The sequence below is a fragment of the Arthrobacter sp. E3 genome (genome assembly GCF_017353415.1).
Lineage (GTDB): Bacteria > Actinomycetota > Actinomycetes > Actinomycetales > Micrococcaceae > Specibacter.
Map to the genome: position 1 here is coordinate 1 of NZ_JAFMPX010000015.1, position 56,969 is coordinate 56,969.

Annotated in this window: 52 protein-coding genes, 1 tRNA gene, 1 pseudogene and 1 riboswitch (1 of these 55 running past the window's edge); of the genes and pseudogenes, 29 read left to right on the forward strand and 25 right to left on the reverse strand. The window is 61.8% G+C overall.

Annotated elements, in window-relative coordinates; genetic code table 11:
- On the reverse strand, positions 1-457 hold a 457-nt coding region (locus tag JMA46_RS08290), incomplete at its 3' end, for a hypothetical protein (protein WP_207344874.1).
- A 132-nt stretch (positions 458-589) separates the two neighbouring features.
- Here JMA46_RS08290 and JMA46_RS08295 point away from each other — a divergent pair.
- Positions 590-1,090, forward strand: a complete 501-nt coding sequence (locus JMA46_RS08295; protein WP_207344875.1) for a DUF456 domain-containing protein — start codon at positions 590-592, stop codon at positions 1,088-1,090.
- A gap of 34 nt (positions 1,091-1,124) precedes the next feature.
- On the opposite strand, the gene JMA46_RS08300 is transcribed toward JMA46_RS08295, so the two are convergent.
- Complete coding sequence (locus tag JMA46_RS08300) at positions 1,125-1,595, reverse strand: hypothetical protein (protein ID WP_207344876.1); 471 nt, start codon at positions 1,593-1,595, stop codon at positions 1,125-1,127.
- A gap of 105 nt (positions 1,596-1,700) precedes the next feature.
- Here JMA46_RS08300 and JMA46_RS08305 point away from each other — a divergent pair, with 105 nt between their 5' ends.
- Together JMA46_RS08305 and JMA46_RS08310 are read left to right on the forward strand one after the other, a co-directional pair.
- Positions 1,701-2,315: a GNAT family protein gene (locus tag JMA46_RS08305; RefSeq protein WP_207344877.1), complete on the forward strand. Its 615-nt coding sequence runs from the start codon at positions 1,701-1,703 to the stop codon at positions 2,313-2,315.
- A complete protein-coding gene (locus JMA46_RS08310) occupies positions 2,315-2,806 on the forward strand; it encodes a thioesterase family protein (RefSeq protein ID WP_207344878.1) in 492 nt (163 codons plus the stop codon). Before JMA46_RS08305 ends, JMA46_RS08310 begins: the two co-directional genes overlap by 1 nt.
- 37 nt (positions 2,807-2,843) lie before the next feature.
- Here the strand turns inward: JMA46_RS08310 and rraA are convergent, their stop codons facing one another.
- Positions 2,844-3,317 carry a ribonuclease E activity regulator RraA gene (gene rraA / locus JMA46_RS08315; protein WP_207344879.1) on the reverse strand — a complete coding sequence of 158 codons (474 nt, stop codon included), beginning with the start codon at positions 3,315-3,317 and terminating at the stop codon, positions 2,844-2,846.
- 354 nt (positions 3,318-3,671) lie between these two features.
- Here rraA and JMA46_RS08320 point away from each other — a divergent pair, with 354 nt between their 5' ends.
- Entirely contained in the window at positions 3,672-6,467 is a 2,796-nt protein-coding gene (locus JMA46_RS08320; RefSeq protein ID WP_247647174.1) for an FAD-binding and (Fe-S)-binding domain-containing protein, read from the forward strand.
- Between the two features lie 120 nt (positions 6,468-6,587).
- Positions 6,588-7,013, forward strand: coding sequence for a universal stress protein (locus JMA46_RS08325; protein WP_207344881.1), 426 nt, complete (start codon positions 6,588-6,590; stop codon positions 7,011-7,013).
- An 84-nt stretch (positions 7,014-7,097) separates the two neighbouring features.
- On the opposite strand, the gene JMA46_RS08330 is transcribed toward JMA46_RS08325, so the two are convergent.
- The 4 genes from JMA46_RS08330 to JMA46_RS08345 all read right to left on the reverse strand — a co-directional run bounded on the left by JMA46_RS08330 (position 7,098) and on the right by JMA46_RS08345 (position 13,794).
- Positions 7,098-9,080: an acyl-CoA dehydrogenase family protein gene (locus JMA46_RS08330; protein WP_207344882.1), complete on the reverse strand. Its 1,983-nt coding sequence runs from the start codon at positions 9,078-9,080 to the stop codon at positions 7,098-7,100.
- A gap of 144 nt (positions 9,081-9,224) precedes the next feature.
- On the reverse strand, positions 9,225-9,368 hold the full coding sequence (locus tag JMA46_RS08335; RefSeq protein ID WP_207344883.1) for a hypothetical protein: 144 nt from the start codon (positions 9,366-9,368) through the stop codon (positions 9,225-9,227).
- Positions 9,365-10,669 (reverse strand): glycosyl hydrolase, encoded by a 1,305-nt coding sequence (locus JMA46_RS08340; protein ID WP_207344884.1) that lies wholly within the window; start codon positions 10,667-10,669, stop codon positions 9,365-9,367. Before JMA46_RS08340 ends, JMA46_RS08335 begins: the two co-directional genes overlap by 4 nt.
- Complete coding sequence (locus tag JMA46_RS08345) at positions 10,666-13,794, reverse strand: glycoside hydrolase family 38 C-terminal domain-containing protein (RefSeq protein WP_207344885.1); 3,129 nt, start codon at positions 13,792-13,794, stop codon at positions 10,666-10,668. The genes JMA46_RS08340 and JMA46_RS08345 overlap by 4 nt, the downstream gene beginning before the upstream one ends.
- Before the next feature lie 117 nt (positions 13,795-13,911).
- On the opposite strand from JMA46_RS08345, the pseudogene JMA46_RS17170 reads away from it, so the two are divergent.
- The 3 genes and pseudogenes from JMA46_RS17170 (at position 13,912) to JMA46_RS08365 (ending at position 16,759) form a co-directional block, all read left to right on the forward strand.
- Positions 13,912-15,225, forward strand: a pseudogene (locus tag JMA46_RS17170) (glycoside hydrolase family 125 protein).
- Between the two features lie 67 nt (positions 15,226-15,292).
- Positions 15,293-15,556 (forward strand): YdeI/OmpD-associated family protein, encoded by a 264-nt coding sequence (locus JMA46_RS08360; protein ID WP_207344887.1) that lies wholly within the window; start codon positions 15,293-15,295, stop codon positions 15,554-15,556.
- A 66-nt stretch (positions 15,557-15,622) separates the two neighbouring features.
- A complete protein-coding gene (locus tag JMA46_RS08365) occupies positions 15,623-16,759 on the forward strand; it encodes a serine hydrolase domain-containing protein (protein ID WP_207344888.1) in 1,137 nt (378 codons plus the stop codon).
- An 87-nt stretch (positions 16,760-16,846) separates the two neighbouring features.
- On the opposite strand, the gene JMA46_RS08370 is transcribed toward JMA46_RS08365, so the two are convergent.
- From JMA46_RS08370 to JMA46_RS08390, 5 genes are read right to left on the reverse strand one after another with little or no spacing between them, the layout of a single operon-like run.
- Entirely contained in the window at positions 16,847-18,238 is a 1,392-nt protein-coding gene (locus JMA46_RS08370) for an NAD(P)/FAD-dependent oxidoreductase (RefSeq protein WP_207344889.1), read from the reverse strand.
- A gap of 10 nt (positions 18,239-18,248) precedes the next feature.
- Positions 18,249-19,202 (reverse strand): ABC transporter substrate-binding protein, encoded by a 954-nt coding sequence (locus tag JMA46_RS08375; protein WP_207344890.1) that lies wholly within the window; start codon positions 19,200-19,202, stop codon positions 18,249-18,251.
- On the reverse strand, positions 19,199-20,032 hold the full coding sequence (locus JMA46_RS08380; protein ID WP_207344891.1) for an ABC transporter permease: 834 nt from the start codon (positions 20,030-20,032) through the stop codon (positions 19,199-19,201). Before JMA46_RS08380 ends, JMA46_RS08375 begins: the two co-directional genes overlap by 4 nt.
- Positions 20,029-20,703 carry an ABC transporter permease subunit gene (locus JMA46_RS08385; RefSeq protein ID WP_207344892.1) on the reverse strand — a complete coding sequence of 225 codons (675 nt, stop codon included), beginning with the start codon at positions 20,701-20,703 and terminating at the stop codon, positions 20,029-20,031. The genes JMA46_RS08380 and JMA46_RS08385 overlap by 4 nt, the downstream gene beginning before the upstream one ends.
- Positions 20,704-20,719: 16 nt before the next feature.
- On the reverse strand, positions 20,720-21,841 hold the full coding sequence (locus JMA46_RS08390; protein WP_207344939.1) for an ATP-binding cassette domain-containing protein: 1,122 nt from the start codon (positions 21,839-21,841) through the stop codon (positions 20,720-20,722).
- A 228-nt stretch (positions 21,842-22,069) separates the two neighbouring features.
- Here JMA46_RS08390 and JMA46_RS08395 point away from each other — a divergent pair, with 228 nt between their 5' ends.
- Both JMA46_RS08395 and JMA46_RS08400 read left to right on the forward strand, forming a co-directional pair.
- Positions 22,070-23,089 carry a glutathione S-transferase family protein gene (locus tag JMA46_RS08395; RefSeq protein WP_207344893.1) on the forward strand — a complete coding sequence of 340 codons (1,020 nt, stop codon included), beginning with the start codon at positions 22,070-22,072 and terminating at the stop codon, positions 23,087-23,089.
- A 107-nt stretch (positions 23,090-23,196) separates the two neighbouring features.
- Positions 23,197-23,625 carry a VOC family protein gene (locus JMA46_RS08400; protein WP_207344894.1) on the forward strand — a complete coding sequence of 143 codons (429 nt, stop codon included), beginning with the start codon at positions 23,197-23,199 and terminating at the stop codon, positions 23,623-23,625.
- 45 nt (positions 23,626-23,670) lie between these two features.
- Here JMA46_RS08400 and JMA46_RS08405 read toward each other — a convergent pair whose 3' ends face one another.
- Positions 23,671-24,171: a MarR family transcriptional regulator gene (locus JMA46_RS08405; protein WP_247647171.1), complete on the reverse strand. Its 501-nt coding sequence runs from the start codon at positions 24,169-24,171 to the stop codon at positions 23,671-23,673.
- Positions 24,172-24,417: 246 nt separating this feature from the next.
- Between JMA46_RS08405 and JMA46_RS08410 the strand changes: the two genes are divergently transcribed.
- Entirely contained in the window at positions 24,418-26,148 is a 1,731-nt protein-coding gene (locus JMA46_RS08410) for an ABC transporter ATP-binding protein (RefSeq protein WP_207344896.1), read from the forward strand.
- A 126-nt stretch (positions 26,149-26,274) separates the two neighbouring features.
- Positions 26,275-27,054, forward strand: a complete 780-nt coding sequence (locus JMA46_RS08415) for an SGNH/GDSL hydrolase family protein (protein WP_207344897.1) — start codon at positions 26,275-26,277, stop codon at positions 27,052-27,054.
- 451 nt (positions 27,055-27,505) lie between these two features.
- On the opposite strand, the gene JMA46_RS17175 is transcribed toward JMA46_RS08415, so the two are convergent.
- Positions 27,506-28,222, reverse strand: coding sequence for a hypothetical protein (locus JMA46_RS17175; protein ID WP_247647172.1), 717 nt, complete (start codon positions 28,220-28,222; stop codon positions 27,506-27,508).
- A gap of 474 nt (positions 28,223-28,696) precedes the next feature.
- Between JMA46_RS17175 and rpmB the strand changes: the two genes are divergently transcribed.
- From rpmB to JMA46_RS08450, 6 genes are all read left to right on the forward strand, one after another.
- The gene (gene rpmB, locus JMA46_RS08425) at positions 28,697-28,933 is read left to right on the forward strand and encodes a 50S ribosomal protein L28 (RefSeq protein WP_038465685.1); all 237 of its coding nucleotides are present in this window, start codon (positions 28,697-28,699) and stop codon (positions 28,931-28,933) included.
- Positions 28,933-29,100: a 50S ribosomal protein L33 gene (gene rpmG / locus JMA46_RS08430; protein ID WP_044574616.1), complete on the forward strand. Its 168-nt coding sequence runs from the start codon at positions 28,933-28,935 to the stop codon at positions 29,098-29,100. The genes rpmB and rpmG overlap by 1 nt, the downstream gene beginning before the upstream one ends.
- Before the next feature lie 4 nt (positions 29,101-29,104).
- Positions 29,105-29,410: a 30S ribosomal protein S14 gene (rpsN, locus tag JMA46_RS08435; protein ID WP_062285947.1), complete on the forward strand. Its 306-nt coding sequence runs from the start codon at positions 29,105-29,107 to the stop codon at positions 29,408-29,410.
- A 288-nt stretch (positions 29,411-29,698) separates the two neighbouring features.
- Positions 29,699-29,980, forward strand: coding sequence for an HU family DNA-binding protein (locus tag JMA46_RS08440; RefSeq protein WP_207344899.1), 282 nt, complete (start codon positions 29,699-29,701; stop codon positions 29,978-29,980).
- Positions 29,981-30,139: 159 nt separating this feature from the next.
- Positions 30,140-32,407 carry a cytochrome c oxidase assembly protein gene (locus JMA46_RS08445; protein ID WP_207344900.1) on the forward strand — a complete coding sequence of 756 codons (2,268 nt, stop codon included), beginning with the start codon at positions 30,140-30,142 and terminating at the stop codon, positions 32,405-32,407.
- Positions 32,407-34,332, forward strand: coding sequence for an NHL domain-containing thioredoxin family protein (locus JMA46_RS08450; RefSeq protein WP_348770095.1), 1,926 nt, complete (start codon positions 32,407-32,409; stop codon positions 34,330-34,332). The genes JMA46_RS08445 and JMA46_RS08450 overlap by 1 nt, the downstream gene beginning before the upstream one ends.
- A 44-nt stretch (positions 34,333-34,376) precedes the next feature.
- On the opposite strand, the gene JMA46_RS08455 is transcribed toward JMA46_RS08450, so the two are convergent.
- The 3 genes from JMA46_RS08455 to JMA46_RS08465 are packed head-to-tail and all read right to left on the reverse strand — an operon-like array spanning position 34,377 to position 38,016.
- A complete protein-coding gene (locus JMA46_RS08455) occupies positions 34,377-35,441 on the reverse strand; it encodes a hypothetical protein (RefSeq protein ID WP_207344901.1) in 1,065 nt (354 codons plus the stop codon).
- A gap of 36 nt (positions 35,442-35,477) precedes the next feature.
- The gene (locus JMA46_RS08460) at positions 35,478-37,070 is read right to left on the reverse strand and encodes a helicase HerA-like domain-containing protein (protein WP_207344902.1); all 1,593 of its coding nucleotides are present in this window, start codon (positions 37,068-37,070) and stop codon (positions 35,478-35,480) included.
- A gap of 19 nt (positions 37,071-37,089) precedes the next feature.
- Positions 37,090-38,016, reverse strand: coding sequence for an AEC family transporter (locus JMA46_RS08465; protein ID WP_207344903.1), 927 nt, complete (start codon positions 38,014-38,016; stop codon positions 37,090-37,092).
- A gap of 145 nt (positions 38,017-38,161) precedes the next feature.
- On the opposite strand from JMA46_RS08465, the gene JMA46_RS08470 reads away from it, so the two are divergent.
- The gene (locus JMA46_RS08470; RefSeq protein WP_348770096.1) at positions 38,162-39,034 is read left to right on the forward strand and encodes an NAD(P)-dependent oxidoreductase; all 873 of its coding nucleotides are present in this window, start codon (positions 38,162-38,164) and stop codon (positions 39,032-39,034) included.
- 24 nt (positions 39,035-39,058) lie between these two features.
- On the opposite strand, the gene panD is transcribed toward JMA46_RS08470, so the two are convergent.
- Positions 39,059-39,469 (reverse strand): aspartate 1-decarboxylase, encoded by a 411-nt coding sequence (panD, locus tag JMA46_RS08475; RefSeq protein ID WP_207344904.1) that lies wholly within the window; start codon positions 39,467-39,469, stop codon positions 39,059-39,061.
- Positions 39,470-39,530: 61 nt separating this feature from the next.
- Complete coding sequence (locus JMA46_RS08480; RefSeq protein ID WP_207344905.1) at positions 39,531-40,406, reverse strand: LysR substrate-binding domain-containing protein; 876 nt, start codon at positions 40,404-40,406, stop codon at positions 39,531-39,533.
- A gap of 132 nt (positions 40,407-40,538) precedes the next feature.
- Between JMA46_RS08480 and JMA46_RS08485 the strand changes: the two genes are divergently transcribed.
- Positions 40,539-41,963 (forward strand): MFS transporter, encoded by a 1,425-nt coding sequence (locus JMA46_RS08485; protein WP_207344906.1) that lies wholly within the window; start codon positions 40,539-40,541, stop codon positions 41,961-41,963.
- 63 nt (positions 41,964-42,026) lie between these two features.
- Here the strand turns inward: JMA46_RS08485 and JMA46_RS08490 are convergent, their stop codons facing one another.
- The 4 genes from JMA46_RS08490 to JMA46_RS08505 form a co-directional block, all read right to left on the reverse strand.
- Positions 42,027-43,226 (reverse strand): N(5)-(carboxyethyl)ornithine synthase, encoded by a 1,200-nt coding sequence (locus JMA46_RS08490; RefSeq protein ID WP_207344907.1) that lies wholly within the window; start codon positions 43,224-43,226, stop codon positions 42,027-42,029.
- Between the two features lie 147 nt (positions 43,227-43,373).
- Positions 43,374-43,444: transfer RNA gene (locus JMA46_RS08495), tRNA-Gly, on the reverse strand.
- 291 nt (positions 43,445-43,735) lie between these two features.
- Positions 43,736-44,914 carry a cation:proton antiporter gene (locus tag JMA46_RS08500; protein ID WP_207344908.1) on the reverse strand — a complete coding sequence of 393 codons (1,179 nt, stop codon included), beginning with the start codon at positions 44,912-44,914 and terminating at the stop codon, positions 43,736-43,738.
- Positions 44,915-44,920: 6 nt separating this feature from the next.
- Positions 44,921-45,406, reverse strand: coding sequence for a TrkA C-terminal domain-containing protein (locus tag JMA46_RS08505; protein WP_207344909.1), 486 nt, complete (start codon positions 45,404-45,406; stop codon positions 44,921-44,923).
- Positions 45,407-45,558: 152 nt separating this feature from the next.
- Between JMA46_RS08505 and dcd the strand changes: the two genes are divergently transcribed.
- Entirely contained in the window at positions 45,559-46,134 is a 576-nt protein-coding gene (gene dcd, locus JMA46_RS08510) for a dCTP deaminase (RefSeq protein ID WP_207344910.1), read from the forward strand.
- A gap of 69 nt (positions 46,135-46,203) precedes the next feature.
- Here the strand turns inward: dcd and JMA46_RS08515 are convergent, their stop codons facing one another.
- Positions 46,204-47,532 (reverse strand): MFS transporter, encoded by a 1,329-nt coding sequence (locus JMA46_RS08515; RefSeq protein ID WP_247647173.1) that lies wholly within the window; start codon positions 47,530-47,532, stop codon positions 46,204-46,206.
- Positions 47,533-47,673: 141 nt separating this feature from the next.
- Between JMA46_RS08515 and JMA46_RS08520 the strand changes: the two genes are divergently transcribed.
- The 6 genes from JMA46_RS08520 to mnhG are packed head-to-tail and all read left to right on the forward strand — an operon-like array spanning position 47,674 to position 54,007.
- The gene (locus tag JMA46_RS08520; RefSeq protein WP_207344912.1) at positions 47,674-50,649 is read left to right on the forward strand and encodes a Na+/H+ antiporter subunit A; all 2,976 of its coding nucleotides are present in this window, start codon (positions 47,674-47,676) and stop codon (positions 50,647-50,649) included.
- Positions 50,646-51,149, forward strand: a complete 504-nt coding sequence (locus JMA46_RS08525; RefSeq protein ID WP_207344913.1) for a Na(+)/H(+) antiporter subunit C — start codon at positions 50,646-50,648, stop codon at positions 51,147-51,149. The genes JMA46_RS08520 and JMA46_RS08525 overlap by 4 nt, the downstream gene beginning before the upstream one ends.
- Entirely contained in the window at positions 51,146-52,774 is a 1,629-nt protein-coding gene (locus JMA46_RS08530; protein WP_207344914.1) for a Na+/H+ antiporter subunit D, read from the forward strand. The genes JMA46_RS08525 and JMA46_RS08530 overlap by 4 nt, the downstream gene beginning before the upstream one ends.
- Positions 52,771-53,382, forward strand: coding sequence for a Na+/H+ antiporter subunit E (locus tag JMA46_RS08535; RefSeq protein WP_207344915.1), 612 nt, complete (start codon positions 52,771-52,773; stop codon positions 53,380-53,382). Before JMA46_RS08530 ends, JMA46_RS08535 begins: the two co-directional genes overlap by 4 nt.
- Complete coding sequence (locus tag JMA46_RS08540; RefSeq protein WP_207344916.1) at positions 53,379-53,645, forward strand: monovalent cation/H+ antiporter complex subunit F; 267 nt, start codon at positions 53,379-53,381, stop codon at positions 53,643-53,645. The genes JMA46_RS08535 and JMA46_RS08540 overlap by 4 nt, the downstream gene beginning before the upstream one ends.
- A complete protein-coding gene (mnhG, locus tag JMA46_RS08545) occupies positions 53,642-54,007 on the forward strand; it encodes a monovalent cation/H(+) antiporter subunit G (protein WP_207344917.1) in 366 nt (121 codons plus the stop codon). Before JMA46_RS08540 ends, mnhG begins: the two co-directional genes overlap by 4 nt.
- 86 nt (positions 54,008-54,093) lie before the next feature.
- Here the strand turns inward: mnhG and JMA46_RS08550 are convergent, their stop codons facing one another.
- Complete coding sequence (locus tag JMA46_RS08550) at positions 54,094-54,354, reverse strand: DUF4235 domain-containing protein (protein WP_207344918.1); 261 nt, start codon at positions 54,352-54,354, stop codon at positions 54,094-54,096.
- 192 nt (positions 54,355-54,546) lie between these two features.
- A riboswitch (TPP riboswitch) is annotated at positions 54,547-54,664 on the forward strand.
- A gap of 46 nt (positions 54,665-54,710) precedes the next feature.
- On the opposite strand from JMA46_RS08550, the gene JMA46_RS08555 reads away from it, so the two are divergent.
- Both JMA46_RS08555 and JMA46_RS08560 read left to right on the forward strand, forming a co-directional pair.
- The gene (locus JMA46_RS08555; RefSeq protein ID WP_207344919.1) at positions 54,711-55,358 is read left to right on the forward strand and encodes an ECF transporter S component; all 648 of its coding nucleotides are present in this window, start codon (positions 54,711-54,713) and stop codon (positions 55,356-55,358) included.
- Between the two features lie 2 nt (positions 55,359-55,360).
- Positions 55,361-56,969 carry the 5' portion of an ATP-binding cassette domain-containing protein gene (locus JMA46_RS08560; RefSeq protein WP_207344920.1) on the forward strand. 44 nt of this gene lie beyond the right edge of the window, so the window shows 1,609 of its 1,653 coding nt (coding positions 1-1,609); its start codon is at positions 55,361-55,363; the stop codon falls past the right edge of the window.

Sequence of the window (56,969 nt, forward strand, 5' to 3'; positions counted from 1 at the left end):
TGTGGTGATGGGTGGTGAGCAAGGCAGTGCTGTGGTGGGCCAAAGCGGCCGCGGTGCGTTCAGGAATACACAGCGTCAGCGCGATGTCGGTGCAAGCGCTACTGTCGGCGATCCCTGCCTGCCACGGGTCAAGGTTGGTCGCGGCCGCTTCCACGTGGGCTGCTGCGATGACGCGGGCCACCAGGGCGGCTTTACACGCCGCTGTGGCGTCCTCGAGTCGTTTCAGTACCGCCAGCGCGGTCATGGAGGTGTCGTACACGGCACGAGCCACCCCCACCCTGGACGCAGGCTCAGGGCGAGGTGGCGGGAACGGAATGTAGGCGGGCAACCCAGCCAGGACCGGAGTGTCAGGGCCAAAGGGTTCAATGGAAGGAAGCGTCATCGCGGCAAGGAGTCCAGCCACATCTACTGTGGCTGCAAAGCCCCGGTCTCCGGGGAACTCCTCCCGATTACTCATACCCCCATTCTACCCCCACCGTTACACGACTGCAATAACTACACAAACATATATTCGATATATTCGACAGACTCAATAGCCAGACTCAACTACGCGCCTGGCCGGGCTGCCGTTCCGTGGCACCATTGCAGGATGGATGCGCAGATTTTTTGGACCATCGTTTGTGGAGTCGCCATCGTGGTCGGCGTCGTCGGCGTCATAGTCCCGGTGTTGCCGGGCAGCATTCTCATTGGCGTGAGCCTGCTTGTCTGGGCCCTGGTGCTGGGCTCTCCGCTGGGATGGATAATATTCGGCATCGCTGCAGTGTTTGTTGCAGCTGGAATGACCTCCAGCGCGGTGTTGACCGGCAGAGCCATGAAGGCCAGATCCATCCCGGGCAGATCCGTGGTGATCGGCTTGGTGGTGGGCGTTATCGGACTCTTTGTTATTCCAGTAGTGGGGCTTTTACTGGGCTTTGCCGCCGGCCTATTCCTCTCCGAACTTGCCCGGCAAAGAGAGCTGCGCCCGGCTGTTTCCTCATCGCTGGCGGCGCTGAAGGCCACCGGACTCGGAATCCTCGCGGAGTTTGGGTTTGCATCCTTGGCTGCGGGGACATGGGGCGTGGGTGTGCTCATACACTTCATGAACCGTTAGCTGGACACCGCCTGACAGCCACCCCACGCAAAAATTAGGGCATGTTCAGCACGACCTTGATGTTGGCCATGCGTCCACCGCAGCGTTCGGTACCGGACACTCGGGTCCAGTTCAGTGCCGTGGTTTGGGTTGCCAGTACCTTGCCGTTTTGGTCGTACACCCTGAAGCTGAGGGTCTTGGGCGGTAGGGCGCCAACCGCGAGCATCCATGGGCCGTCTTTTTGATGAGTGAGCATCCGAGTTCCGCCTGCTGACATCTTGGCGAACGTTGGCGACTGGGGAACGCAGTCGGTGCCGGAACATGCCGTGACTGCTGCGGCCGTGGCATTACTGCTCTGGTTCCCGGCCAATGACAGTGACAAGTGGTTGTTCCAGTTCGGCGCAGGGCAGGATCCGCCATCGCGGTCAAGCACAATGGCCCCGATGATGAAGGCCATGCAAAAGGCTGCAACAAGGGGTATCAACACGAGTTCAACTCGGCGTCGGGTTGTAGGTGGGGCAGGCATGGGCCCATGGTATCCAAGGACTCTGACTGTTTCCCAAGAGGATTCGAACACTGCTCCAAGGTGCATGAAGGGTGTCCGGTGGCAAGTTCGCATTAGGATCTGAATATGCCCTCCGCCACACCAGAATTTCCCGTCCCAGTGCAACCGGCATACCCTTTCGCGGCCGACGGCGTTCGGCTGCGCCCCATACTTCGCGCCGACGTGCAGGCCGTCAACGCCTACAGGTCACTGCCCGAGGTGGCCCGCTACCTGCCGCACCCGCCGCAGACCATGGCGGACACCGCGCTGACGGTCGCATCCATGATTGCGCAGCAGGATTTCACCACACCCGGCCAGTGGCTGGACTTGGCGGTGGAACACGGCCCCACCCACAAGGCGATCGGCGAGGTGCTGTTGAAGTGGGATGCGAAGAATTGGCAGCGTGGCGAAATCGGCTTCGTCTTCAGTCCCGAGGTTCAGGGCCGGGGCGTTGCCTTTGCTGCCTGCGCAGCCGCCCTGGACATTGCCTTCCATGGCTTCGGCTGGCACAGGGTTGAGGGGATTTGCGATGCCCGAAACGAAAAATCCGCAGCACTCATGACACGCCTGGGTATGCGTTTGGAGGCAACGTTTGTCGAAGCTGACTGGAGCAAAGGCGAATGGATCACGTTGCAGCACCACGCCATCCTGGAGCGCGAATGGTACGCCTCGACGCTAATCGTGGAAAGTGAAGGAAACTGATGGCTGTTCAGCAGGAAAAGTACGACGGCGTCCAGCGCCTTGCGCTGCAGGTCCCCATGCGTTGGGGAGACATGGATGCCTATGGGCACATCAACAACGTGGAGGTGCTACGGATCCTTGAGGAGGCTCGTGTCTACGCTTTTGGCCCGCCCGCCGGTACCGGGCTGCCCGGCATTGCTGCTGCGCACCCCATCTTTTCTGAACTGGACGCGGATGTGCAGGCGCTGGTGGTGGAACACCGGGACCGCTACCTGGCGGCCTTGAACTACCGCAATGTCGCCGCAGAAGTGAAAGTGTGGATCAGCGCCGTAAAAGGGGCCAGCTTTACCGTGGCATACGCCATTTTTGATCCTGTGACAGCAGAAAAATGCGTTATTGCTGAAACCGTGCTGGCGTTCTTCCACGAACCAAGCGGCACTTTGGTCCGCTTGAGCCCGCAGAAGAAGGCGCTGCTGGAACCACTGCGCGGGCCAGCCAACTTCCGCGCCTGAGCCACGCCGGCCGGTCCGCTACGCCAGCCGTGCCCAGCTATTCCCGAGGGCCCACGAGGATTCCATCCTCGTCTGCATGAATCATTTCGCCGGGATGGATGCTCACGTCACCGAGTTGCACGGGAACATCAACGTCTCCGGTGCCCTCCTTGAAGCTCTTTGCAGGGTTGGTGCCCAGTGCCTTCACTCCTAGTGGCATCTGCGCCATGGCCACACTGTCGCGGATGGCGCCGTTGATGATCACGCCGGCCCAGTTGTTGTCCACGGCCAGCTGGGCGATCATGTCGCCCATGAGGGCGTTCCCCATCCAGCCTCCGCCGTCAATCACCAAAATGGCGCCTTCGCCCGCGGTGGACAGGAGGGATTTCACCAACAGGTTGTCCGCATGGCACTTCACGGTTCGGGCGGGCCCGCTAAAGCAGGTGACGGCGCCAAAGTTGCGAAACTGTAGGGACACGGAGGCCAGTTTCAGCCCGTGCTCGTCGTAGAAGTCTGCTGTGGAGATGGTCATGGGGCTCCCAACGCTGTTGATAGTGGTGGCCCCAGCATAGGACAAGGAACGCGCCGAGTGAGGGCAGCGCGGGGACTGTGCAGGCAAGGTGCGGCGCTTTACCCCAAGCTGCATTGTGCCGGGTGCCTTGCTTTGCACCAAAACGCCCATAAGACTTGTCATGAACGCGGTTCCTACATGACGGTAGCTGTATGGCGACGGATGCCATGAGACAAAAGGACTGCTGCGCAAAACGGAATGCTGAGCAAAGGGGCCACCATGTCAGGGCAGGGACGCCAAACGACGGGCGGCAAGAACCCGCGGAGCAGCGAGAAAGTGCTGGACGGGCAATCACTGGCGGCTGTTACGGCTGCCATGGCCAGCCCCGCACAAACCCTCACCCGTGCCCTTGACCGTCACGCCAACGCCCACGACGCCTCCCACTTCCTCCTCATTCCCCAAGCAGTGGCGGTCCCCTCCAGCGCCGCCGAAGTTGCCAAGCTCATGCGTGTCAGTTCCGAGCGCGGACTACCGCTGACCCTGCGTTCCGGTGGTACCAGCCTCAGCGGCCAGGCCGTCAGCGGCGGCCTGCTGGCGGACGTGCGCAAGAACTTCCGTTCGATGGAAGTGCTCGATGGCGGTACCCGTGTCCGAGTTCAACCTGGCGTCACGGTGCGGGCAGTGAACGCGCGGCTGCTGCGGTACGGGCGAAAGTTTGGGCCCGACCCTGCCAGCGAAGTGGCCTGCACCATTGGCGGCGTGGTGGCCAACAACTCCTCCGGCATGGCCTGCGGCATCACCGACAACGCCTACCGGACGCTGGAGTCGCTGACACTTGTCCTGCCCAGCGGCACCGTCTTGGACACCGGCGCCCCCGACGCCTCCACCCGTCTCCGCTCGCTGGAACCCGAACTTTTCCTGGGGCTGGCCAAGCTCGCGGAAAGGGTGCGCCGCAATCCAGCTTCGCGTGCCGTGATCGAGCATCAGTTCTCCATGAAGAACACCATGGGCTACGGGCTGAACTCACTGCTGGACTTCGATGACCCGGTGGACATCCTCGCCCACCTGATCGTGGGAAGCGAAGGCACACTGGGGTTCGTGGCCGAGGCTGTCTTTGCGACCATCCCGCGACTGGCCCACGCCACGGCCGGGCTGCTGGTGTTCAAGGACCTGCACGCAGCCAACACGGCGCTGCCGGCCCTGGTGGAAAGCGGCGCCGCCACGGTGGAACTGCTGGACGCGCTGTCACTGAAGGTGGGGCAGGGGCTGAGCCAGGTGCCCGGCGTCGTGCGTGATCTGAAAGTGCGCAACCATGCGGCCCTGCTCGTGGAATACCAAACGGGCAACCAGGAGGAGCTGGCCGGGCTCAACGCCGACGCCGTGGTGCTCGCCGGCACGCTGGGCCTGGACGGGCCTGCGGAATTCAGCTCCGACGCCGCCATCCGTGCCGAGCTGTGGCACCTGCGCAAGGGACTGTACACGGCCGTGGCCGGTGCCCGCCCCGCTGGAACCACCGCACTGTTGGAGGACGTCGTGGTCCCGGTCCCGGCGCTGGCGCGCACCTGCCTGGAGCTGAGTGCCCTATTTGAGAAGTACGGCTACGAAAATTCCGTCACGTTTGGACACGCCAAGGACGGCAATATCCACTTCATGCTCACCGACCAGTTCGCCAGCCCTGAGGAGCTGAACCGCTACGCCGCCTTCACCGAGGACATGGTGGACGTGGTGCTCGGCGAGGGTGGATCGCTCAAGGCCGAACACGGCACCGGACGCGTCATGGCGCCGTTTGTCCGGCGCCAATACGGGGATGAACTCTACGAGGTGATGCGCACCATCAAGAACCTGTGCGACACGGCGGGCATGCTGAACCCAGGGGTATTGCTCGAGGACGATCCTCTAGCGCACCTAAACCATATAAAGACGGCGCCACCGCAAGTCGATGCGGAGGTGGACCGCTGTGTCTCCTGCGGCTACTGCGAACCGGTATGCCCGAGCAAAAACCTGACACTGACCCCGCGCCAGCGCATTGTCACCCTGCGCGACATGGCCACGGCCCGGCTCACCGGGGATACGGCGCTCGCGGACGAGATGGCCGCCGACTACGACTACGCCGGTATCGACACGTGCGCCGTGGACGGCATGTGCCAAACCGCCTGCCCCGTGGACATCAACACCGGCACGCTGGTGCGGCACCTGCGCACCGAGGCGGCCGGTGCTGTGGAAAGCGCCCTGTGGGACTCGGCCGCCAAGCATTGGGCCACGGTCACCAAGGGGGCTGGGCTGGCCCTGGACGTTGCCGCGAAAGTGCCGTTCGGCGTCGTGCTTCCGGCAAACAATGCGGCCCGGAAGGTGATGGGCCACGATTCGCTGCCACTGTATTCAGCCGAGCTTCCCGCCGGAGGGAGGGCACGACGCCGTCCGGCGCCTACCGGGGAACCGGCGGCCGTGTATTTCCCTGCCTGTGTGAACGTGATGTTTGGGCCGGCTGAGGCGTGCGCGGCCGGGGTACAGGCGAGCTTTGAGCAGCTGTGCGCGAAAGTGGGGGTGGAATTGCTGGTGCCGGAAGGCATTGAGAGTGCTTGTTGCGGGACGCCGTGGTCGTCCAAGGGGATGGCCGCCGGGTTGGCGCAGATGCATGCGCGGACGTTGACGATGCTGCGGGAGGCCACGCGGGACGGTGAGCTGGAGATTATTTGCGATGCCTCAAGCTGCACCGAGGGCCTGCTGCACACCATCGAAAGCGAAAATTTGACGCCCGGGCAAAGGCCGTTGCGGGTCGTTGACGCGGTGCAATTCACGGCGGACCGCCTACTGCCGATGCTGGACGGTGCGTGGGTGCGGTTGGACTCGCTGGCCTTGCACCCCACGTGCTCGTCGGTGCGGATGGGACTCAACCCGGCGCTGGAGCAAGTTGCCTCGGCCGTGGCGGAGACCGTGCTGGTGTCGGAGAACTGGGGCTGCTGCGGCTTTGCGGGGGACCGGGGCATGCTGCATCCGGAACTGACGGCGTCGGCTACGGAAGTTCAAGCGCGTGACGTGGTCGCGATGGATGTGTCGGCGCATGCGTCCTGCAACAGGACGTGTGAACTGGGCATGAGCCGGGCAACGGGAGCGAATTACAAGCATGTGCTGGAGATCCTGGCCGTGGCAGTTGCCGCGGGTAACGCGTAATAGGTGGGTAAGTTCGCCCACGTTCCCGCCTAAATGTGTGCTTTTGTGACTAAAGTAGGGACAACAATGACACCGGGTTGGAAAATGCCGGTGTCTTAGCCGAAGAAAAGGATGAAACAAATGGCTGGAATCATCATTGTTGGCGTTGACGGCAACTCAACCTCCATGAAGGCTGCCAAGGTTGCAGCGGACTTGGCCAAGGCTTTGGGGTACACCTTGCGTGTTGTGACCGCCTTTGGCGAGGACAAGACGGAGAAGGTCACCATTGGCAATGACGAATGGTTCCTGTCCACCGCCGACGAAGCTGAGCGGGTTGCACAGCGCGTTGCAGAGGAACTGAAGATCAGCGGCGTCAAGACCGAATACTCCTCAGCGCTGGGCAAGCCTGCCGAGGTGCTGATTGAAGAGGCCACCAAGCGCAAGGCAAAGATGATTGTTGTGGGCAACGTCCGCATGCAGGGCCTGAGTCGCGTCCTTGGCTCGGTTGCCAATGCCGTTTCACACAACGCCCCGTGCGACGTGTACATCGTGAAGACCGACGGCTAAGTCACCCGGTTTGTGACACCAACAGAACCCCCGCAGCACCTGGCGCTGCGGGGGTTCTGCACGTCCTGACGTCATTGGTAGCGGTTAGCGGTATTTGCGGTGCAGGTTCTCATGGGTGGACGGGCCGGGGGCAGCGTCGGAGATCCAGGGCCCCGTCCCCTCGGAGGGGTCCAGCACGCCCTCTTCAAGCCACACGAAGTCCCCGGCCAGCAGTTCCTCGCTGAGGGACTTGTCGGAATCGTCCGTGTTGTGCCAGAGCTCGTTGAACAACGTTTCCACCCGGAGCCGTGACTGGTACGCGAAGGCGTCGGCAAGTTTCTGTGCCGCCCGGCCCTGGTTGGGGTCCTTGAGCCGGAGCATTTCGGCCCGGGAACAGCAGGCGGAAATGGCAAAGAGCTCGGCACCGATGTCAACGATGCGGCCCAGGAAGGCTTGTTTGTACTCGAGCTTTCCCTGCCACCGTCCCATGGCATAAAACGTTTGCCGCGCCAGCTTGCGCGATTCGCGCTCCACAAAGCGCAGGTGCTTGGCCAGCGGCCCAAAGTCGTTGTAGGAACGCGGGTCCATGCCCTTGCCTACCGCCAGCTTCGGCAGCCACTTCGCGTAGAATCCGCTGGCACCCACGGCCGCCTTGCCCTTTTCAGCCAGCGTTGCCGTGGTGGACGCCAGATCGCCGGCCGCAGCCAAGTGTGCGTCCACTGCCTCACGGGCAATGAGCAGGTGCATGATTTCGGTTGAGCCTTCGAAGATCCTGTTGATGCGCAGATCCCGCAGGAGTTGTTCGGCGGGAACTGCGCGCTCGCCGCGGGCGGCCAGCGAAGCCGCGCTCTCGTAGCCGCGTCCGCCACGGATCTGGACTAGTTCATCTGCGCACTTGTAGGAGAACTCGGAAGACCACAGCTTCGCGAGGGCCGCTTCGATGCGCACATCCTTCATGCCGGCGTCTGCCAGGGCTGCAGAGAGCTCAAAAACAGCCTCCAATGCGAAGGTTGTGGCAGCCATGAAGGCCAGTTTCTTGCCCACTGCCTCATGCTGACCCACCGGCAGTCCCCACTGGGTACGTGCGTTGGACCACTCCCGGGCGATCTTCAAGGACCACTTGCCCGCCCCTGCTGCCATGGCCGGGATGGACAGCCGCCCCGTGTTCAACGTGGTCAGGGCGATCTTCAAACCCTGGCCCTCCCGTCCCAAACGGTTTTCTGCCGGGACGCGGACCTGATGGAAGCGTGTCACCCCATTTTCAATGCCGCGCAGGCCCATGAACTCGTTGCGGTTTTCAACCGTGATGCCGGGGGAGTCCGCTTCCACCACGAATGCGGTGATACCGCCGGTTTTCCGTCCCGCCGCGTCCAAACCACGGGATGGCACCAACGCCATGACCACCACCAGTTCGGCAATGACGCCGTTGGTGGTCCACAATTTCACGCCGTCCAAAACGTACTCCGAGCCATCTTCAGACGGAACAGCCTGGCAACCCATCCGCGCGGGGTCCGAGCCCACATCCGGTTCCGTCAGCAAAAAAGCCGTGACAGCTCCGGCCGCACACCGCGGCAGGTATTTCTGTTTTTGTTCAGCTGTGCCAAAAACCTTCACCGGTTCCGGCACGCCAATGGACTGGTGGGCAGAGGCCAAGGCGCCAAAGGCGGGATGCACGCTGCCAAGAATGGACAAGGCCCGCCCGTAATAAGTCAGGTTCAGTCCAAGCCCGCCGTATTCGACAGGAATTTTCATGCCGAATACGCCCAACTCAGCCAGACCTGCCAGATATTCGTCAGGAATCTTCGCTTCCCGTTCGACTCGGGCGCCGTCCAGGGTTTTGGCGTAGGCCTCAACCTTCTCAAGGAAGGCATCGCCAATTTCGGTGTCCTCGGGCGAGGACTGCGGATGTGGATGAATCAGATCCACGTCAAAATCACCCAGATACAGGCCCTTGGCGAAACTTGGCCGCTCCCACGCAGACTCCCGTGCCGCCTCCGCGGCGTTTCTGGCATCCGCAGCCGTGACTTTTTTGTCAGTGGGATCTTTTGCGGTGGCATTGGTGCTTTCGACAGCTGCGTCATGGCTCATGACTTCCTCAATTCCGCCGACGGGGTGGGTGTTGCCACGGCCGGCTTGGAGCGAAACCCGGTAATGATTCGATGTTACGCGCCAGTAGCAGCTGGGGCTAGGGCCAGCCCGGAGCCAAGGGTGCCAAGCGTGCTGTGCCGCGGCTTAGGCCGGGGCGTCGGCGTAAAAGGCTTCCACGGCCCGCTCAAAAATGGGCACCAGCGTCGCCGGATGGGTGCCGTTCTCCGGCAACAGCTCCCACCTTTGTGCTGAATTCTTGGGCTTTACCTCATCCCACCTAGTGCTCACCGTGCCTCTGTCTGGCTGCGGACGTCGGTGATGCCGCGGGCGGCGAGGTAACCGGCGTCGGACGTTTTGGAAGCACGCACCAGCGCAGGCTTCTGCCCCGCCGCAGCCAGCTCCAGCCAAGCAGGGAACAGCGAGCCGGAGGGATCGGCCACCGAGCGGCCAACACCCGTGGCTTCGTCCCCCGGGTCGAAGGACACGGCGGTGCTGCGCTGGACGGGAGCCGTGGGGTTGGCCTTCTCTGCGGCAATCAGCTCGGCCAGCCGCTTCCCGGCAGGCTTGGCGCGGCGCTCGGAGTCCAGCAGTCCCAAGCTGTATTCCAGCTCCGGGAAGTCGGCCAGCTTGCGGCTGACATCGTGCGAGCACCACCACGTCACGCCCCACAAATTCGGGGTGTCCAGCACGGGGCGCAGGCTCTGCTCCAAGAAGTCGGCAGCGCCATCGAACGGCACGGCCGGATGGGGAGCGCCGATTTCCTGCAGCCAGATGGGCCGGGCGGGGTCGTTGGAGTAGGCATCGGCCAGCTGCACGAGGTAGTCGGCAAAGAGTGTGCGAGCGGGGTGGCCCTGCGGGAACAAATGCGCCACGGCCACGAAAACCCAGGAATGCACGGTTGTCACATCGCCTAAGCTGGCCGCGTGCGCCGGCGTGACGGGGCAGCTGTCCACAAACCAGGCGTTGTCGTCAAAGCTGTGCTGGTGCATGCCCGTGGGCCAGGCCCTGCGGACTGCCGCCAGCAGGGTTTTGAACCATTCGCCCATTTCTGCCGGTGAGGTCATCTGCTGTTCGGGGTGGCGTTCCACGGCGAATTGGTTGGTTTCATTGCCCACCGTCATGCCCAGCACATTGGGACGCGAGGTGACCTCGGCCGCCAGTGCCGCAATCAGCTGCGCCTCGGCTTCCACCACCTGCGGGTCCGTGTACATGTTGCGGCGGTGCCAGCTTGTGATCCACGACGGCAGAAAATCGAAGCTTGAAAGATGGCCTTGCAAGCCGTCCACGGACACGTCCAGGCCAAATTCGGCGGCAGCGTCCACCACGCGGCCCACGTCCGCAATGCCGGCCGGACGGATCAGCGACCTGTTGGGCTGCAGCAGCGGCCACAGCGGAAAAATACGCACATGGTCAAGCCCCAATGCGGCGATCGACTCGAAGTCAGCCCGCACAGCGTCCACGTCAAAGTCCTGCCACGAGTGGAACCAGCCCTCGCTCGGGGTGTAATTCACACCCCAGCGCAGAGGCTGGGAGCGGACCGGGGTGGAGCGGCGGGAAGTGGCGGGGGATCCGTTGGTGGGGAGGCTCATTTGCTGCCTTTCTGCAAGCGCAAGGTCAGGATTTGGAAGGGGCGCAGGGCAAGGTGGATCTGGCGGTTTCCGGACGCGTCGGCGGCACCCAAGGTGAGGGGCCCGGCGTCGTACGGCTGCTCGAGCAGGTTGTTTTCCTCCACGGAAGCCACCGGGAACGACGCCGAGACGCTCACCTGTGCGCGGGCACCGAGGGGCTCGTACAGACGCACAATGACGTCGCCGCTGCGGTCATCGGCCAGCTTGACGGCCTCGATGAGGGCGGCGGGTGAGTCCGTGCTCACCAGCGGTTCGATAGGGCGGCCGGTCCAGTCGCCCGGCACGCCATGCCACGGCAGGTTGATGGCGTAGCCCGCAGCCACGGCATCGGCCACGTCGGCGCCGACCACCAGCCCATATGTGAAGGAATGCTGGCCCTGATCCGTCTCCGGATCGGGGAAACGCGGCCCACGCAACAGTGAGAGCCGCACCGTGGTGAAGCTGGAGCCGTTAGCTCCAGGATGCCGGGAAACATCGTGGCCATAGGTGGAATCGTTGACGACGGCCGCACCAAAGCCGGGCTCACCCACATGCACCCAACGGTGCGCACACACCTCAAAACGAGCGTTGTCCCATGACGTGTTCTCATGCGTGGCGCGCTGGATATGCCCGTACTGGGTCTCGAACCGTGCGTGGTCGGCGTGCACATCCAGCGGGAACGCGGCCTTGAGCAGCGTCTCCTGCTCATGCCAGTTAACGCTGTTGTGCACCGTGATGGTCTTGGAATCTGCGGCGATGCGCACGCGCTGGGTGATGTGCGAGGACCGGAAACTGCGCTTGATGGCGATCTGGGCCACGCCATCCAGTATTTCCACATCCATCGAATCCAGTTCGCGGATGTCAGTGACGGTGTTCTTGTAGAACTCGTCAATGTCCCACGCGTCCCACATGTTGGGGAAGTCCGTGTGCAGTTGCAGAAGGTTGGCGCCCTGCCCGGCCGGCACCAGCTCACGGTTTGCCGAAACGTCCACAATCGAGCTGATGACGCCGTCTTTGTCGAAGCGGACAGAGATGAGCCCGTTGCGGACGACGACGTCGCTTCCGTCGCGCTCCACCGTCGCCTGTGTGGTTTCGGGTTCCGGGACGCCTGCGCTCAACGGGGCAATGCCGCGACGCGTACAAGGGGAGGCGTTGAAATGCAGTGCTGTCGCGATGTCCTGGGGCTCGACGGGTGCATGGGGACCTATGGGAGCGAGGGCCTCCACAGCCGCAAAGATGATCTTTTGTAGGTCCTCGGCGATCCGGGCATACGCCTCAGCCGCCTCGCGGTGCACCCATGCGATGGCGGAGCCGGGGAGGATGTCGTGGAACTGGTTCAGCAGCACCAGCTTCCAAATCCGGTCCAGTTCGTCATAGGGGTACTCGATGAGACCGCGTACAGCCGCCGTAGTGCTCCACAGCTCGGCCTCGCGCAGCAGGTGTTCACTGCGGCGGTTGCCCTGCTTCGTCAGCGCCTGGGAGGTGTACGTGCCGCGGTGCAGTTCAAGGTACAGCTCACCCTTCCACACGGGGGCGTTGGGGTACTCGGCCTCTGCTGCGGTGAAGAACTCCGCCGGACTGGCGATGGTGACCTTCGGGGAGCCCTCCAGGTTTTTCGTGCGTTTCGCCCGGGCCAGCATTTCGCGCGTGGGCCCGCCCCCGCCGTCGCCCCATCCAAACGGGATCAATGAATTCTTCGCGGCCCCCTTGTCACGAAAGTTCCGCACGGTATGTGCCAATTCAGCGCCGGAGAGCTGGGAGTTGTAGGTGTCCGCTGGCGGGAAGTGCGTGAACACGCGGGTGCCATCGATGCCTTCCCAGTTGAACGTGTGGTGCGGGAACTTGTTCACGGTGTTCCAGGAAATCTTCTGCGTCAGGAACCATTTGGCGCCAGCAAGCTTCACGATCTGCGGCAGCGCGGCCGAATAACCAAAGGAATCAGGTAACCACACCTCCTGGCATTCCATCCCAAAGTTTTCGCGGAAGAAACGCTGGCCGTAGCTGAACTGCCGCGCCATGGCCTCGGATCCGACCATGTTTGTGTCCGACTCCACCCACATGCCGCCCACCGGGATGAAGCGGCCCCCGTCCACGGCCTCCTTGACCCGCGCAAACACCTCCGGGCGCTGCTCCTTCAACCACTCATATTGCTGGGCCGAGGACATGACGAACTGCAGTTCAGGGTCCTGTTCAAGCAGATTCACCACATTGGAGGTGGTGCGGGCCACCTTGCGCACAGTTTCCCGCACAGGCCACAGCCACGCCGAGTCGATGTGCGCGTGCCCAATGGCCGTAATCTGGTGGGCGCTGGCGTTGGCGGGCTGTGCCAACACTCCGGCCAGCTGAGCGCGGGCCGCGGCCGCCGTGCCCGGTACGTCTGAAAGTTCGACGGCGTCCAGCGCGCGTTCCAGCGCGTACAGGATGTCCCAGCGGCGCGGGTTCCCCAGATCCAGTTCTGCTTGGAGCTGGTCCAGGACCTCAAGATCCTGAACAAGCTCCCAGACCTCGGTGTTGAAGATGTTGATGTCCGCACGGGCCATGGTGTAGCGCGGCGCGTCCCCGGCCGTGGACTTCTCGCCCAGCTGTGTGGGGACGAACGGGTTGTCCGTGAACACGAACGGGTTGGAGGCGGCTTCAACATACAGGTCGATATCCTCCCCGCCCTGGGCATGCTCCGTAACGGGCAGCCAGGTGTTCAGCGGATTCAGTGCCTTCACGGCCGTCCCGTCCGGGCGGTACACGAGTCCCTCAGCCTGAAATCCGGGCCAAGACTGGCTGAACCCCAAATCCACCACCAGTTCAACCTTGCGACCCTGTGCGCTCGCAGGGACCGTACCGGTCAGGTGGATCCAGGTGGTGCCCCACGCCGGGCCCCACTGTTGGCCCACGTGGAAGGGGAGGTACTCAACGCCGTCGGTGGGTGCACCGCCGTCGTGTTTGCTGAAACCCGGCAGGGCCACAGACGGCGCAACGGGTTCGCCTTGGCCGCCCTCCACCTGCCATGCCGTGAGGCTCAAAGGGGACACGGGCGTATGGATGGCCGGGATGATCCGTTCCACCAAGACTCGCTTGAGTCGGTTTTGGATCAGGCCGTGTTTGTCATGCATGGGCAGAAACCTTCCAGAAACTCACGGGGCCGGGGGAGTTGCACTGAAAGTCTAGTGCGGCGGGCACGGCCAGTGCCGCATAAGCTGTTGTGTTCCGCGGGAAAGGAGAAAAGCACGATGAACGAAAACCACGGCAGCACCGACTGGGATGCCCGGGAGTTCTTGAAGCAGCCGCTGCGCGAATGTGCTGCGGCGATTGAAAAATGCACGGGGGACGGCGCGTTGGCCGCGATCTTCCACGACGGCATGCGCAACACCCTTGAGACGACGTTGACTCGCGAGCCCGACGGCACCACGTTCGTCATTACGGGGGACATCCCGGCCATGTGGCTGCGTGATTCCTCCGCCCAAATGCTGCCTTTCCTGCGCTTCCTGGGTTCTGCTGACGGTGCTGAACTGTACGAGGTGCTGGCCGGGCTGAGCCGGCGCCAGTTCCAGTACCTGGCCCGGGATTCCTACGCCAACGCCTTCAACAAGGAAGCGAACGGAGCCTCCTACGACCCGCACGACGGTTGCGGAGACCCTTGGATCTGGGAGCGCAAATATGAGGTGGATTCCCTGGCATTCCCCATCTGGCTGGCCCACACAGTATGGCGCCGCACCAGCCGTACCGACGTTTTTGATGCCACCACCCACGCGGTGCTGCGGGTGATCGTGCGCCAGCTGCGCCTTGAGCAGGACCACGAAGCGAATTCCAGCTACCGTTTTGAGCGCAATACGGACCTGCCGAGCGAGACGCTGCAGCGGGAGGGACGGGGGCCGGCGTCGGGCATGACCGGCATGACGTAAGCGGGCTTCCGGCCCAGCGACGACGCCTGCGTCCTCAGCTTCAACATCCCCGGGAACCTCTTCGCCGCTGCCGCCCTGCGGCAGGTGGCTGAAATTGCCACTGAAGTGTATGCCGATGCCCATCTTGCCGCGGAGGCCGCCGAGCTGGCAGCTGAAATTGCCGCCGGCGTGGCGGCCCACGGAGTGGTGGAGCACCCCGTCCACGGTCCCATGTACGCCTACGAGGTGGACGGGCTGGGCAACACGCTGCTGATGGATGATGCGAACATGCCCAGCCTGCTGTCGCTGCCGCTGACGGGCGGCATTGACCCGGCCGATCCGCTGTACTTGGCCACGCGTGCCTTTATCTTGAGCGCCGAGAACCCCTTTTATTTTGTGGGGGACCACGCGGCTGGGATCGGCAGCCCGCATACGCCGCCGGGGTACATCTGGCCCATTGCGCTGGCCGTGCAGGGGCTCACAACGGCAGACAAAGCGGAAAAGTTGCGGCTGCTGCACTGCCTGCGCGATACCACCGGCGGCACTGGGCGCATGCACGAGGGCTTTGACCCCAACGATCCCACCCGGTTCACGCGGCCATGGTTCTCCTGGGCCAACTCCATGTTTGCCGAATTGCTACTGGACTACTGCGGCATCGGATAAGTGGCTATTTCGGTACGGTGGCTACACAGGACGCAAATAAGGACTCTCGGCCCGTTATTGTAGTGATATGAGTAGCGAGCAAGTACCCGGCGGGGTGGTCCATCCGTTGCCTGCGGACCTCCGCGAGGCCTTGCTCGTCAACGCCATGGCACTTTCTGCTTGGTGTGACATCACGCCATTGGCACGCAATGAATTCATCTGTTGGGTCGAGGACGCCAAGCAGGAAAAGACCCGAGAACGCCGTGTACGCCGAACCCAAGAAGAGCTTGAGGAGGGCAAACGCCGGCCCTGCTGTTGGCCGGGGTGCAAACACCGTGACCGTAGCGACTGACAGAAAGCTGACGTTCCGCCTGCCTCGGCTTGGCACCACGAGTGCGGCATTCCCTAGAGTGGTTGCATGACACTTTCACCGCAGCAGGCCGCCGGCCCATCCCAAGGTTTCGTAACCGAGCAGTTCTCCGGTGTTCGGGAGCTCTTTGATTCCATGCTCGACGCCGATCCCGGCTACAGCGCGCAACTGGCCGTCTACCACCAGGGGATCAACGTAGTCAGTCTGGTGGGTGGCAAGGACTCTGCTGCGGATTCGCTCACAGGTGTGTTTTCCTGCTCGAAGGGAGTTGCTGCGCTCGCATTCGCCCTGCTGGTCCAGGACGGTTTGATAGACCTTGATGCTGCGGTGGCCAGCTACTGGCCTGATTTTGCCCAAAATGGGAAGGGCGCGCTCACGGTGCGCCAATTACTTTCCCATCAGGCTGGGTTGGTGGGCGTCCAAGGCGGTTTCGCAATGGAGGACTACAACGATCTTTCCGCGGTGGCCGCACGCCTTGCGGCGCTGACGCCCATGTGGCGTCCGGGCAGCGGCATCTTTGGCTACCACGCACTCACCATGGGTGTCTTCCTTGAACAGCTGTGTGTGCTGGTCAGCGGGGAACGGCTGCAGGACCTGTACAACCGCCGCATTCGGAAACCGTATGCGGCGGACATGTACCTGGGCTTGCCCGAATCGCTTGAACCGCGCTTTCGCCCCGTGCTCTTCGTAGAGGAGGCGGTGCAGGCGTTCATGGATCCAGGCTCCATTGCCGGGGTGTCAGGAAATGTGCAGGCCGGAAACCTGCTGGCGCTGCCCAACATTCGCAGCGTCCGTGCGGCGGGCAGCTGCAGCGGCTCCGGCGTGGGCTCCGCCGACGGCCTGGCCCGCGTCTACGCTGGCGCCGCCACCGGCATTGACGGGCTTCCGGCCTACTTGAACGCAGACACCATTGCGCACATGAGTGAAGAACAGGTATGGGGTCTGGACAGGGTCTTTTGCGAGATCAACTCCTTCGGCGTCACGTTTATGAAGTCCAACCCGCGCATGGACTTCGGCAGCGCGCAGGCCTTCGGGCACGACGGCGCGAACGCCGCCCTCGGATTCGCCGATCCGCTGTACGGGATTGGCTTTGGCTACATCCCGGCGTGGAACGAGGAAGGCGGAACGGGCGGGCGCGCCATGCAGCTCAGTGCAGCTGCGCGCGAGGCCATTCTGGCGCAGTAATTACGCTAAAACGCACCTTCCCCGCTCATGCGCTGACAGGAGCGCACGTATAAGTGGGGAAGGTGCGTATTTGCGTGGAAGGTGCGTTTATTTGAGCGACGCGACGGCCTTTTCAATGGCGCGGTGGAACGTGGGGTACGCGTAAATCATGGTTCTGAGCGTCTTTACCGGGATGCGGGCGTGGACGGCCAGGACCAGTGCCGACAGCACCTCCCCGCCATGTGGGCCCATGGAACTGGCCCCCACCAGGACACCGGTTTTGGCGTCTTCGATGACCTTGATGAACCCTTCATTCCCCGCCTTGTGAATCCAGCCACGGGTGGAACCGGGCACCTGGGCGCTGCCGACCCGGATGTCCAGCCCAGCCTCCCGCGCCTGCTGTTCGCTCAGCCCGACGGCGCCCACCTCCGGGTCCGTGAACGTCACCCGTGGCACGGCGTGCGACTGGGCTTCCCCGCGATCCTGGCCAAGGATGTGCCCTGCCGCAATGTTGGCCTGGTACATCGACATGTGCGTAAAAGGCCCGCCGCCTGCCGCGTCTCCGATCAAGTACAGGCCCTTGGCCAGCTGCATGTGGGAATCCACGGCGGATGTGTCAACTACAGTGATTCCAGCGGCTGGAAGGTCCAACCCAGCCAGTGCAGGGGTGCGCCCGGCCGCCACGAGAAGCTTGCTGGCAGAGCGCTTCTTCACGGCTCCGCCCGCACTCGTCACGTCCACGTTGAACCCGGCGCTTGAGTGTGCCACGGCCGTGATCGTGCTGTTGTACAGCACCTCGATGCCCTCGCTGTGGAACACCTGGCCGAGAATCTCAGAGGCCTCCGGCTCCTCCCGCGACAGCAGCCGCGGACCTCGCACCACCAACGTGACGTTGGTGCCAAAGCGGGCAAACGCTTGTGCCAGTTCCACGGCAATGGGCCCGCCACCTAAGATCATGAGCGACTTGGGTGCCTCCTCCGCCTGCACGGCCTCCCGGTTTGTCCAAAATGGCGTGCCCTCAAGCCCGGCAATGGAAGGCACTGAAGGGCTGGTGCCGGGATTGAGCACGACGGCGCGACGGGCATTGAACGTGAGCTCACCGCCGTCGTGCGTTGTGACAGCGACTTTGCGTGGGCCCAGGAGTCGCCCGGTCCCACGCACCAGGCGGCCACCCTTGCCGGTGAAACGCTCGGCGGCGACGGTGTCATCCCAATTATCCGTGGCCTCGTCACGGATGCGTTTGGCCACCACCGTGAAGTCCGCGGAAACGTGGCAGCGGCCAGCCAAGACAGGAATCCGCTGCGCTTCCGCCACGGCGTCGCTGGCCCGGATCATCATTTTGGACGGAATGCAGCCATAGTATGGACATTCACCGCCCACCAGCCTGGCTTCCACGCCTACGACGGAGAGTCCAGCGGCCGCCAACTCCCCGGCGAGCGATTCGCCGCCGGGGCCCATGCCGATGACAACAACATCAACTTCTTCGTGCGTGGCGGCCATTTTCGTTTCCCTACTTCGTGATTCCCTTGTCCTTCAGCCATCCGGCGGCAGCGTCTTTGGGATCCATCTTTTGATCGCCGCTTACCTGGTCGTTGAGCTTGATGAGGTCTTCGGTGGTCAGCAGGCTTGAGACCTTGTTCAGTGCAGCTTTGGCGGCGTCGTTCACGGTGGCTGTCTTGACCACCGGCAGCACCTGCTGTGCCAGCCAGTTGTTCTTCGGGTCTGTCAGAACCACCAGTTTGTTGGCAGGAATGGCGGGAGACGTGGTGAAGATGTCTGCCACCTGAATCTCGTCGTTCAGCAACGCCTTGACTGTCAGCGGCCCGCCGCCGTCGCTGACGGGGGTGAACTTGGCAGGCACGCAGCCGTAGTTCTCTTTCAAACCGGGCAAGCCGTACGGCCGGGTCGCGAATTCCGGTGGGGCACCAATGGCCAGTTCACTGCACACTTTCGCCATGTCCTCGATGGACTTCAGGTTGTACTTCGCTGCGGTCTCCGCGGTGACCACCATGGCGTCCTTGTCCTCGGCCTTGGCAGCATCCAGCACTGACAAACCGTCAGGCATCACTGCAGGCAGGGCCGCAAGCACCTCCTCCGCCGTCTTTGCTGTGGTCTTCGGATCCAGGTAGCCCAGCAGGTTTCCGCTGTAGTCGGGGACCAAGTCGATGGAGCCGTCCTCCACCGCCTTGATGTACACCTCGCGTGCGCCGATGTTCAGCTTTGTGGTGGCCGTAACACCGGCAGCATTCAGCGCACCTGCATAAATTTCGGCAACTGTGGCGCTTTCGGGGAAGTTGGCTGAACCAACCACCACCGAGCTGCCACTGCTGCCATTGCCGCCCGGCGCGCTGCTGTCGCTGGCAAGAGGATTGCCTCCGCCACAGGCCGTAACGGCCAGCGCCACCGAGAGCCCTGCGGCCGCTCCGAGGACTGCCCGGCGGGTGGGAAACAAATTCTTGTTCATGTTGGATCTCCTTGTGAAGCGGACTGTTGATTCGTAGAGCCTATGGCCTTGAGGCTGGCTGCACTTTTTGAAGCCGGTTGTATTGCCTGGGATGTCGGGGCTGTCTCGCTGACAACTGTGGTTGGGCGCAGGCCGGGCGAGACCACTGCACGTTGGGTCAGGACCAGCAGGCCGTCAAGGATGATGGCCACGGCGGCGATTACCACCGCACCACCAAGGACCTGGCCGTAATCCTGCACCGCCAGACCATCAATAATGTACCGGCCCAGCCCACCCAGGCCCAGGAGCGCCACCACAGCCACTGTGGAAACCACCTGCAACACGGCAGAACGGAATCCGCCGAGCATGACCACCAGCCCATTGGGGACTTCAACGCCAAAGAGGATCTGCGGTTCGGTCATACCCATGCTGCGTGCGGCATCCACCAAGTCCCTGTCTACGGCAGCGATCCCGGCATACGTGGCCGTAAGGATCGGTGGCACAGCCAGCAGCACCAGTGACCAAATGGCTGGCATGAGTGAAAGTGTGGACGTTGCAATGAGCGCAAACAATGTCATGATGCCCAGTGTTGGCAGGGCGCGGAGCATGCCGGCCAGGGCAATGACGGCGCCGCGTCCGCGGCCCGTGTGCCCCACATAGAGACCCACGGGGACTGCGATGGCGAGGGAAATTGCCAAAGTGAGGCCCGTGTAGCCGAGGTGCTCGGCGATGCGGGCGGGCACGCCCATGGGGCCCTGCCAGTTCATCGGGTCGGTGAGCCACTGCCAGCCTTGGGCAAAGGGGCCGGAGTCGCTGTATTTCGTGGCGGCAAGCAGCAGTGGGGCACTCATGCTGGCACCGCCGTCGAAAGTGGTGCAGCTGTAGCTTTGTGGCTCCGCAACCAGGGGGTCAGCAGCTTTTGCAACAGCACAAGCACCAAATCCATCAACAAGGCCAAGACCAGTGTGCCCACAATTCCCACAATGATCTCGGTGGGGAAGTTGCGTGCCAACCCGTCGGTGAAGAAGAAGCCCAGGCTGGGAATGCCCAGCAGTGAGCCGACTGTCACCAGCGAGATGTTGCTGACGGAGATGACACGCAATCCGGCAAATAGCACCGGCAGGGAGAGCGGGAGATCGACGGTAAGGAATCGTTGGAACGGCTTATAGCCCATGGCCGTGGCGGATTGGCGGATGGCGTCATCCACTGAATTCAAGGCGTCGAGGGTGGACCGGACAAGCAGGGCAACAGCATAAATGGTCAGCGCCACAATGATGTTGGCAAAATCCAGGATCTGCGTGCCCAGAATGCTCGGCAGAATCACAAACAATGCCAGGGACGGGACGGTGTACAGCAGCGATCCGACGGAGAGGATGGCCGCGCCGACACCCTTGTGCAGGCGCGCCAACTGGGCCAGGGGGATGGCGATGAGCACACTAAGGACCAAGGGCACCACGGCCTGTATCAGGTGGTAGCCGGTGAGGTTGAAGACCTGGGGCAGATTTGCCAGGAACCACTGCATCAGAGGGCTCCGCGCATCAGTTTTTGCCTTCTCGGACGGCATCGATGACGGCGAGCACCTCAGGGCCCTTGACGACCCCTGCAACGCGTCCTTCATTATCCACTGCAACACCCAACCCGGACGGGGATGAAAGCGCCGAATCGAGGGCGGTGCGCAAAGGATCGCCGCTGTGGAAAAGCGAACCACCGGGAACAAGGGTTGGTGAGACTGCGGCGCCTGGGCGGCCGGGGCCGGCGCTGTCCGCAGGGGAAAGCCAGCCCAGTGGGTGGTCTTCCGCGTCCACGGCCAACACCCACGCGGAGGTTCCGGGCACACGGGGGGAGGAAACGTCGTCGTGCTTCCTGGGCCATGCCACCGTTGCAACTTCATGAACCGGCACAGCTGCACCGGAACTGAAGGAGAGGCGGCGGAAACCGCGGTCGCGGCCCACAAAATTGGCCACGAAATCATCCACGGGAGCTCGCAGAATCTCTTCTGGGGACGCGTATTGGGCCACTCGTCCACCCACGGCAAACACGGCAACCCGATCGCCCAGAAGCGTGGCTTCATCAATGTCATGCGTGACGAAAATGATGGTTTTGTCCAGCTCGCGCTGCAGTCGCAGAAGCTCTTGCTGCAGCTCGGCCCGGACCACAGGGTCCACAGCGGAAAATGGCTCATCCATGAGCAAGATGGGCGGATCCGCGGCAAGTGCCCGCGCCACTCCCACGCGCTGCTGCTGGCCGCCGGAAAGCTGGTTGGGGTAGCGCTTGGCCATCGCTGCGGACAAACCGACGGTCTCCAACAGCTCCATGGAACGCTGGCGTGCCTGTGCGCGCGGGACCTTGTTGAGGCGCAGCACGGTTGCAACGTTGTCCACGACGGTGCGGTGCGGCAGCAATCCGGCCTGCTGCATGACGTAGCCCATGGAACGGCGCAGCTCGGGGGCGGGAATATCACCAACATTGCGCCCGCCCACGGTGATGCGCCCTGAAGTGGGCTCCACCATGCGGTTGATCATGCGGAGGGAGGTGGTTTTGCCGCAGCCCGACGGCCCGACAAACACGGTGATTTTTCCGCTCTCAACGCTGAGGTTGAGGTTGTCCACGGCTGGTGGCTGGCCCGGGTACATCTTGCTGACGCCTTGGAATTCCACCATGGCAGTGCCGGCGTTGTGGATGGTTTTTTGCGCAGAATTAGTGCTGCCTTGCTCTGCGGCGATGGTTTCTTGGGCCGCCATGGAAGGTCCTCACTTTGGGTCGCGTTCTTGCGGATCGTTCACCTGGTGCTAGTCGATCATAGGCCGCGAGTTTTTGTTGAGTAAAGCCGGTGACGTTATTGGGCCTAGCTGCTGGCGGGCCCCACGGGCCCGGCATAGGCTGGCGGTATGGACACTCACGGCAAGGATTTCAGCAAAAAAGACTTCAGTACTAAAGGCACATATGTCACGGGATCCGAGTACACCCGCGATACAAACTACATTGAAACCCGCATCACCCGAGACGGGGTGGATGGCTTTCCGGTAGAGGCAGGCCGCTACCGGCTCATAGTTGCCAGGGCATGTCCGTGGGCGCACAGATCCACTATTGTGCGCCGACTGTTGGGCCTTGAGGACGCCATCTCGATTGGGGTTTGCGGGCCCACGCACGACGTGCGTTCCTGGACCTTCGACTTGGACCCCGGCGGGGTTGATCCTGTGCTGGGAATTGAACGGATCCAGGAGGCATACTTCAAGCGCACGCCCGACTATGCACGCGGGATCACCGTTCCGGCCATCGTGGATGTGCCCAGCGGGGCTGTTGTGACAAACAACTTCCCGCAAATAACTCTTGACTTCTCCACTGAATGGAAGGAATTTCAGCGAGAAGGAGCCCCTGACCTGTATCCGGAAGAGTTGCGGGCGGAAATGGCGGAGGTGAACCAGCGCGTCTTCACCGAGGTCAACAACGGCGTGTACAGATGTGGCTTTGCCGGCAGCCAGGAGGCGTACGAGTCTGCCTATTTGCGGCTCTTTGCAAATCTGGACTGGCTGGAAGAGCGCCTCGCCAGCCGGCGCTACCTAATGGGGGGAAGCATCACCGAGGCGGATGTGCGGCTGTTCACCACACTTGTTCGCTTTGATGCTGTCTACCACGGCCACTTCAAGTGCAACCGCAACAAGCTCACCGAGATGCCCGTCCTGTGGGCCTATGCGCGTGACTTGTTCCAAACGCCCGGTTTTGGCGACACCGTGGACTTTGAGCAGATCAAGGCGCACTATTACATCGTTCATACGGACCTGAATCCCACCCACATTGTGCCGCTGGGTCCAGACCCCTCAGGTTGGGCTACACCCCACGGCCGCGAAGCTCTTGGAGGGAGGCCTTTTGGGGCGGGGACTGCACCAACGCGCGCCGTGGACGCCTAAATGTTAGCAGGCACCGCCGCTGACAAAACCCGTTACTGACAAATGCCCGGGTAGGGGGGGAATAATTACCTGCAACCAGTTCGTGCACGCAATCAAGGAGATCCGTTATGGCCACTCACCTGAATCCATACTTGAGCTTTCGTGACAATGCCAGGGAAGCGATGGAGTTCTACCAAACGGTCTTTGGCGGCACGCTTGAGGTGACCACTTTCGGCGAATTCAGCATGGCCCAGGACCCGGCCGACACCGACAAGGTCATGCACTCCATGCTCACCAGCAACAGCGGACTCGTCCTGATGGGCTCCGATGCGCCCTCCTCCATGGACTCGAGGGAACTCTCCCACGGCACGGACCACACTGTGTCCCTCAGTGGTGAGGACGAGACGGAGCTGCGCGGCTACTGGGACAAGCTTTCCGACGGCGGCCAAGTCGCCATGTCGTTTGAGAAAGCTCCCTGGGGCGACACTTTTGGCATGTGCACGGACAAGTTTGGTGTGCCATGGATGATCACCGTCGCCGGGACGCCAGCGCAGTAGCCCGAAACCACCGCAAAGCCAGCACGGAGCGGAGAGTCACGGCAGTTAGTCGTGCAGCACGCTGAGTATCCGGGCCAATTCGGCGCGATCATGCTGGTTGAGCCGGGAAAAATACTCCGTGGACTTGTCACGGCGCTCGGCCTGAATGTCGGCGAAGAGTTTTTGCCCGGCGTTGGTTGCCACGATCAGCGTTGCCCGCCTGTCGGTGGGGTCCGGATCCCGGCGCACCAGACCCTTCGCTTCCAGCTGGTCCACTACCTCGGTGGCTGAGCGCGGAGCAATGCGAAGCCGCCCCGCCAGGTCCTTGAGCCGGACGTCCCCCTGGCTGCAATCGATGCTGGCCTGAACGGCGCCTGCCCCGGCGCCGCCAGCGGTCTCAGCAGGCATATCGGGGTGGCGGCGCATCAACGTCAACAGCGCCCGCCACTGGTGCGGAGTCAGCTCCCAAGGGGCTAATTGCTCTGACCACGTGCGTCGCAGGCCACGGAATGCTGCGTGAAACAGTTCGCCAAGATCTGGCAAATCATCAGGTGAGTCCACGTACATAAGCATACTAACCTTGACAACGAACCACATAGTGAGGTTACATCTACAATAAATAGTACGAGTCCCGCTCCTCGCGCACCACATGGAGGTGTCCCCTTGACGGAGAACATCCTCAAGCGAAAACCCGGACGTGCGCGATCCGTCCCCCAGAAATCCAGTGCGGGCGGCCTGGGACGTGGTCCGGCCCGCGTCAACCCTGCCGACAAAGCTCAAATTAAACGCCACCCCGTGAGTCTGAAACGGGTGATGGCATTGTTCGCACCGCACAAAGTGACTATCACCGTCGTCGTACTGTTGATCAGCGCCTCGAGCCTGATCAGCCTGGCCCAACCGTTTCTAGTCAGAAGTGTCATTGACACAGCACTGCCCGAAGAGGATCTATCAATGCTGGGGTGGCTCGCCGGTGCCATGATTGCGGTTGCCGCAGCAACTGCCCTTATCGGCGTAGTGCAGACGTGGATGACAACGTCAATGGGGCAGAAAATCATGCACGAGCTGCGCACCCGGCTGTTCGCGCACCTACAAAAACAATCACTTGCGTTCTTCACCAAGACACGCAGCGGCGAAGTGCAGTCACGCCTCAACAACGACATTTCCGGCATGCAGTCAGTCATCACGTCCACCGCCACCGGCGTCGCCTCCAATGTGACAATCGCGGTGGGCACGGCCGTCGCCATGGTGGTGCTATCCCCGCAGCTGGCCCTGCTCTCACTGATCGTCATCCCGCCAGCCGTCTGGTTTTCCCGCCGCGTGGCGCTGCTGCGGCGCGACATTACCAGCACCATGCAGGCCGAGCTGGCGACCATGAACACTTATGTGGAGGAAGGGCTTAGCATCTCCGGCGTGCGATTGGCGAAAACACTGGGCACCACCGGCCGTGATGCCACGCGCTACACCGAAAGCTCCAAACGCCTTATCGGGCTGGAACTCCGTTCGCAGCTGGCTGGGCGATGGCGGATGGCCACCATGGGCATCATTTTCTCCGCCATCCCAGCGCTCATCTACTTTGCCGGCGGACTTCCCGGGAATACCATGAGCATCGGTACCATCGTCGCATTCGCGGCGCTGCAGGCTACCATTTTTCGTCCCATCATGGGCCTGCTCAACCTTGGCGTCCAGTGGGTCACGGCCATGGCGCTCTTCAGCCGCATCTTCGAATACCTCGACATGGTGCCGGAAATCACGGGCCCCGCCCACCCAGTCGATTTGGATCCGGCACTGGTGCGCGGCGAGGTCAGCTTTGAAAACGTACATTTTGCGTACGACGGCGGCCCTGACGTTTTGCGCGGAATCAACCTTGCGCTTCCCGCCGGCACCACAACGGCCGTGGTGGGCCCCACAGGTTCGGGTAAGTCGACGCTTGGGGCACTTGTACCACGGCTGCACGATGTCACAGCGGGGAGGGTCACAATCGACGGTGTGGACGTCCGTGACATTGCACCGAACGTGCTGGCTCGCATAGTCGGTGTCGTCTCGCAAGAGACGTACCTGAGCCACGCTTCAATCAGGGACAACCTGCTGCTCGCTGCGCCGCAAGCTGACGATGCCACATTGTGGAAGTCGCTGGCCTCGGCCCAGATCGCAGACCACGTTGCCGCGCTCCCCGAAGGACTCGACACTCTTGTTGGCGCCCGCGGCCACCGCTTCTCCGGTGGAGAGCAACAGCGGCTCGCCATTGCCCGGACCATCCTGCGCAACCCTCGGGTGCTGGTTCTTGACGAAGCCACCTCAGCTCTTGACAACTCCACGGAGGCAGCCGTCCAGGTGGCCCTTGACAGGCTGGCCGTCGGCCGAACGACGCTGTCCATCGCACACCGGCTCTCCACTGTCGACGACGCTGAACAGCTGGCAGTGCTTTCCGATGGGCTCGTGGTGGAAGTAGGGGTGCCAAAAGAACTTCGTGATGCAGGCGGCGCCTACGCGGCGCTCGTCGCTGTTGGCGAGGAGCTGGAAGTAATTTCACAGAACGCAGTGTGAAGCAACCAGGCTCGAAGTCTCGAATCACAGACCGAATCAGGTGGACATAAGATGAGCGTAGTAAAAACTTGGTCGCTGCCGCGCCAGCTGGCGCCTGCCCCGAATGCCTGAAATTGAGGAATACACATGGAAATGTCGGCACGGTATGTCGCGTTGGGGGACTCTTTCACTGAAGGCCTCGGAGACACCGACCCCATGCTTCCCAACCAAGTTCGGGGGTGGGCGGACAGGCTAGCTGAGCAATTGGCGCTGGCGCACCCGGATGGCCCGCAGGCGTTCGGCTATGCCAACTTGGCGGTACGGGGCAAGAAAATGCGCCAGATCCTGGGCGAACAAATAGATGTCGCAGTGGGCATGAACCCCACACTTGTCACTATTTACGCGGGGATCAATGACATCCTTCGTCCCAAGGTGGACATTGACGCCCTCGTTACGGGCTACGCCGAAGGTATCGCGAAACTGGCGGGGACCGGCGCCCGCGTTCTCGTCTTCACGGGTTTCGATGCCAGCACGTCGAAGGTTTTCGCAACCATTCGTGGACGAACGGCCATCTATAACGAGTTGCTGCGCGAAGTTGCCCAAGACCATGGCGCTGACCTCGTTGACTATTGGCGTTTCCGTGAATACAACGACTGGCGGTTGTGGGGGATCGACCGTATGCATATGTCTGCACCCGGGCACATCAACATGGCCAACCGTGTACTCGGGCAGCTGGGCGAAGCCGCCCGCATCCCCCTGCCCGAGTTGCCTCCCGTCCTTGCCAAAACCGCCACCGAAACGCTCGTGGACAACGCGGTCTGGACTAAAGAGTACGTGGGTCCCTGGGTCAGCCGGCGCCTCCGCGGAGTCTCCTCCGGAGACGCGCTCAGCGCACGCTGGCCAGTCCTGCGGCCGCCAGCGGGCTAAACCCCACGAAGATGCGACGCCGCGTCCACACTTTCACTGTTTGGCAGCATCATGCCCGGAAACCTTACGCAGGGCCATGCTTCGCCATGCAAGTTGGCGAGTGACTGCCGGTGAGTAGAGTGTTGGCACGTTCGTTGTGCTGGACTCACCCGATGCTGCGACCATGTGCGGACAACGAAACAGAAGGATCATGTGCACTGTTTCGAGGGGAAGTGCCCCTGTACGCTACAGTCAGTGCAGAGTGTGAAACAGATCTCACCGAACAGCAACTCCCTGATGAAACGAGGGGCCCTTGGGGATACCTCGCATGAATCAAGGCCCGCACCGTGAGACAGCCTGCGAGCAGCGAACTCCGGGAGATTTGATCAGTTCGTCCACCTACAAAGGCGTATTAGACGGTTGAAAGCAAAAGTGTCAGCAAGATTTCAGGACAATTCCAGAAGAGTGACTCTTAGACTGCGCACTGATGTAGAGCATTTTGTAAATGAAAGGATTTGGCAATGACCAAATTGAAGCAATCAGCACTTGTTCGAATTGCTGGTGGTGTACTTGCCACGGCTGTTGTTGGTATGGGGCTGACGGTGGCAGGCATGATGCCGGCGCAAGCCGAATACGATGCACCAGCAACGATTTCATTGGACGCATCCGCCTCTGAAGGTCCGGCGGGCACTATTCTTGCGGGCGAAAACAGCCTCCAGGTCGCGGCCGATGGCGGCCCCGACGGAGCTGCTACTTCGCCGGTAACGATGCCTGAGACGACTCCGGCAACGACGACTGAGACGACTCCGGCAACGACGCCCGAGACAACTCCGGCAACGACGCCCGAGACAACTCCGGCAACAACGCCGGCAACGACGCCCGAGACAACTCCGGCAACAACGCCGGCAACGACGCCCGAGACAACTCCGGCAACAACGCCGGCAACGACGCCTGCAACGACGCCTGCAACGACGCCTGCAACGACGCCTGCCACGGCAACCCCGACTGGGGCTGCCACTGGTTCGACGACGCCGGCCACAACTCCTGCAACAACTCCGGCAACGACGCCTGCCGCAACAACCCCGGCAGGTGCTGCCACTGGGACGACGACCCCTGCCGCAACAACCCCGGCAGGGGCTGGCGCCGGGACGACAACACCCAGAGCGGGCAGCACAAGCCCGCTGGCCAACACCGGTGCCGAAAGCGCCGCGTTGATAACTGGTGGACTGGCCCTGCTGGGGCTGGGTGCGGGGCTGGTATTCGCCCAACGCCGTCGTGCTTCAACAAGGCACTAAGAGCAAGGCACTACGCGCACCAGGTGAATTCCTGGATGGGAGCCGGCGCGGAAATCACTTTCGCACCGGCTCCTTCAATTTTGGGCCCCTATGATTTGTCGATTAGCCATAATCACCTCCCAGCAACTAGACTGGGCAGGCGCTAGGTAGCGCGGAGCGTGTGCAATTGCTCCGGTTTGCGGTGATTATCCTCCCGCTGGCCGGTAGTTAGGGGCTCAAGTTGCGTGCATTCGGGTATTCGCCGGAGAGCCACGTTCTCATCCTCATGAAAAATGACGACTGGGAATCATGCTGTCCAAGGGCGGACGCTGCCTACTCGCACGGTTTACACCAGTGAACCGTTTCCATTCATGTTTATAGGAGTGATCATGGCAGCTCATTGCCAGGTGACCGGAGCCGAGCCGGGCTTTGGACATAGCATTTCGCACTCGCACCGTCGCAACAAGCGTCGGTTCGATCCGAATATCCAGAAGAAGCGCTACTGGGTACCGTCCTTGCGCCGCAACGTCACGTTGCAGCTGTCCGTCAAGGGCATCAAGACCATCGACGTTCGCGGTATTGACGCCGTCGTCGCCGAAATTCTCGCTCGTGGGGTGAAGCTCTAGTGGCAAAAGACAAGGACGTACGTCCGATCATCAAGCTGAAGAGCACCGCGGGCACCGGTTTCACGTACGTAACCCGCAAGAACCGTCGTAACACTCCGGACCGTTTGGTTCTGAAGAAGTACGATCCCAAGATCCGTCAGCACGTCGAATTCCGAGAGGAGCGCTAAGACTATGGCTAAGAAGTCCATGATCGCGAAGAACGAGCAGCGCAAGGTCATCGTAGAGCGTTACGCCGAGAAGCGTCTCGCCCTGAAGAAGGCCCTCGTCAGCCCGACCTCCACCGACGAAGAGCGCGAAGCGGCCCGCTTGGGCCTGCAGAAGCTCCCCCGCAACGCATCGCCGGTACGTGTTCGTAACCGCGACGCCATTGACGGCCGTCCCCGTGGAACGCTCCAGAAGTTCGGCATCTCCCGTGTACGCTTCCGCAAGATGGCGCACGCTGGCGAACTGCCCGGCATCAAGAAGTCCAGCTGGTAATACCGGCTTGAGCTGATAAATTCGGCTTGAATTAGGGCGGCAACCTTCGGGTTGCCGCCCTTTTTGCTGCCCTCGGCAGGTGGGAAAAGCCAGCCAAGGCACTGGTTTTAGGCCGCCAAGATGTCGGCTGTGAGCGGAATATCCCTAGAATCCGGGGAATTCGCCTTGAAAAGCGCCTGAAATGACTGAAATTTGCCGGAATCTCGCGGAATAACTGGTAAGTTCGCTAGCAGTGGTTGACACGCAACCGCGTGGAATTAGATCTACTTGACGTCCAGGAGGACAAACATGGCTAAGAATCGTAGCGAATTGGTTGCTGAAGTTGCTGCAAAGGCTGAGACCAGCCAGACCGCAGTGAACGGCGTTTTGGATGCACTCTTCGCCGTCTTCGAGAGCTCAGTTGCAGCTGGCGAAAAGATCACCATCCCGGGCTGGCTCTCCGTTGAGCGCACCGACCGTGCAGCTCGCACCGGCCGCAACCCGCAGACCGGTGAGACCATTCAGATCGCAGCAGGCCACAGCGTGAAGCTCTCCGCCGGCTCCAAGCTGAAGGCTGCCGTCAAGAAGTAATGCTTCTGCGCACCAGATGAAGACGGCCAGCATCTGCTGGCCGTCTTCACGTGTTTAACGCATAAGTCGGCATTGCTGGCCGTGCGGACCCCGGGCCCGGTACTTTCCTGTGAGCTCCCTGATTCGCCCGAATCTCGCCGGGTGCAGGACAATGGAAGGGTGCCACCCGTAGATACTTCTCCCGCGACCACCCTCAGACCTGCGCCTACTTCCCGCGGAGGTAATTTTGCCGACGGGATTCGCAGCCGTTGGTGGTGGCTTGGGCTGGTCGCTGCGGTAGTCGCCGTCGTGTCGGCCCTTGTATTTACCGGGGCAGCAGCCGTTGAGCAGCTGGCCGATCCCGGCGCAGTGACCCGCTGGGGGCTGCCGCTGGCAACAACCATCCATAACCTGGCCCTGTCCGCAGTGATCGGTGCGCTGGTGTTCGCCGTCGTCATCTTGCCCAAGGATCTTAAGACTCATCGCCCACACTCCGGCAGCTCCAAAGTGGATTCCGCGAAGCGGGAGAACAGGCCGGAACATCCCGCCTTTGCCCGAGCCCTGACACTTGCCATGGTGGCCGGTGGGGTATGGACTCTGTCCGCGATCGCCGTCCTGATCCTGACGTACTCCAACATTTCCGGCCTGGCCCTGGCTGGCACTACTGACTACACCAATATGCTGGTGTTCTTCATGACCGAGCTCGCCGTGGGGCAAGCCTGGCTGATGGTCGTCATTATTGCCGCTGTGGTCACCACCCTGGTCATTGGTCTGCGCAGCGTCAGTGGCTTGGCTGTGCCGCTGGTGCTTGCCTTGATTTCCTTTGTCCCGCAAGCGCTGATTGGCCACTCAGCCTCCAGCGCAGACCACAAGGGTGCCGTCAACTCCCTGTTCCTGCACATTACCGGTGCCTCCTTGTGGGTGGGCGGCATCATCGTCCTGGTGGTGCTTTCCGGTGTCCTGGGCGGCATTACCGCAAAGGTACTCAAACGCTTCTCCGGCTTGGCCATCTTTGCTTTTGCCGGTGTGGCAGCCTCCGGCGTGATCAACGCCTCCATCCGCATCACGAACTGGCACGACCTCTTCTACTCCTCCTACGGGCAGCTGATCCTCGCCAAAGCGGGGGCAACCATTGTGCTGGGTGTCATTGGGTACATGCACCGCGAATGGATCATTCCAAAACTGGCCGGGGGAGACAAACACAACGGCACGGAAAATACGCGCCGCCTGTTGTGGCAGCTGATTTTTGTTGAGCTGTTGATCATGGGCATTGTCAGCGGCCTCGCTGTAGGGCTGAGCCGTTCCGCACCACCGCAGTCCCGTGAGCTCTCGGTGCAGGCACTCACCCCGGCCCAGATCCTCACCGGCTACCCGTTGCCACCTGAACTCGATTTTGCGCGTTGGTTCAGCGAATGGCGCATGGACTGGCTGTGGGTGGCGTTTGCCGCCTTGGCGGCAGCGGCCTACCTTGCCGGGTTGGTGAAGCTGCACAAACGCGGCGACAAGTGGCCTGTGCTGCGCAGTGTTTCCTGGTTCGTAGGGCTCCTGGCCCTTGTCTACATCACCTCGGGTGGCCCTGCGGTCTACGGTGCCGTGATGTTCAGTGCGCACATGGTGGAGCATATGGCCCTGATGGCCATTGCCCCGCTGTTCATGGCGCTGGGCTCCCCGATCTCACTGGCATTGCAGGCGCTGACTCCGCGCAGGGACGGCTCACGTGGCATCCGCGAGTGGATCTTGGTGCTTGTGCACTCAAAGTATTCGAAGGTTGTCACGCACCCGCTCTTTGCCGCGGCAAACTTCTCCGGCAGCTTGTTCCTTTTCTACTATTCACCGGCCTTCAATTTCGCCATGGTCTACCACGTGGGTCATGAGCTCATGATTATTCACTTCACCCTGGCGGGCTACGTCTTTATCCAGAGCATGATCGGCGCCGACCCGCTTCCCACCCGCGCCCCCTACCCGCTGCGGTTGCTGCTGCTGTTGGCGACCATGGCTTTCCACGCGTTCTTCGGGGTATCGCTGATGATGGCCACCGGCCTGCTCTCGGGAGAATACTTTGGCAACATGGGCCGCCCGTGGGGCGATGCGGCACTCATTGACCAGCAGACGGCTGGCGGGATCGCCTGGGGCATCGGCGAAATTCCCACGCTGGCCATCGCCATGGGTGTGGCCTACATGTGGTCCAAGTCCGACGCGCGGGAAACGAAGCGCCGGGACAGGGCTGCGGACAGGAATAAGGAAGCAGAGCTCGGCGCTTACAATGACATGTTCGCCCAGTTGGCAGCGCGCGACGCCGGCATGGCTGAGTCAAACCGTGGGCCCAGCCTGCCGCACCTTCACCAACAAGGTGGCAGCGCAGCACGCGGCACTGGCAAAGATGCTGAAAAGCCCTTCGACAACAGTGAGCCGGGAACCCCGGCAAGCACACAAGGAGAAACGCACTAGTGGATTCCGCAACGAAAACCAGCACCGTCCGCATCCGGGCATCCGAGCTTGTGGGCCGCGGCTGGTTGAACACCGGCGGCGCAGAGCTGAACCTGGAAATGCTGCGCGGCAAGATCGTTATTTTGGATTTTTGGACGTTCTGTTGCATCAACTGCCTGCACGTTTTGGACGAGTTGCGCCCGCTCGAGGAAAAGTACAAGGATGTGCTGGTCACGGTGGGCGTGCACTCACCCAAGTTTGAGCATGAAGCCGACCCCGTGGCGCTGGCTGCCGCAGTGGAGCGCTATGAAATTCACCACCCCGTGCTGGATGACCCGGAGCTGGTGACATGGCAGGCCTACTCGGCCCGCGCCTGGCCAACCCTTGTGGTGGTGGACCCAGAGGGTTACATCGTGGCGCACCTGTCCGGTGAAGGCCACGCTGCCGGACTGGAATCCTTCATTCCTGAACTCATTGCCGAACACGAGGCCAAGGGCACACTGCACCGCGGCGACGGCCCGTACGTTGCCCCGGAGCCTGTCTCCCGGGACCTGCGTTTCCCCGGAAAAGTGCTGCCGCTGGCGAGTGGGAACTTTCTGGTCTCCGATACCGGGCACCACCGCCTCGTCGAAACCGGCCCGGACCTTTCCACAGTGGTCCGCACCATTGGCTCCGGCACCAAGGGCCATGTGGATGGATCCACTGCGGAGGCGCAATTCAATGAGCCGCAGGGCCTGGCCGTGCTCCCGGATGCGCTGGCTGCGGAAGTCGGGTACGACGTCGTCGTGGCTGACTCGGTCAACCACCGCCTGCGCGGCATCACGCTGGCCACCGGCGATGTGCGCACGCTGGCTGGCAATGGTGTGCAGCGCCTGCTCGAGGCTGGCCCGGCACGGGTGAACGACGACGGCGCCAGCACCTCCGCAGCAAACCTCGGCACAGCGCCACTTGAGGTGGCCCTGTCCTCACCTTGGGATGTGGCGTACTCGTCCACTTTGAATGCAGTGGTTATTGCCATGGCCGGAACCCACCAGATCTTCGGCTTTGACCCGGCCAGCGGGGCCGTGACCATCGTGGCAGGCAACGGCTTGGAGGGCCTGCTTGACGGACCGGCGGATCAGGCATGGTTTGCCCAGCCCTCAGGTCTCACCGAGGACGCCAAGGGCAACATTTGGGTGGCGGACTCGGAAACCTCCGCCTTGCGCGTGCTGAAGTTTGCCGACGACGGTGCCGTAAGCGTGGAAACCGCCATTGGTGAAGGCCTCTTTGACTTTGGCTTCCGCGATGGGGAAGCAGCCCAAGCCCGACTGCAGCACCCGCTGGGTGTGGCCGTGCTGCCCGACGGTTCAGTGGCTGTGGCCGACACCTACAACGGCGCAGTGCGCCGTTACGACCCTGCCACGAAGACCGTCAGCACGCTGGCCCGCGGCTTGGCCGAACCCAGCGATGTGCTGCTGGATGAATCCGGCGACGTGCCGCTGCTGATTGTGGTTGAGGCGAACAAGCACCAACTCATCCGCCTGCCGCTGCCCAAGAACGCGCTGCAGGTTGATGAAGGCGCTGCTCAGACACAACGCCCCAAGACCCCGGTTGCCCCGGGCGAGCTGGCGCTGACCATTCGCTTCTCCGCCCCTACCGGGCAAAAGCTTGACGACAGGTGGGGGGATCCCACACAGCTGAAAGTGTCCTCGACTCCGCCGGAGCTGCTGCTCAGTGGAGAAGGAACCTCGGTGGGCCTGTCCAGGACGCTGGTGCTCAGCGCTGACGTGCCCGACGGCGTACTCCACTTCACTGCCCGGGCGGCGGCTTGCGATGGTCCCGAGGACGCAAACGGGGAGATCCCCGACCATGCAGCCTGCCACCTGTACCAACAGGACTGGGGCATCCCCGTGCTCATGCAGGCCGACGGCACCTCCGAACTCGCACTGGACCTGCGCGGGCTCTAAGCTGACCAGCCTCGGAGTTGCTCGGCCGCTGAGCCGCCCAGCTGCTAGGAAGGGCCGGCGTCGTAAGTGACCACGGGGGTCACTCCAACAGTGCTTCCACTGATCGAGAGTTTGGCTGAGAAGCCAAACTCGCTGGTCTTCTTGAACTCTGAGATCAGTCCTGTGAAAAGATCCTGCTGTTTGTAGGAAACCTTTGCTTTGACGCTCAACGGCGCCATGATCCACTTCCCGCCATAGGGGGAGATGGTGGTGGACGGGTATTCCACAATGGTCCAGGTCACTGGTGAAAGCACGCGGTTGGCGGTCTCTGCACTCATGGGGCATCCGGTGGGCAGGAGGACTGCCTGTTTGGCGCAGGCATCCAAGTATTTTCGAATGGTCCCGTCGACTTGGCTCAGCAGGTCGCTGGTGGGTCCGGTGGCAAGTGCCACGGCCGGCACTGTCTGCTTCGGCCCGCTCACCGTCCGGGTGATGGGGGGAGCAGCAAACAGTTCGGAGCGGTATTCAAGCTCATAGCTGCCGGGGTAGAACACGGCAAAAGAGTTCCTGCCGTCAGGCATGTTGGCAGGGGCACCGTTGATGCTCGCTTGGTTTGCGTTCGCCACTGTGGCCGGGATGACGGGCAGTGTGGAGGGCACCATCTCCCAGCTGTCAAAGAAAAGCCAATGCTTCGGGCCTTGTTGCAGAATGAAATCCGTCGACAAGGCCGTGCCTTCAACTGTGTAGTTGACGGTGACGCTTTCGGTGTTGTTCGGGGCTGCAACCGCGTCGGCGATGCTGAGGTTTTGCAGCGCTTTCTGCGACAGTGCAAGCGCTTCGCCGTCCAAGGCCGCGGCGTTGGCACCGGGAACCTTGGCGTTCAGCAGGCCCAGGGCCTTGGCCCCGTTGCCGTCCTTGAGCGCGCCCAAGTATCTTGCGACAGTCCTTTCCGGACCGAAACTTTTCGTGTTCACTACCGCAATGGTCACGATGGATGAGGCCAGGGCAATGGTCAGGACCAACAGCCACAGGGTGACAATTTTATTCAGCGGGGTCCCAGTCTTCACGCCGTCCACTGTACCGGCAAGGGGCCTGCTGGATTGAATCAGCGCGTCCTTGCTCTCGATCATGTCAGTGGTGCTCGTCGAACCGTCCCGGGGCACGGGCTAGCGGCGGCGTTTTCTCGGAGCCGTGCCGAACATGTCCCGCATGAGGTTCCGGCCCAGTGAACTACCCATGGAACGGACCATGCTTTTCAGTCCGCCACCCAACGCCCCGCCTAGGGCGCCGATGACCACGTTCGCCATGCCGCCGTCGTCCGTGGTGTTGGGAATCGCCACCGGCGGCGGGGGAGGAGGCAGCGGTGAACCAACCGCTGGCCCGGTGCTCGGCACGGGGGCAGCCTTTGTCGGGGCCTGGAGCTTTTCGTATGCGGAGACGGGGTCGACGGCGGTGCCATAGGTGGGCAGCAGGCCGGACGCTGCGATGACGGCCTTGACGGCGTCCTCGGTGCTGGGTCCCATGATCGAGCCAGGGGCCCGAAGGCGGGTCAGCGCCACAGGGGTCGGGGCGCCGTTTTCGTTCATGACAGTGACCACGGCCTCGCCAATACCGGCGCTTGTGAGGACCTCAGCCAGATCATAGTCGTTGATGGGGAAGGTTGAGACGGTGGCTTTGAGCGCCTTGGCGTCCTCCGGGGTGAACGCGCGCAGGGCATGCTGGACGCGGTTGGCCAGCTGTGCCAAGACATCGGCGGGCACGTCCTTGGGGGTCTGGGTGACGAAGAAGATCCCCACGCCCTTGGAACGGATCAGCCGGACCGTCTGCGTGATGGCGTTCAGGAAGGCCTTGCTGGCGCCGTTGAACAGCAGGTGGGCCTCATCAAAGAAGAACACCAGTTTTGGCTTGTCGGCGTCGCCCACCTCGGGAAGTTCGCGGAACAAGTCGGCCAGCATCCACATGAGGAAGGTGGAAAACAGGAGGGGCTTGTCTTGGATGCTGGGCAGTTCCAGGCAGGAGATGACGCCGCGGCCGTCCGGCGCTGTGCGCAGCAGCTCCGCCGTGTCGAATTCCGGCATGCCAAAGAACTCACTCATGCCCTGGGCGTCAAGGGTGATGAGATTGCGCAGGATCACCCCAGCCGTGGCCTTGGATAGGCCGCCCAGTTCCTTCAGGTCCTCTTTGCCCTCGTCGGAGGTGAGGAACGTGATGACGGCGCGCAGATCCTTCAGATCGTACAGTTCAAGGCCTTTGGTGTCGGCGTAGTGGAACACCAGTTGCAGGCTGGATTCCTGCGTCTCATTCAAGTCCAGGATGCGGGCCAGCAGGATCGGACCAAAGGAGGTGATGGTGGCACGCACCGGGACACCGTTGCCATTGCCGCCCAGCGCCAGGAACTCGACGGGGAATGCCTTGGATTCCCATTGCTGGCCCAGGGCCTGGGTGCGGGTGGTGAGCTTCTCACTGCCTGTCGCCGCCGTGGCCAAGCCGGTGAGGTCGCCCTTGATGTCTGCCATGAACACGGGCACACCGGCGCTGGAAAGCTGTTCGGCCATCATGTGCAAGGTGACGGTTTTTCCGGTGCCGGTGGCGCCGGCCACCAGCCCATGACGGTTCATCATGGCCAGCGGCAGGGAAACCTGGGCCTCGGGACGGATTTCGCCATCCACCATGGCCGCACCGAGAGCAATTGTGGAGCCGCTGAACGTGTAGCCGGCCTGAAGTTCTGCGATCAATTCTGCTGGGGTTTTGGTAGCCATGCCAACAGCGTACAGTGCCTCAGCCCAAGAGGAAGGCAATGACGAACATGGCAGGGATGGCCAGCACGGTTGTCGCCAGCACGGTGTCTTTGGCCACCGTGACGCCGACTTGGTAGCGCTGGGCGCTCACATATACGTTCTGGGCTGTAGGTAGGGCAGCGGCAACCACGACGGCGAACAGTGCGGCCCCGCTCAGCCCCAAGGCAAAGTGCCCCAGCAGGAAGGCCACAAGCGGATGGACAACGAGTTTGAACCCCGTGGCCAGCAGAATATCGCTGCGTCGCCCTTCAACGGCGGAGAGGGGTTTGCTGGCGCTCAAGGACATGCCGAACGCGATCAGGATGGATGGGATGGCGGCACCGGCGATCAGGTGGAGCGGTTCGGCAAGCAATGCTGGCAGTTGCCATCGTGTGGCTGCGAGAACAAGGCCCACCACGGTTCCCAAAATCATGGGATTGGTGATGATTTGCAACAGGATTCGCCCGGGGGTGGGGCGGTGGCCGCTCGTGAGTGAATCAAGAAGCATCAGGTACATGGGGGTGTAGAACGCGAGTTGAAACACCAGCACGGGGGCAATCAACGCAGCGTCGCCGAGTACGTAGGCCGCAATGGGGATGCCCAGGTTTGCCGCGTTGGCCGTAGAGGAGGACATTGCGGATAACACCGCTTCGCTGAGCGAACGGTTCAAGACAAATTTCACGAGCAGGAAAAAGGCACCGCCGGTGATGATGGCACTGACGGCGGCAACAAGGAGCGGCTCGGCCAAAACACTTCGTAGTTCAGCCTTGGACAGGGTTTCCAGCAAAAGTGCAGGGCTGGCTACGAAGAATGAGAGCCTGCTGAGCACAATGGGGGCGTTCTCGCCCAGCACGTTCTTCCGGCCGACGAACCAGCCCACCAAGATAATGAGCCACACCACCGAGAAACCCTCAAGTACCCCTAACATGGTACGGCGGGGCGGGTACCGTGGCAGGCGGGGATCTTCTCAAGCGACACCTCACAAGCTTAAGCTGAGAAGGCACCTTCCAAGTGCATACAAGCCCTGATGTACCCCAACCCTGCTGTACCCAAAGATTCTGAAGGAGCGTACCGTGACCGAGACCCGCATTGAGACTGTTGCCGTCACCGGAGCCCATGGCAAGGCGGGGCGGGCTGCGGTGGCGGAGTTGCTGGCCCACGGGTACCGCGTCCTGGCCTGCGACCTGGCCGGGCCCGTGGGCCGAAACTCGGACCTTGGCACCCCCACCATGCGCGTGGACTTGACCGACTACGGGCAGGCATTGCAGGCACTGGCCGGGGCGGACGCCGTGGTGCACATGGCCAATATTCCGGAGCCTGGCATGTTCCCGCCGGCGCAGACATTGAACCGCAACACGGCCATGAACCACAACGTGTTCCTGGCCGCGCAGTCACTGGGACTGGCGCGCGTGGTGTGGGCGTCCAGCGAGACCACGCTGGGCCTGCCGTTTGCGGCCGACGGCGGGACCTTGCGTTACGCGCCCGTCGATGAAGCCCACTTCCCCCACCCTTCCTCAACGTATGCGCTGTCCAAGGTGTTGGGGGAAGTTGCAGCCGCTCAGTTTGCCGCGTGGTCGGGGATCCCGTTCGTCGGGCTGCGGCTGACCAACATCTTTACCAAGGACGAATACGTGAAGGTTCCCGGATTCTGGGCCGAGCCCATGTCACGGGCATGGAACCTGTGGGGATATGTAGACGCCCGCGACGTCGGCGCGGCCTGCCGCAACGCCGTGGAGTCCACCAGCACGGGCAGTGAGAACCTGATCATTGCGGCAGCTGACACCATCATGGACACGCCGTCGGCAGAGCTCTTGGGGAAGCACTTCCCGGAACTGGAACTGCGCAGGGGCATTAGCGGGCATGAGACACTGCTGTCCATCGAGGCGGCACGCAGGGTCATCGGCTATGAGCCTGCCCACTCGTGGCGGGACAGTGTGGTTCAGTGACGGTGAGGTGGTTATGCGTGCCGGTCAGAGGGCGAAGGCCGGGCGCAAAAGGCCTTCTGTGATGGCCTCGGCCGGGTCGGTGCCCAGGTGCACGATCGCATTGCCAGCGTCTACGTGAACCACTGTGGGCACATACTCCACAGCCTCGGCCCGCGTCATTTGGGCATAAGTCATCAAAATGACAAGGTCGCCAACATTCACCAGGTGGGCGGCGGCACCGTTGATGCCAATGACACCCGATCCGCGCTCGCCGGGAATGGTGTAGGTTTCCAGCCGGGAGCCGTTGGTGATGTCCACAATGGACACCATTTCGCCGGGCAGAATATCGGCAGCGTCGAGCAGGTCCGCGTCGACGGTCACGGAGCCCACGTAGTGCAGATCTGCGTGGGTGACGGTGGCACGGTGGATTTTTGATTTGAATATTGTTCGCATCATAACGGCACAAGTCTAGCGTGCTTGGGCCGCAGGTGGCTGTGACTTGTGTTACTGCGCTAAGTTACCGTCTGCCCACGGGAGTGAGCTTGCGGCCCATGATGGCCTGGGTTAGGGCGTCCACAACCTCGGTGTTGGCCAGTGGATTGCGGATCAGTGTGAAGTCCACGTCTCCCACTGGCGGCAGGTCAAAACGCCTCGTGATGATTTTCAAGTCTTCCGGAACTAGCGAGGTCGGCATGACGGCAATCCCGATCCCTGCCCGCAGCGCTGCCAGGACTCCGCTGATCTGTTTCGTGGTGCAGGTGACCCGCCATGTGCGGCCCGCGTCCTCTAATGCGTCAAGAGCTAGTTTGCGGCTCAGACTCGGTGCCGGGTAGACAATGACGGGCACCGGCGCGCCGGGTTCCAGCACCGTCTGCTCCAGTCCCACCCACGCAAACGTATCCTGTTTGACTACTTCGCCCTCCTGGGCGCCGGACACCCATTTCACGAACACCAGGTCCAACGCTCCGGCTTTGAGCCTGCGGTGAAGCTGGTCGCTCTGGCTGACTGTCAGCTCGAGGTTGATCTGCGGGTACAGCTGGCGGAATTCACGCAGAATCCGCGGCAGGCCCGTAATGGCCAGATCGTCTGCCGTGCCAAAGCGTAGCCGCCCCCGCATGGCGGCGCCGGAGAAATAGCGGGTCGCCAGGTCGTTGGCTGCCAGTATGGTGCGGGCAAAACCGGCCATGGCATCCCCGTTGTCCGTCAGGCGCACTTCTCTGGTGTCGCGGGTGACAAGCACGCGTCCGGCTGCCTGTTCCAGCTTGCGCACGTGCTGACTGACGGTGGGCTGGCTGATGCCCAGGCGCTCGGCAGCCCGGGTAAAATTACGTGTTTCAGCCAAGGTAAGAAAACTCTTTAGCTGGATGGGGTCAAAAACAGGGGCGTCGGACACCGCTGATACTCCTCGTATTTATTACGAATCACAATAGTAATTATAGCCACCATATCCTTTCGGTACAAATCACGGCGGTCTAGAGTTGTAGAAGCACCCTTCCATCCTTCTTCGATTTCCAGGACCAAAGCGTTGACGCCCCCACCAGCACGTTCGAATGCTGCCCTGACCGCCCCCCTCAATCTAGTGACTACGCGCCCGCCGTGGAGTCAGACATTTTCCTCGCTGAAGATCCGCAACTACCGCATCTTTGCCTCCGCGAACCTTTTGGCCGTCACTGCCATTTGGATGCAGCGGGTGGCGCAGGACTGGATGGTGCTTGAGCTCTCAGGCTCAGTCACCGCCGTTGGAATTACCACCTTCATGCAATTCGTGCCCTCGCTCCTGCTGATGCCCTTGGGTGGAATCCTGGCAGACAGGTATTCCAAGCGCCTGATTCTGATGATCACCCAAGGCTCCGCCGGTGTCCTGGCAGCCCTGCTGGCTGTGCTTGCGCTGACAGGACACCTCGAGGTGTGGCACATCTACGTCATTGCGTTCTTCCTGGGTCTGGTGGTGGTGGCCGACCAGCCCGCCCGCCAAGTCTTCGTTAATGAGCTGGTGGGGCCGTCCCAGCTGCGCAATGCCATCAGCCTGAACTCCTCCATCTTCCAAATGGGAGGCATGATCGGTCCCGCTGTCAGCGGCGTGCTGATCAGCGCCGTTGGCGGAGGATGGGCCTTTGCCGGCAATGCCTTGGCCTGCACCATCACAGTCATTTCGCTGTGCCTGATCCGCAGCGCCGACCTGGTGAAAATGCCCCCGGTGAAACGTGCCAAGGGGCAGCTGGCGGAAGGCGTCCGCTACGCCCTGGGCAAGCCCACCATCTTCTGGCCAGCCGTCATGGCCGCCGTCTTCGCGGTGTTTGGCTTGAGCTTGGCAGTGTTGATGGCAGCCTATGCCAACAACGTGTTCGACGCCGGGGCCAAGGGCTACGGCCTGCTCAATACGCTCGTTGCGCTGGGTGCACTGGGCGGGGCTTTGGCCTCCACCCGCTTCGCAACCTTGCGCCTGCGCGGGGTTATGACGGCTGCAGGTTCCTATGGTGTGGTGCTCATGATCGCCTCATTGGCCCCCAACATGTTCACCTTTGGTGCCGTCATGGTGGTGGCTGGCTTTGCTTCGCTGCTATTTTTGACCAGCGCAAATCAACTCGTGCAAATGTCCACAAACGTCACCATTCGCGGCCGGGTCATGAGCTTGTACATCATGGTTCTCATCGGTGGCCAGGCGCTGGGTGGCTCACTCATGGGTTGGCTGGCTGAACACTGGGGCGTGCAATGGGCCACCGTCGTAGCCGGGGCCATGCCGGCGTTGGCGGCAGTGGTTATTGGGCTGGTGCTGGCCAAACGCGGCCAGCTGACCGTACGGCTGAACCTGCGCAACGTCCGAAGCCCCGTATTTATCGTGCCGAGGGCCGACCGTCCCATTGCCACGGATTTCGCGGAGGCCCCAGAAAACGCTGCAGCGACCCTGCCACCGATTCAAGGTCCCGCAGCTCACATTCCCAAACGGTGAACGTGCTCCAACCAAGATCGGCCAGTCCGGAAAATCCGATGCGTGCAGCCGGTGTCCGCAGACCTAGGCCAGCGGCAGGTGAGGGTAGTTTTCCTGGCGGCGCTGAAATTCGAGGATCGCAGGGTTGATGATGACGCCTTCGGAGATTTCAATGGCGCGGGTAATGGTGTCACTGTCAGCCCATACCTCACGCCCTGCCATCAACGGCTCAATGAACGGCATAAGGGCCTCGCTGATTTCCCACGTAGCGGAATTCCACAGGTAGCTGGGGCTGTGGTCCACTGCGTAGTAATTGACGTTGTCCCCGACGGTAAACATGGGCTCGGTGAAGGTCGTGTTGCGGGCCCAGCTGAAGCCCATCCCCTCGTCACACGAAACGTCAACGACCAGGCTGTTGGGCCGGAACGCGGAAAGGTCAGCCTCCGTCAGGTAAGTCATGGGCGCATTGGGGTCCTGCAAGGTGCAGTTCACCACAATGTCGGACTCGGCCAGGAAGTCGGCCAACGGGACGTCGCCGTCGTCGAGCATCACGAAACCCTTGTGCGGTGCCGTTTCCTCGAAATCGAACTGCACCATTTCAGCGGAGTGAATCGGCGAGGCCACAGCCGCCACGTTGCGACTGGTCAACACCTGCACCTCGGGAACTCCCAACGCCTTCAACGCAGTCACTGCGCCGCGGGCTGTGGCACCAAAACCAATGACCACTGCCTTCAACCGGCGACCGTAATGTCCCGTGGAACCGGTGAGACCCAGCGAATGCAGCACCGAGGAGTAACCGGCCATTTCATTATTCATGTGGAAAACGTGCAGTGAGTACCAGCCGTCGGATGTCCAGTGGTTCATCGCCTCGAAGGCAATCAAGGTCAGTTTCTTGTCAATGGCAATTTGGGTGATGGCCCGGTCCTGGACGCAGTGCGGCCAGCCCCACAGGATTTGACCGTCCTTCAGCTCGGCAAGATCTTCCGCCTGCGGCTTGGGTAAAAGAACAACGTCGGCCTGCGCAATGACCTGTTCGCGAGTGGCTACCGCGCCAACCAACGTGGCAAGGACATCGTCGGACATGCCAAAACGCTCCCCGTATCCTTCCTCGAATACCATTTGGGCACGAAGCTCCGGTTCAATCCGGGCAAGGTGCTCAGGGTGGATGGGGGCCCGGCGCTCATCAGGCTTACGGGATTTTCCCAGAACACCGAGTCGCAGCGTCGGTGCTGCCGTGCTCGTTTCCGGCGTGGATGCCGCTTGCTGTGTTGATTCGTTTTCCATGTCAGCTCCCTCATGCGAGGGCCCAATACCCCACATGGCCTGACCTTACACGCCTTGGCAGCCCGGCCGCTGCATTTAAAAAGCTGTTGCCCCCGAAAAATTCCAGGGGCAACAGCTTTTGATCTGCACTGATGCGGATCCACACTGAGCGGGCGACGGGAATCGAACCCGCGTATCGAGCTTGGGAAGCTAGCGCTCTACCATTGAGCTACGCCCGCATCGAAACATTCATTGCAGCCTCATTAGCTTGCTTGGTTTGTTCCGTAATGAGTCTAGCCGGTGCACAGGTGTGCTTTGCACCAGTGACACGCCCAAGCTGCTTGGCCTCCCTCAGGGGAGTGGCGGGTAGCCTGGGCATGAAAAGCCGTTAACCAATAATGGAGGCTTTCACGGCTGCAAATTCCTCATCGTTGAGGGCGCCGGAGGCACGCAGTGCTGCCAACCGTGCGCCGGCGCGGGAGTCAACAACGAAACATTCGTTACGACGTCGTACCTTCAGCTTTTGCCCGCTACAAGATCGGTTCGGGCCTTCTGCCACGGACCAGTGCCATGAGCGGCTCCACGAAGCGGGCTGCAACGGGCCCGCTGACGGCCATGATGAGCACATAGGTGGTGGCCAGCGCAGCAAGTTCCACCGGGACTGCACCGGATGCCACGGCGAGCCCGGCAATGACAATCGAGAATTCACCGCGGGCAATCAATGCCGCACCGGCACGGGCGCGGCCCGGCACCCCTATGCCTTGCTGACGGGCAGCCCACCAACCTGTGGTCACCTTGGTCAGGGCTGTAACAAGCGCCAACAGTAATGCAGCGCCAAGCACGGGCGGGATGGTGCGGGGGTCGGTGTTCAGCCCGAAAAGCACAAAGAACATGGCAGCAAACAAGTCCCGTAGGGGTTCCAGTACCCGGACCGCGTTCTCGGCGGTACCGCCGGAAATAGCGATGCCGAGTAGGAACGCACCGACGGCGGCCGAGACCTGCATCGCGGAGGCAACGCCCGCCACGAGCAATGCGGCGCCAAGCAGTTTCAGCAGAAACGACTCGCGGTCAGGGCTGTCCAAAACGGTGGACACCATGTGCCCGTACCGCAGCGCACCCAGCAGCACCAAGGTGACAACGGCCAGCGAAATTCCGACGGCGGTGAATCCGCCCAGGAGCGACACCCCCGACAAAACGGCGGTCAGGATCGGCAGGTACGCGGCCATGGCGAGGTCTTCAATGACCAAAATGGCAAGGATGACAGGTGTTTCCCGGTTGCCAAGCCGACCCAAGTCACCGAGCACTTTGGCGATAATCCCGGAGGAGGAGCTGTAAGTAATTCCGGCCATGACCAGTGCACCGACCGGGCCCCAGCCAAGGATTAAGGCCACAGCAACGCCCGGCAGCATGTTCAGGACCAGGTCAACCAGCCCGGCCACCCACGCCTGTTTTAGACCAGTGACAAGCTCAGTGGCCGAATATTCCAAACCGAGCATAAGCAGCAGCAGGATGACGCCAATTTCACTGGCAATGTGGGCGAACCCGTCGATTCCAGCCAGATTGACCAATCCGCCTTCACCGAAGGCCAAACCACCCAGAAGATAGAGCGGCACGGGCGACATGCCGATGCGTCCTGCTAGACGACCCAAAAAGCCGAGCCCGAAAAAGACTATTCCGAGCTGGATGATGGAGAGCGTCAATGGATCCATGTGGATTTACAATCGTGACTGCAAAATGCGTGCTGCATCCGCCAAGCCGTCGTCGGTGCCAACAATGACCACCATGTCGCCAACGCGCAGGATCTCATCCGGGCGCGGTGAACCCACTACGTCACCATCACGCAGCAGCGCCACAATGGAGGCGCCTGTGAGTGTGCGCATCTGTGTGTCGCCCAACGGCCGGCCGGCGTACATGCTGCCAGCCCGGATCATGATTTGGTGAGTGCTGACACCGGCAACACTCTCCTGCTCTGAGCTGAGTTGGGCAATGAGCTGGGCGGACCCGAGTAACTGCCCCAGTGCGGCTGCTTCTTCGGCGCTGAGAGGGATGGAGGCGGCACAAGCATCAGGGTCATCCACGCGGGAAAGGATCAGCTCAGTGTGGCCGTCTCGGTGGGTCACAACACCTACGCGTCGACCGGTGGCGAGGCGCAGCTCCCTGCGCACCCCTATGCCTGGAAGAGGCGTCTCTTCAATATTCATGCTTACAACCATAGTGTGCATACGCTTCCGCTGCGCCGGGCATAACGAACGAAAATCCAAAATTAGTCCGTCGCGGCCCAGACACACCCATGCATGCCTTCCAGCGGGTAACTTTCTGCAGGTTTAGGCCATGAATGCGCTAGTTTTGGAGGGTGCTGATCTCTGACCGCGACATACGTGCCGAAATTGCTGCCAAGCGCATTGTCTTGGATCCCTATGACCCTGCCATGGTGCAGCCTTCAAGCGTTGACGTGCGCATTGACAGGTTCTTCCGGCTCTTCGACAACCACCGCTACGCCCACATTGACCCGGCGGAGGAACAGCCGGACCTGACTCGCATGGTGGAAGTTGATCCGGATGAGCCCTTCATCCTGCACCCTGGCGAGTTCGCGCTGAGCTCCACTTATGAAACCGTGACGCTGCCGGACGACGTTGCGGCCCGCCTGGAAGGCAAGTCCTCGCTGGGGCGTCTGGGGCTGCTCACACACTCCACCGCCGGCTTCATCGATCCGGGCTTCTCCGGCCACATCACCCTTGAACTTTCCAATGTGGCAACTCTGCCCATCAAGTTGTGGCCCGGCATGAAGATTGGCCAGCTGTGCTTCTTCCAGCTCTCCTCCCCGGCGGAGAACCCCTACGGCACTGGCCCCTACCAGAATCGCTACCAGGGCCAGCGTGGCCCGACAGCTTCACGATCCTTCCAGAACTTCCACCGCACAAAAATCTAGTTCCCTTCCAGGGGCCAACAAACGCGAGGGGCCCGCAAACGCGAGGCCACGCCGTCGTGCTTGGATAAATCAGCGACCTGCCGTGTGCAATTCCGGCTTCTTGACCGGCAGCAGCAGGGCAAGGCCGATCACGAGCACCACGACGATTCCCAGGATGCCCCAGCGCTGGCTGCCAAATTGGGTGATGAACAGGGTGAACAAGGCCGGGGCCAGGAATGACACAGCCCTGCCGGTGGTGGCGTAGAGGCCGAACAGCTCGCCTTCCTGCCCTTCCGGGGCCAGGCGGCCAATGAACGTGCGGGCCGAGGACTGCGCCGGGCCAACGAACAAGGTCAGCAGCAGCCCAAATATCCAGAACGCCGTCTTGCCTTCCAGGAAGAACAGGGCAGTGGCGCTGACGATCAAGCCGACAAGGGACGTGACGATGACAGCTTTCGGACCGACTTTGTCGTCAAAGAACCCAGCTGAAAGCGCCCCGATGGCCGCCACCACGTTGCCAGCGATCGCAAAGATCAGCACATCCCCGGGCTTGAAACCAAAAGTTCCCACTGCGATGAGCGCGCCGAACGTGAAGATGGCGGCCAAGCCGTCGCGGAACACTGCGCTGGCGATGAGGAAGAATAGGGTATGGCGAGACGTCCGGCCCAACCGCACAATGGTGTGCCACAGCTCCAGGTAGGCCCGGAAGAAGCCGATCTTGGGCATATTCGGATTGCGCGGCGCCTCTGGGATGGCAAACATGACGGGGATGGCGAAGACGATGATCCACAGAGCCGAAAACACGGCCACGGCCCGGTAGGTCATGCCGTCGGCACTGGTGATGCCAAAGATGCCCACATCGGGCTTGACCAGGGCGAAATACACGAACAGCAGGGCCACAATCCCACCCAGGTAGCCCGCAGCCCAGCCGAAGCCGCTGATCTTGCCGATGGTGGACTTGGTGGAAATCTGCAGCAACATGGCGTTGTAGTTCACACCGGCAATTTCAAAGAACACGTGACCGGCCGCGATGAGCAGGCAGCCCAGCAACAGGTAGGACTCGTGCGGTTGGACAAAGAAGCAGGCGCCGGTCAGCAGGGCCACAATGAGCGTGTTGATGCCCAGCCACAGTTTGCGCCGTCCGCTGTGGTCGGTGCGCTGCCCGGTAACAGGGGCCAACAGCGCAATGGCCACACCGCCCAGAGCCGTGGTCAAACCGAGCACCGCCGACGCCCTGTCCGGCCCGCCGAAGGCATCGCCGGTCAGGTACAGAGCCGTGAAGATGAAGGTGGTCATGACGGCGTTGAATGCCGCGCCACCCCAGTCCCACAGCGACCACGCGACGATCTGCCACGTGGTTCCAGGCCTTTTGGACTTTTCTGCGGCGGGGAAAGCCTCAGCGGGAGGGGGGATCGTCATAAGCCACATGTTATCTGGCCCACTGTTTGCAAGGGGGCAGGCGACACACCGAGCAGCCTGCCTTGGTAGGCTGTAGGAGGTCGCTAGCGGCCTTTCCTCCGTGACTCGCTCATTTCCAGCCCGAAACATGTGGAGCCACCAGTGTTGATTGTCCTCTGCGCGCACTTCCTTGTTGCCATTTTGGCGCCCATTTTGTTTGCCAGATTAGGCCGTTCTGCATTCTATGTTCTTGCGGTAGTACCTGGAAGCAGCTTCATCTGGCTCATTACGCAATACGAAAAAGTGTATTCGGAGACCCTTCCTGGCCCTGCTTTGGATGTTGACTGGGTTCCGGCTCTGGGCTTGCATCTTTCATTCAGGATGGACCAGCTTTCCTGGCTGCTTTGCCTGTTGGTCCTCGGTGTTGGTTCGCTGGTACTTGCCTATTGCGCCAGGTATTTCAAGAGCGGTGACGCCGGCCTGCACGGCTTTGGGGCCCAGCTGCTGGCCTTCGCCGGTGCAATGTTTGGTCTTGTGACCGCGGACAACTTGATACTTTTGTATGTCTTTTGGGAACTGACAACAGTGCTCTCCTACTTGCTGATCGGCTACGCCCGCACCCGTATTGCCGCAAGGCGTGCGGCCCTGCAAGCGCTCATTGTGACGACCTTTGGTGGCCTCGCCATGCTGGTGGGGCTGATCATGCTCGGTGAAAGCGCCGGCACCTACAGCCTTTCGTCAATCATGGCCAAGGCCCCTGAGCTGGTGGCGGCAACCGGCGGTGCCAGGACGGTGCTGGACGTTGGCATTGCCTTGATTCTGGTCGGAGCGGTCACCAAGTCGGCACTGATTCCCTTCCATTTTTGGCTTCCTGGCGCCATGGCCGCGCCTACCCCCGTCAGTGCCTACTTGCACGCGGCAGCGATGGTCAAGGCTGGCATCTATCTCATTGCACGCCTCGCACCAGGGTTCTCGCAGACCAGCTATTGGCAGCTCATGATTGTGGTGCTCGGGCTGGGCACCATGCTTTTGGGTGGTTGGCGCGCACTGCGCCAGCACGATCTCAAGCTCATCCTGGCGTACGGCACCGTCAGCCAATTGGGGTTCCTCGCGCTGGTTGTTGGACTGGGCAGCCGAGAAGCGGCCATGGCCGGCCTTGCGCTTGTCCTTGCCCACGGCCTGTTTAAGGCCTGCCTGTTTCTTGTGGTGGGCATCATCGACCACCAAAGCGGCACCCGGGACATCCGCATACTGTCAGGGGTTTTCAAATCGGCCCCAAAATTGGGGGTGGTGGCCTTCATCGGGGCCGCCTCCATGGCCGGGCTGCCTCCGCTGGCAGGTTTCATCGCCAAGGAAGGAATCTTCCAAGCGTTTCTGGCCTCCGCGGCGTACGGACCGGCTGGGCCTGTCATTGGCTGGACTGTCATGGTAGGCATGGTGGCGGGTTCGGTGCTTACCTTCGCCTACAGTGCCCGCTTCCTGTGGGGTGGGTTTGGCCAAAAATCCAGGGGAATGGCAATAGCGTTCAAGCCAGTCGGCTGGTTGTTCCTTGGGGCACCGGCTGTGCTGGCGGTGCTGACGCTGCTGTACGGGCTGCTCCCGGAGATCGTTGAACGGTGGATCAAGCCCTACAGTGCGCAGTTCCCCGCCTATGACCCCAACGGCCTGCACCTATTGCTGTGGCACGGTTTCACCCCCGCGCTGGGCCTGAGTGCACTTGTGGTGGTGTTCGGCCTTGCGTTGTTCTTCTGGCGCAAAAAGCTCGAAATTCTCCAAGACAAGATTCCGCCTGTGATCGATTTTGAGCGCGGGTACCGGCAGGCCATCGTGGCGCTGGACATGGTGGCCATTTGGGTCACTGGACGCACTCAGCGCGGTTCCCTGTTCTTCTACCTTTCGGTGATCTTGGGAACGGCCATTGCCGCTGTTGTTGCGGTACTGCTGCTCACAGAACAGACATGGCCTGCAGATATATATCTATTGGACATGGAATCCCCTTTCCAGGCGATTGCCGGCGTCGTCATTGTCATTGGCGCCATTGCCGCGGCCAGGGCGAATAAGCGTTTCACGGCCGTGCTGATGATCTCGGTGACCGGTTACGGGCTCGCCCTGCTCTTCGCTCTTCAGGGGGCGCCGGATTTGGCTTTGACCCAAATGCTTGTCGAAACCATCATCTTGGTGGCGTTCGTGCTTGGCATGCGCTCACTGCCGCCAAGCATGCTCCAACGGGGAGCCGGCGGCCACCGGATCCTTCGTATGGTTCTTGGTGTGGCGTTCGGGACCACCATGGTGGTGGTAGCCATTGTTGCCATGGGTGCGCGCATCCACGACCCCGTCAGCTTGAGTCTGCCGAAGTTGGCATACGAGGGAGGTGGCGGCCTCAATGTTGTCAACGTGACCCTCGTGGACATTCGCGCCTGGGACACCTTTGGGGAGATCTCCGTTCTCGCCATTGCGGCCACTGGTGTGGCCAGTTTGATCTTCGTCCGTGGCCGTGGACAGCGTCTGCCCCGCGCGGAGACCGTGGAAACGGGGAGCATTGGCAAACTGCCAACGGAAACGTTTCAGGCAACCATCCATCTCGCCAAACGGTTTGCGGCTTCACGATCAAATCCATGGCTGGTGGCCGGGCGAACGTTGGCGCCGGAACGGCGCTCGATCATCATTGAGGTGGTCACCAGGCTGCTGTTCCACAGCATGATCGTCATTTCCATCTACCTCCTGCTCGCCGGCCACAATGGCACAGGTGGAGGTTTTGCCGGCGGACTGGTGGCCGGGCTCGCGCTGACCATCCGGTACTTGGCTGGAGGCCGTTTTGAGCTGGCCGAGGCCACCCGGATCACGGCGGGGACGCTACTGGGGCTGGGGTTGGCGATGGCAGCTCTGACGGCCATCACACCGCTGTTCTTTGGTGGGTACATCTTCCAAAGCGCCATCCTTTCCTTCGATCTGCCCATCTTCGGGCAAGTGAAGTTTGTGACCTCCACCTTCTTTGACATTGGCGTGTACCTGGTGGTGGTGGGCTTGGTGATTGACGTTCTGCGCAGCCTGGGTTCTGAGATTGACCAACACGAAGAGGATGGCATTGGCGGCATGGAGCTGATCGAGGATGACGAACCGTTGGAGGTTGGCCAATGAGCGTGAACTTGACGCTGCTCCTTGTCATGGGTGTGCTGTATGCCGTGGGAATCTACCTGCTGCTTGAACGAAGCCTCACCCGTATCCTGCTGGGACTGATGTTGCTGGCCAACGCCACCAACCTGCTTTTGCTGACAACCGGCGGCTACGCCGGGTTGGCTCCCATCTTCAACAAAGACATGCCAGCTTCGGCATACAATGATCCTTTGCCGCAGGCCTTCATTTTGACCTCCATTGTGATCTCCTTCGCCGTCACCGCATTCATGCTGAGCCTGATCTACCGTGCCTGGCTGCTGAGTCGGGCAGATCACATTTCAGTGGACCTGGAGGATCTCCGCGTCGCTCAACAGGACCTCTACGACGACGAGGAAGATTCCGAGATTGCCATTGAGGTCTCTGACTTCCATGAAAACCTGCAACCGCTGGGGAAGCGGGAAACTATTCGAGGCATGGGTCCTAGAAGGCCACGGCCGCCCCATGGCAAGGAGGGCAAGGGATGAACGTCGCCCACTTAGCACCGCTCGCCGTCGTACTGCCGTTCTTAGGAGCCGCGCTGGCGTTCGTCTTGATCAAGCACCCGCGCGCCCAGCGCCGGGTCAGCTTGGGCACCCTCACCATCACCCTGGCCCTGGAGGCATGGGTTCTCGCCAGCGTATGGACCACCGGACCCGTCGCCGTTAAGCTTGGCGGTTGGGAACCGCCGTTTGGCATCGTCATGGTGGTGGACCAGTTCTCCTCACTGCTGCTGGTGATCTCCTCGGCAGTGAGCCTGGCAGTCCTCGCCTACGCAACGGGACAGGGCGCTGCGGACGGTGAGGAGGGTGGACCGGTTTCGATCTTCCACCCGACGTACTTGATCCTTGTGGCAGGGGTGTCGAATGCGTTTCTGGCCGGAGACCTGTTCAACCTGTATGTGGGATTTGAGATTCTCCTGACCGCCAGTTATGTCCTGATGACGTTGGGTGGAACTGGGTCGCGCATCCGCGCCGGTATTACGTACGTGGTGGTCAGTGTGGTGTCCTCGCTACTTTTCCTGATCGCGATAGCCATGGTTTACGGGGCAACGGGGACGGTCACGTTGGCAGATTTGGCGCTGAAGCTTGGTGAACTTGACCCGGGAACACAGAATGTTCTCCACATCCTTTTGCTGGTCGCCTTTGGGATCAAGGCGGCTGTTTTCCCGCTGTCCTTCTGGCTTCCGGACTCCTACCCCACGGCTCCGGCACCCGTGACGGCCGTGTTCGCCGGACTGCTGACGAAGGTTGGCGTCTATGCCATCATTCGCACGGAAACGTTGTTGTTTCCTTCGGAGCGCTTCAACACCTTGTTGCTGGTTGTGGCCCTGCTGACGATGATCGTGGGTATTCTCGGCGCGGTGGCACAGACCGACATCAAGCGCATGCTCTCCTTCACCTTGGTGAGCCATATCGGGTACATGATTTTCGGCGTCGGACTTGCATCGGTGCTGGGACTGGCTGCGACCATCTTCTATGTCATTCACCACATCACCATCCAAACCAGCCTGTTCATGGTGGCGGGGCTGGTGGAACGGCGCGGAGGCAACTCCTCCATCGCTCGCTTGGGTGGGCTGGCGAAGCTGTCGCCCATCCTGGCGGTGCTGTACTTCATCCCGGCCATGAATCTGTCCGGCATCCCGCCGTTCTCAGGATTTCTGGGCAAGCTGGGGTTGTTGCAGGCGGGAGTGGCCGACGGCTCGGCGATGGCGTACGTGTTGGTGGTGGGAGCCGTGGTGGCAAGCCTGCTGACCCTGCTGGTCATGGCACGGGTATGGAACAGGGTGTTTTGGCGCAGCACGTTCGACGCCGAGAATCCAGACCCCGTTCTGCTGGCCACCGCGCCGGACGCCTCCGGCGTACGGACGATGCGTGCGCTGCGCTCCAGCAAGCATGTGGATGCTACTGAAGGACGTTTTTCGGGTGAGAATGAGATCCCCATCCTGCCCAACATGATGTTGTATTCAACGGCGGGGCTGGTGGTGCTTGGCCTGGCCATGACAGTGTTTGCCGGACCGCTCTTTGACCTGAGCCAGCATGCGGCCGCCGGCATGCTTGACCGCATGCCCTACATTGAAGCGGTCCTCGGCGCCGGGGCGGGAACTCCATGAGGGGCACAAAGAACGGCGCCGCGAAGCACGCCGACCGAAGGCCGTGGATCCTGAAACGGCTACCCCTGCTCGTGTGGCTGGTCCTCGTGTGGGGTGCCCTCTGGCAGGATTTCAGTGCCGGAAACCTGATCTTTGGCGCGTTGATCGCACTTGCCGTGGCACAGGCTTTTTACCTGCCACCCATTGAGCTGAGTGGACGCTTCAACTGGCTCCGTGGGTTGTTGTTCTTGCTCTGGTTCATCCAGCAGGTCATGATTGCCAGCTTCCAAGTGCTGTATTGGGCAGTCGTCAAGGGGCCGCGGATCCGCAACGCCGTCATCGCCGTGCCCCTGCGCAGCCCCTCGGACCTGCTCATGACAGCAGTGGGCCACGTGTTGTCCCTCATCCCGGGGTCGCTGGTGGTGGAGGTGGATAGAGGATCTGCAACTTTGTACGTCCACGCTATGAATGCGCCCACACCTGAGAGTGTGGCGAAGGTTCGCCAGGGAATTCAGGACATCGAAGCGAGGCTGATCCAGGTCATGGGCACCAAGGAGGAACTGGCGGCAGTGAACGCGGAAAAAGCGGGGGCGCCACTGCTCACCCATGCGGGGGAGCCGCAACCATGAACATTGTTGTCATGGTGGTTGCCGTGCTGCTTTCGCTGGCAGCGTTGGGTACTATCTACCGCATTGCCAAGGGCCCGTCCTTGCTTGACCGCGTCATTGCCGCCGACGTCCTGTTGGCGATTTTTGGTGCTGCGCTGGCTACGGAGATGGCGCTGAACCAGCACCTGGGCAACATGGCGCTGCTGGTGGTGCTGACTGTCATTGGTTTTGTTGGCTCCGTCACCGTGGCGCGCTTTGCGGTGCACAGAAAGGAGGACGGATGAACACGTTGCTCGACGTCCTAACAGGAGTCTGCTTGGTGGTGGGCGCCATGATGAGCCTGGCAGCAGCCATTGGCTTGCTGCGCTTTCCGGATTTGATGAGCCGCATGCACGCCGCGACCAAGCCGCAAGTTCTGGGCCTGCTGCTCATGCTTGCAGCGGTGGGTCTGCAAATGCGGTCGTGGGCGTTATTGCCGCTTTTGTTGGTTGCGTGGCTGTTCCAGCTGCTTACGGTTCCGGTGTCTGCCCACATGGTGGGCCGGGCCGGGTACCGCACCAAGCATCGCCGCCCCGAAATGCTCAGTGTTGACGAGCTTGACGACGTGGTGGCGGCAGTTGTTGAGGGCGAGTCCCCGGATTCCTGAACTTCTTGGAGGAACTTCTACGCGAGATGCCACTTGTGGTGCCCAAACTTGCGTTTTGGACACCACAAGTGGCATCTCACGATGGGTTAGACCTCTTCGGGGTGCTTGTTGAAGCGCGCGATGGCCTTTTGCGTGGTGCGCTGTGCCAGGGTCTGAATGATGGCGGCCACGACCGAAGAAACCAAGGCGAACGTCAAGGCCGAGCGGAGGCTGTTCTCCAGGTCGGCGCCGTCCTTCGGAGGCTCATCGCCCGTGCTCTTTTTCCAGATCGTGTCTACGAGCTTGCTGGCGACAAATCCTGCGCCCAGGCTCACTCCGGTCCCGAGCAATTTGAAAACGATGTTCATAAAAGACTCCTCAGTGTATGGCTGGGCCCGTGGAGGGCAAAAACCTTAGAGTCAGCCTATCCGTTCCCGCTTCGCCTGCAAGTATTTCCGGCCGCGTTGGTACTGCCCACTCAAGGCCGCCACAGCCAGATTACTGATTGTGAGAGTGGATATCGCGCCTTTGCGGTTGTCGAGGTAAACTGAAAACGCAATTCAAAACGACAGGGGAGCGTCCACCCGACTTGGGTGAGAGCGCTGAGAGTGCGGTTTACCGCAGACCCTCGAACCTGCTCCGGTTAGTACCGGCGAAGGGAGTCGAGTTCTCTTTGGCTGCGCGGGCGTTCTGACGCAGCCACCCCTCCTGTAAAGGAGGAAACATGAGTAAGTCCTTGGCGGGCGAAAACACCGCTGCTAACAACCAGGCACCCCACAAAAAAGTCGCGTCCAAAAGCAGCTGGCGGGTTGTGGACATCGTGGTGGTGTCTGTTCTCGGCGTTGCCGTGGGCGTCATTTTCTGGCTTTGGTCCGCCGGCTACGGTTTTATCGCGGCCTTTACCCTTGCCTTCCCTCCCTCCGCTGCACTGTATGGCGGTGGCTGGCTGATCGCCGGAGTGCTGGGCGGGCTGGTGATCCGCAAACCGGGTGCCGCACTGTACTGCGAACTTATTGCAGCCACGGTTGAAGGACTGCTGGGGACGCACTTTGGCTTTGTTGTGCTGCTCTCCGGACTGGCCCAGGGCCTTGGCGCCGAACTGGTATTCGCGGCATTCCGCTACCGCAAGTTCAACCTACCGGTGGCTCTGTTGGCCGGAGCCTTGTCAGGTTTAGCGATGGGCGTGGTGGACAGCTTGGTGTACAACGTTGCATGGGCCTTGGAATGGAAGCTCGTCTACATTGTGCTGGCCATGATCTCCGGTGCCATCATTGCCGGTCTGCTGTCTTGGCTCGCCGTGCGTGGCCTGGCCCGGACGGGTGCTCTCGCCAACCTGCCCTCACGTGGGGCCGCCACCGAACGAGCGTTGTAGCCGTGAACGCCGCGCCAAACCGGGTTGCTCCGGTACGGATTCAGGCACGGGGCTGGGGCTGGCAGCATTCAGGCCGCCGTAACCGCGCCGTGGACGGCCTTGACCTGGTGATTGAACCGGGTGAGCGGGTGCTGTTGCTCGGCCCTTCCGGGGCCGGAAAGTCCACGCTCCTGCATGCTTTGGCTGGCGTGTTGGGCGCGGACGAAGATGCCAGTGAGAGTGGCGAGCTGCTCATCGACGGCAGTCCGGTAGCTGAATCGCGGGGCCGGGCCGGCCTCATGCAACAAGATCCCGATGCGCAAGTGGTGCTGTCACGCATTGGCGACGACGTTGCCTTTGGCGCAGAAAACTTGGCCGTCCCGCGCGAGGAAATCTGGCGCCGCGTTCCTGCAGCACTTGAATCCGTGGGCCTGCACCTGCCCCTTGACCATTCCAGTTCTGCCCTGTCAGGTGGACAGAAACAGCGCCTGGGCCTGGCCGGCATCCTTGCCATGCGCCCCGGCCTGTTGCTGTTGGATGAGCCCACGGCTAACCTCGACCCGGCGGGTGTTGTGGAAGTTAGCGACGCCGTGCGCCACAGTCTGGATGAAACCGGGGCCACGCTGGTGGTGGTGGAGCACCGCGTCTCCGTGTGGCTTCCGGTGGTGGACAGGATTGTGGTGCTGGCCCCTGCTGCACTCGGGGAGCCCGGCGGCGTGCTCTTTGATGGCCCACCTGCAACCGTGTTGGCGCAGAGCCGCGAACTGTTGGCGGCGGCCGGAATTTGGATCCCCGGCTACATCCCCGCCGTGCGGCCGCGCACAGCGGCTGCCTCCACGCTGATGGAGTCAAAGCTGAGGGAGCCAGGACTGGGCACGTCCGACACCGGACTGCAGCTCCTGCTCGAAGCGGAGGCTCTCGCTGTCTCCCGCACCAAGGGACGGAAGCGGCACCCGGTGGTGCCGGTCGCCGTCGTACCGCAAGTGCGGATCAGTGCCGGCCAGGCGTTGAGTGTGACGGGACCCAACGGGTCGGGAAAGTCAACGTTGGCATTGACGCTGGCCGGGCTGCTGGCCCCGGCTGGCGGGCGGTTGGAGGCGAGCCCTGCACTGGCGCGCGGGGCGTCAACGTCGCCGCTGAAGTGGCGCGGCCGTGAGCTGATCAGCAGGATTGGCACCGTGTTCCAAGAGCCCGAACACCAATTCGTGACAGGCACCGTGCGCGATGAACTACTTTTTGGTCCGCGGCTGCTGGGCCATGGCGAAGATTCCGTGGAGGAGTTGCTGGTGCGGCTACGGCTGGAACACCTGGCGGACGCAAACCCGTTTACCCTCTCCGGCGGCGAAAAGCGGAGGTTGTCGGTGGCCACCGTCCTGGCTGCCAGCCCGCAGGTGCTTGTTTTGGATGAACCAACTTTTGGCCAGGACGCCAACACTTGGGCGGAGTTGGCGTCACTTTTGACCGAGCTATTGGATGCTGGCACTGCGGTGGTGTCCGTGACGCACGATGCTGCGTTCAGCGCAGTTCTCGGTGGTGACCGGCTTGTTCTGGGTGATGCTTCACACCCAGTTGAGGTTGAAGCCAGTAACGTCTCCGCGCCGATTTCCGGCCCGCCGACGGTGCCCGGACCGG

Coding starts and splice junctions, on each gene's coding strand:
- JMA46_RS08295 (WP_207344875.1), top strand. CDS start 590: ATGGATGCGCAGATTTTTTGGACCATCGTTTGTGGAGTCGCCATCGTG.
- JMA46_RS08300 (WP_207344876.1), bottom strand. CDS start 1,595: ATGCCTGCCCCACCTACAACCCGACGCCGAGTTGAACTCGTGTTGATA.
- JMA46_RS08305 (WP_207344877.1), top strand. CDS start 1,701: ATGCCCTCCGCCACACCAGAATTTCCCGTCCCAGTGCAACCGGCATAC.
- JMA46_RS08310 (WP_207344878.1), top strand. CDS start 2,315: ATGGCTGTTCAGCAGGAAAAGTACGACGGCGTCCAGCGCCTTGCGCTG.
- rraA (WP_207344879.1), bottom strand. CDS start 3,317: ATGACCATCTCCACAGCAGACTTCTACGACGAGCACGGGCTGAAACTG.
- JMA46_RS08320 (WP_247647174.1), top strand. CDS start 3,672: ATGGCCAGCCCCGCACAAACCCTCACCCGTGCCCTTGACCGTCACGCC.
- JMA46_RS08325 (WP_207344881.1), top strand. CDS start 6,588: ATGGCTGGAATCATCATTGTTGGCGTTGACGGCAACTCAACCTCCATG.
- JMA46_RS08330 (WP_207344882.1), bottom strand. CDS start 9,080: ATGAGCCATGACGCAGCTGTCGAAAGCACCAATGCCACCGCAAAAGAT.
- JMA46_RS08340 (WP_207344884.1), bottom strand. CDS start 10,669: ATGAGCCTCCCCACCAACGGATCCCCCGCCACTTCCCGCCGCTCCACC.
- JMA46_RS08345 (WP_207344885.1), bottom strand. CDS start 13,794: ATGCATGACAAACACGGCCTGATCCAAAACCGACTCAAGCGAGTCTTG.
- JMA46_RS08360 (WP_207344887.1), top strand. CDS start 15,293: ATGAGTAGCGAGCAAGTACCCGGCGGGGTGGTCCATCCGTTGCCTGCG.
- JMA46_RS08365 (WP_207344888.1), top strand. CDS start 15,623: ATGACACTTTCACCGCAGCAGGCCGCCGGCCCATCCCAAGGTTTCGTA.
- JMA46_RS08370 (WP_207344889.1), bottom strand. CDS start 18,238: ATGGCCGCCACGCACGAAGAAGTTGATGTTGTTGTCATCGGCATGGGC.
- JMA46_RS08375 (WP_207344890.1), bottom strand. CDS start 19,202: ATGAACAAGAATTTGTTTCCCACCCGCCGGGCAGTCCTCGGAGCGGCC.
- JMA46_RS08380 (WP_207344891.1), bottom strand. CDS start 20,032: ATGAGTGCCCCACTGCTGCTTGCCGCCACGAAATACAGCGACTCCGGC.
- JMA46_RS08385 (WP_207344892.1), bottom strand. CDS start 20,703: ATGCAGTGGTTCCTGGCAAATCTGCCCCAGGTCTTCAACCTCACCGGC.
- JMA46_RS08390 (WP_207344939.1), bottom strand. CDS start 21,841: ATGGTGGAATTCCAAGGCGTCAGCAAGATGTACCCGGGCCAGCCACCA.
- JMA46_RS08395 (WP_207344893.1), top strand. CDS start 22,070: ATGGACACTCACGGCAAGGATTTCAGCAAAAAAGACTTCAGTACTAAA.
- JMA46_RS08400 (WP_207344894.1), top strand. CDS start 23,197: ATGGCCACTCACCTGAATCCATACTTGAGCTTTCGTGACAATGCCAGG.
- JMA46_RS08405 (WP_247647171.1), bottom strand. CDS start 24,171: ATGTACGTGGACTCACCTGATGATTTGCCAGATCTTGGCGAACTGTTT.
- JMA46_RS08410 (WP_207344896.1), top strand. CDS start 24,418: ATGGCATTGTTCGCACCGCACAAAGTGACTATCACCGTCGTCGTACTG.
- JMA46_RS08415 (WP_207344897.1), top strand. CDS start 26,275: ATGGAAATGTCGGCACGGTATGTCGCGTTGGGGGACTCTTTCACTGAA.
- rpmB (WP_038465685.1), top strand. CDS start 28,697: ATGGCAGCTCATTGCCAGGTGACCGGAGCCGAGCCGGGCTTTGGACAT.
- rpsN (WP_062285947.1), top strand. CDS start 29,105: ATGGCTAAGAAGTCCATGATCGCGAAGAACGAGCAGCGCAAGGTCATC.
- JMA46_RS08440 (WP_207344899.1), top strand. CDS start 29,699: ATGGCTAAGAATCGTAGCGAATTGGTTGCTGAAGTTGCTGCAAAGGCT.
- JMA46_RS08455 (WP_207344901.1), bottom strand. CDS start 35,441: ATGATCGAGAGCAAGGACGCGCTGATTCAATCCAGCAGGCCCCTTGCC.
- JMA46_RS08460 (WP_207344902.1), bottom strand. CDS start 37,070: ATGGCTACCAAAACCCCAGCAGAATTGATCGCAGAACTTCAGGCCGGC.
- JMA46_RS08465 (WP_207344903.1), bottom strand. CDS start 38,016: ATGTTAGGGGTACTTGAGGGTTTCTCGGTGGTGTGGCTCATTATCTTG.
- panD (WP_207344904.1), bottom strand. CDS start 39,469: ATGATGCGAACAATATTCAAATCAAAAATCCACCGTGCCACCGTCACC.
- JMA46_RS08490 (WP_207344907.1), bottom strand. CDS start 43,226: ATGGAAAACGAATCAACACAGCAAGCGGCATCCACGCCGGAAACGAGC.
- JMA46_RS08500 (WP_207344908.1), bottom strand. CDS start 44,914: ATGGATCCATTGACGCTCTCCATCATCCAGCTCGGAATAGTCTTTTTC.
- JMA46_RS08505 (WP_207344909.1), bottom strand. CDS start 45,406: ATGAATATTGAAGAGACGCCTCTTCCAGGCATAGGGGTGCGCAGGGAG.
- JMA46_RS08515 (WP_247647173.1), bottom strand. CDS start 47,532: ATGACGATCCCCCCTCCCGCTGAGGCTTTCCCCGCCGCAGAAAAGTCC.
- JMA46_RS08525 (WP_207344913.1), top strand. CDS start 50,646: ATGAGCGTGAACTTGACGCTGCTCCTTGTCATGGGTGTGCTGTATGCC.
- JMA46_RS08530 (WP_207344914.1), top strand. CDS start 51,146: ATGAACGTCGCCCACTTAGCACCGCTCGCCGTCGTACTGCCGTTCTTA.
- JMA46_RS08535 (WP_207344915.1), top strand. CDS start 52,771: ATGAGGGGCACAAAGAACGGCGCCGCGAAGCACGCCGACCGAAGGCCG.
- JMA46_RS08540 (WP_207344916.1), top strand. CDS start 53,379: ATGAACATTGTTGTCATGGTGGTTGCCGTGCTGCTTTCGCTGGCAGCG.
- mnhG (WP_207344917.1), top strand. CDS start 53,642: ATGAACACGTTGCTCGACGTCCTAACAGGAGTCTGCTTGGTGGTGGGC.
- JMA46_RS08550 (WP_207344918.1), bottom strand. CDS start 54,354: ATGAACATCGTTTTCAAATTGCTCGGGACCGGAGTGAGCCTGGGCGCA.
- JMA46_RS08555 (WP_207344919.1), top strand. CDS start 54,711: ATGAGTAAGTCCTTGGCGGGCGAAAACACCGCTGCTAACAACCAGGCA.